Raw genomic sequence first — 56,381 nt, 5'->3', positions numbered from 1 at the left:
ATGCGGCGGGCGCGATGCACTTCACGCGGGGCGGCGCGGCGGGCGATGTGAACCTGCTTGGCCTTCTTGATCTTGATCGGCTTCACATGGTGGATTTCCGCCGACGACGGCGCTTCCGACACGTGAACCGCGCCACCGCCAAGAACGGCGCCCCCGGCCGCGCAGGCCGCAAGTTTCGCCAATGCCATCCGAACCGACATGATCGATGCTTTCCGTTGTTCCCCGGAAAGACCCCTAACCGCTGTGGGTGAACAGACGGTTCGCGATCCTTCCTGACCAATCGAACAACGCAGATCAGGCGCCGCATCGCAATGCCATTAACCGGGATTCATGAGCCTTTAACCCATGGAAATGCGCCGATCCGGTACACGTCGTTAACTCTGTCCCAAAGTGGAACCGAATCCGGCAAATCCCTTACTGGTCACGGTTCAGTCACCGGAATCGAACAGGCCCGGCAACTGACCGCTCGGCGGGGTGAGTCCCAGGTGCTGCCACCCGCGATCATTCAGGCAGCGCCCGCGCGCGGTGCGCGCCACCAGGCCCAGCTGGATCAGGTACGGCTCGATCACTTCCTCGATCGTGTCGCGCGGTTCTGACAGGCCGGCAGCCAGCGTTTCCACGCCCACCGGACCGCCCTTGTAGATATCGGCGATCATGGTGAGATAGCGGCGGTCCTGCAGATCCAGCCCCAGGCCATCGACTTCCAGCCGCGTCAACGCATCGTCGGCAATGGCGCGGGTGATCGTTTCCGCGCCAGCCACCTGCGCGAAATCGCGCACCCGGCGCAGCAGGCGACCGGCCACGCGCGGCGTGCCACGGGCGCGGCGGGCGATCTCGGTCGCGCCGCCTTTGTCGATACCGATGCCCATCAACCCCGCACCTCGCGTGACCACGCGCTCCAGTTCGGGCACGGAATAGAACTGCAGCCGCACCGGAATGCCGAAGCGGTCGCGCAGCGGCGTCTGCAGCAGGCCTTGCCGCGTGGTCGCGCCGATCAGGGTAAAGGGCGGCAGGTCTATCCGCACCGATCGCGCAGAAGGCCCCTCACCTATGATGAGATCGAGCGCGCGATCCTCCATCGCAGGATAGAGCACTTCCTCCACCACGGGATTGAGGCGGTGGATCTCGTCGATGAACAGGACGTCACCGTGTTCCAGGTTGGTGAGCAGTGCGGCGAGATCGCCGGCCTTGGCGATCACCGGGCCGCTAGTGGCGCGGAAGTTCACGCCCAGCTCGCGCGCGATGATCTGCGCAAGGGTCGTCTTGCCCAGCCCCGGCGGCCCGAAGAACAGCACATGATCCATCGCCTCGCGCCGCTGCTTGGCGCTTTCGATAAACACCCGCAGGTTGTCCTTGGCCGCAGCCTGCCCGGTGAAATCATCCAGCGACTTCGGCCGCAGCGCAGCATCCGGGTCTTCGACCTGGCGGGTGGAGGAAAGGAGCGGGTTATCAGTCATCGAACATGCAGTTCCGGCGTTCGCTATTCCACGAACCACCGGCGTCCAAGCATCGGTCAACCCGCAGAAAATTGGAGATCGGCAATGCGGTCGCAATCGCAGCGACGATCAGACCCCCGAGGATAAAGGAACTGCGCCGAGTCACCCCGTCGCCCTCTTGAGCGCGACGCGGACCAGATCGTTCAACCCGGCATCTTCGCCCAGCTCCTTGATCGCCAGCGCCACGGCATTGCTGGCGACAGCGGGCTTGAAGCCGAGGTTCTGGAGCGCGGAAACGGCATCTGCCGTGACGGAGCCGGCCGGCAGCGGCACCGCACCTGCTTCTCCTGCGATTCCGAGGCCACCGGTCAGGCCCGCCAGCCCGCCCGCCTTGTCCTTCAGTTCGTTGACTATGCGCGTGGCAAGCTTGGGCCCCACGCCGTTGGCGCGGGCGACCATGGCGCTGTCCCCATTGGCGCAGGCGCGCTGCAGTTCATCGACCGACAAGGCAGAAAGGATCGCCAGCGCGACTTTCGATCCCACGCCCTGCACTGCGGTGAGCAGGCGGAACCACGCCCGTTCGCCCGCGCTGGCGAAGCCGATCAGGCGCTGGTCGGTCTCGCTTACCTGCATCTCGGTGTGGACCACCACCTTGTCACCGGTGATGCCGAGGTGGGTGAGCGTCTTGGCCGAGCAGAACACGAGGTAGCCAACGCCGTTGACGTCGATGATGGCCCAATCCGGGCCAGTCTCGTCAAGGATGCCGGTAAGCTTAGCGATCATGGTTTGTTCCTATGGCAGGAACATTTCGCGATGGCCAGAGCCTACCCGTGTCAAATCGGCGACGAACTCAGTCGTTGGCCTGCTGCTCTTCCGGCACGGTGTCCCATGGGCGGTAATACAGCCTGGCACAGTCATGCGAGAGCACGCCGCCTGACAGCGTGAGGTCGTCCTTGTAGGCGTCAACCACGAAGTCCAGCGTCGAGAGGTGGCGGTCTTCGAAGTACATGCTGTGGACGTCCCCCCGGCCTGCGCCATAGACGATGCGCGAGATGCCGGCCCAGATCGAGGCCATGGTGCACATGCCGCAGGGCTGCAGCGTGGAATAGAGCGTGGTGCCGGGAAAGCGCATTGCGCCGATTGCTTCGCCTGCCGCACGGATTGCCATGACTTCGGCATGGGCGGTGGCGTCGCAGCGTTCGGCGGTTCGGTTCACGCCATGTGCCAGCATCTGCCCGTCACGCACGATGATCGCGGCGATGGGCGTGTTGGCCGGATCGGCGCCCTTGCGCGCCACGGCAAGGTCTCTCGCGCGGGCCATCCACTGTTCGTCGGTCAGTTCATCCATCCCCGCCATACGCAGGAGGTGGCTCGCCCGTTCCGCGCTATCGGTGGCTGCCCAGCATATTGGCATGGGTGATCGCCACGGCCAGTGCGTCTGAGGCATCCTCGCCCGCCAGCTTCACGCCGGGCAGCAGGATCTTGAGCATGTGCTGGACCTGCTGCTTTTCTGCGCCGCCGGTGCCGACCAGCGCCTTCTTGATCACCTTGGTGGGATATTCCGCCACGGGAATGCCCGCGCGCGCGACCGACAGCATGGCGACGCCCCGCGCCTGACCCAGCTTCAGCGTGGACTGCGGGTTCACGTTGACGAAGACTTCTTCCACCGCGCCGGTATCGGGCTTGTAAAGGTCGATCACCGTGGAGAGCGCAGCGTCGAGCTCCACCAGCCGTTCGGCCATGCTGGCCTTGGCGTCGGTGCGGATCTGGCCGTTGGCGACATGGCTCAGCCGGCTGCCCGCCTTGGCCACCACGCCCCAGCCGGTGCAGGTGAGGCCGGGGTCGATACCAAGGATGATCATTTCAGAGCTTCAGCCCGAAGCGCGGGCCGATCTGCATCATGGCGAGATAGAGCACGATGGTCAGCGCACAGCCCGCCGCCAGTGCAATCCAGAAAGGCACGCCGTGGCGCAGCAGCGCCGGGATCAGCAGGAACATCGGCAGGCTGGGCAGCACATACCAGAAGGTCGCCTCGGCATGGATCGCCATGTTCTCGGCATCGGGGCGGGCATGCCATAGGAACAGCATGCCCAACACCGAGACCAGCGGCAGCGAGGCGACCAGCGCGCCCATTGCGGGCAGGCGCTTGCCGATTTCGGCAATGGCCGCGATCAGCACGCCCGAAAGCAGCGCCTTGGCGGCCAGTTGCCACATCAGATCGACGCTCTGCTGTCCGCAACCGCCATCAACCCAGCGCTTCCATCACTTCGTCGGAGATGTCGTAGTTGCCCCAGACGGTCTGCACGTCGTCATCGTCCTCGAGCACGTCGATCAGCTTGAGCAGCGTGGCGGCATCGTCGGCCGAAACCTCGGTCTTCATGTTGGGCTTCCACGCCAGCTTCACGCCTTCGGCTTCGCCCAGGGTCTTTTCCAGTTCGCGCGCCACTTCGTGGAGGTTCTCCACGGCGACCCAGATCTGGTGGCTGCCGGGGTTCTCGTCACCATCGCCCATGTCGGATTCGACATCGTCGGCGCCAGCCTCGATCGCGGCTTCAAGGACCTTTTCCTCGTCACCCACCTTGGCGGGATATTCGATCAGGCCCAGCCGTTCGAAACCATGGCTCACCGCGCCGCTCGCGCCCAGGTTGCCGCCGTTCTTGGCGAAGGCGGTGCGCACGTTGGTGGCGGTGCGGTTGCGGTTGTCTGTCAGCGCCTCGACGATGATCGCCACGCCGCCCGGGCCATAGCCTTCGTAGCGCACTTCCTCGTAGTTATCGCCTTCGCCCTTGCTCGCCTTGTCGATGGCGCGGGCGATGTTGTCCTTGGGCATGGACTGCGCCTTGGCCGCGTTGACCGCAGCGCGCAGGCGCGGGTTCATGTCCGGATCGGGCATGCCCATCTTGGCCGCCACGGTGATTTCGCGGCTGAGCTTGGAGAACATCGCCGAGCGCTTCTTGTCCTGCGCTCCCTTGCGATGCATGATGTTCTTGAATTTGGAATGGCCTGCCATGGTTTCGCTTCTTGCGGCTGTGATGGTGGAATCGAGGCGGCCCTAGCCCAGCAAGCGCTTTCCGGCAATCTCTCGCCGCACACCGGGCATTAACGCGTGGCAGGGCATGGCATCGGCCATGGTTCCTTCCCTGCGCACCTTTGCCACCTTCCTTGCCAACCCGCGCCCTGCCCGCCCGGTTGGGCTTTCCGCCAGTGGCGCATGGAAGGAATGGGGCACCCTGCTCGCCTTGCATCTGGCCGTGATGCTGCTGGTGATCGCCCCGTTGCTCAAGGTGTGGCAGGGAGCATTTGGCCTGCCCGCCCCTGATGCTTTCGGCAGGATGGAAACGGCCAGACTGCTGCCGATGGTGATCGTGATTGCCCCGGTTCTGGAAGAGATCGCGTTTCGCGGCTGGATGACCGGACGGCCGCGCGCGCTGTGGCTGCTGGCATGCGGCCTGGCAGGAGCCGCGATGCTGGCGCTGGTGCAGGCACACGTGGCCGAAACGGCGGCTTCACTGGGGTTCGTGGCCACGATCGTTGCCGCGCTGATCGGCTGGATCATCCTGCGCAAGCGGAACGGCGTGCCCGGCTGGTTCACCACCGCATTCCCCGCGCTGTTCTGGCTTTCCGCGATCGCCTTCGGGCTTAGCCACCTGATAAACTACCCGGCGTTTTCATGGGCGATGCTGCCGATGATCACGCCACAGCTGTGGAGCGGGCTGCTGCTCGGCCATGTGCGGCTGCGCTTCGGCCTTCCCACGTCGATGCTGATGCACGGATGCGCCAATGCCGTGGCGATCGGGCTGGCACTTGCCCTGTCCTAAAGCACCCGCTGCCACCAGCCGACATCACGCCACGCACCCATCTTCCACCCGACCTCGCGATAGACGCCAACAGGCTTGAAGCCCGCCGCTTCGTGCACCGCGATGCTTGCCGGGTTGGGCAGCGCGATGCCGGCAAAGGCGGCGTGGAAGCCCTTGGTTTTCAACATCGGCAGCAGAGCGCCATAAAGCGCGCGCCCTATGCCCATTCCCGTCTGCCCGGCAGCCACATAGATCGCCACGTCGCACGAACTGGCATAGGCGGCGCGGGTGCGATGCGCACTGCCATAGGCATAGCCGACGACCTGCCCATCGCATTGTGCAATCAGCCATGCGTGACTGTTGCCGCAATCGGCGATCCGTCGCGCCATCTCCGCCTCGTCGGGCGGATCCAGTTCGAAGCTGACCCAGCCATCGGTGACATGCGGGCGGTAGATCGCGGCGCAGGCGGCCGCATCCTCAACGGTGGCCGGACGGATGGCGAGACTGTCCATGACCGCAGGATGGTGCGGCTGCGCGTCCGGGTCCAGTTCCTTATCCGTTGACCACGGTGCCGCCATTGGGATGCAGCACTTGCCCCGACATATAGGACGAATCCTCGCAGGCCAGGAACAGGAAGGCCGGTGCCACCTCGTTGGGCTGGCCGGGCCGTCCCATCGGCGTTTTCTGGCCGAAGGTCTCCAGCTTCTCCTTGCTGGCGCCACCGCTGGGGTTCAGCGGGGTCCAGATCGGCCCCGGCGCCACGCCATTCACGCGGATGCCCTGGCCCACCAGCTGCTCCGAAAGCGAGCGGGTGAACGCGGTGATCGCGCCCTTGGTGCTGGAATAATCGAGCAGCTCCGCCTCACCCCCGTACATCGTGATCGAGGTGCAGTTCACGATCGCTGCGCCGGGCTTCAGATGCTCTCGCGCGGCCTGCACCAGGTAGAACATCGAGAAGATGTTGGTCTGGAAAGTTCGCTGCAACTGCTGCGGGGTGATAGCGCGGATGTCCTTGTCGGGGTGCTGCTCGCCCGCATTGTTCACCAGCACATCAAGCCGCCCCCATTCGCCGATCACCAGATCGACCAGCGCCTGCCCCACGGCCGGATCACCAAGGTCGCCGGCAAAAGCCAGCGCCTCGCTGCCCTCGGCCTCGCAGGCCTCTACGGTCTTCTGCGCGTCCTCGTGCTCGCACAGATAGGCGACGGCGACCTTCGCGCCCTCGCGCGCAAACAGCACGGCCACCGCGCGGCCGATGCCGCTGTCCGCGCCAGTGACGATCGCCACCTTGCCGTGCAGGCGGCCCGACCCGGGATAGCGCGGATGCCAATCGGGCTTGGGTTCGAGATCGGCTTCGCTGCCCGGCAGGCCGTCTTCATGGATCGGCGGGCGTACGTCTGCTGCATTGCTGGCCATGGCGCGGCTCCCTTGCTGGAATGACAAGGGAGCGAACCTGCGGGCAGGGCGACCGTTCCGCACCTGCCCGGAAAACGCGGTCAGTCGAAGACGAGCGCCTTCGCAGGCCCGGCGGCTTCTTTCTCGCGGCAAGCAGCAACTGCGATACTGAGGGTTACGAACGACATTATCTCGCCTGCAGCGGAATGAAGGAACAGTGCTGGGGCATTATCGAATAGCGCCAAGCCCAGTTTCTCACTGATGCCGGTTGCCAGCGTCACCCCAAGAACCTGACCGAAACAAAGAGCAATCACCGCAGCTGACCACCAAACGTTACCGGGTGCGGGCAGACCAAAACTCCCAAACGAGCCTGAAAAGTTGTCTCCGCGCAGATTTGCAGCGGCCATCACGACAAGCGGAAGCAAGGGTGCCGCGATGGCCACATCGAACGTTCGCGCGACATATGGGGTCGTGGGCATGAACTGGGGGGCGAAAACGACCAATCCGATGCCAAGAACAATCGGAACTGCCCGAGATGTCGTCCAAACCAAGCCTGCGGCCGCTAGCCGTGGATGCGACAATTGTCGCATCGGCTCGGACCACCGCGCCATTGTGAAGAGAGCGGCAAAACCAAATACGCCAGTGCAAATCTGCGCAGCGACTATCGGCTGGAGCAGGTCAAAACGATGGGGAGGACCATCGGGCATGAAGATAAGGCCCAACTTTCGTCCAGCTACTCCACCGAGCACAAGCAACGCGGCTGCGTACCACGCACCCGTCGAATTCCATCCGGCTATAATCTGCCGGATAACATGCAGAATCTGGCGCAAGAACACTGGCCCGTCCCCTTACCTTGCGGGGAGGACGTAGCCTTGATCTACCAATTCCAGCAACACCGTTTCAATCGATGCCGAGCGCGTTCTTGTACGTTTCGAGCACGGCTTCCATCTCGCGGCGGTCGTCGGGCTTCATCTTCCGCAGGCGGACGATCTGGCGCATGATCTTGGCGTCATAGCCGGTGGCCTTGGCCTCGCCATAGACGTCCTTGATGTCGTCACCGATGCCCTTCTTTTCTTCTTCAAGGCGTTCGATACGCTCGATAAGGAGGCGCAGGCGGTCGTCGGCGGAATCGGCCATGGGTCAGGAGCTCCGGTCCAAGGAAAATCTGGAAGGCGGGCCTTTAGTCGCGCAGGCCCGATTCGTGCAAAAACGGGCCTGTGGAAAATGGGGGAGGTTACTCCCGCCCCTTGAACCCTTGCGCGATCACGTACCACTCGGAGGAGTCCTTGCGGCTGGCGGGCGGCTTGGCATGCTTCACCGTGCGGAAATTCTTCTTCAGGATCTGCAGCAGTTCACCATCGGTGCCCCCGGCAAAGACCTTGGCCACGAAGGCCCCGCCCGGGGCCAGCGTGTTCACGGCAAAGTCCACCGCCGTTTCCACCAGCCCCATCGTGCGCAGGTGGTCGGTCTGCTTGTGGCCCACGGTGTTGGCCGCCATGTCGGAAATGACGAGGTCTGGCGCACCATCAAGTGCGCCTTCCAGCGCCGCAGGTGCCTCGTCCGCCATGAAGTCCATCTGGAAAATGGTCACGCCCTCGATCGGGTCGGTGGGCAGCAGGTCTATGCCGACAACCGCAGCCTGCGGCGCCTTCTTGCGCACCACCTGGCTCCAGCCACCCGGCGCGATGCCAAGGTCCACCACGCGCTTCGCGCCTTTCAGCAGCCCGAACTTCTCGTCCAGCTCGATCAGCTTGAACGCGGCGCGGCTGCGCCAGCCCTCGGCCTTGGCCTGCTTCACGTAAGGATCGTTCAACTGGCGCGAGAGCCAGCGCACGGAGGATTGGGTCCGCCCCTTGCCCGTTTTCACGCGGGTGCCGGGGTCGCGTCCGGAACGGCTCATGCCGCAGGTGTCCTCTTCAGGTTGCGCAGCGCCTCGCGGCTGCGTTCGGCCTCGCTGCCAGCAGCCATCAGGCTGCGCAGGATGCCTTCGCGGATGCCGCGGTCGGCGATGCCCAGCCGGTCGGCGGGCCAGATGTCGAAGATCGATTCGAGGATGGCGCACCCGGCCACCACCAGGTCGGACCGTTCGCGCCCGATGCACGGCAGCGCAATGCGCTCTTCCGGAGACATGCGGGACAGGCGCTGGCTGATGCCGCGCATTGAAGCGGTGGGCACAATCAGCCCATCCACCGCGCGCCGGTCATACTGCGGCAGTTCCAGATGCAGGCTGGCCAGTGTGGTCACCGTGCCGCTGGTGCCCAGAAGGCGGATTTCGCCGCGCGCCACCGCCGCCGCCCTTGCCTCGGCAATGCGTTCCGAAAAAGGGGCAAAGCCTTCATCCACCCGCCGCCGCATCTCGGCATAGGCGGTGGCGCGCGCCTCGGGCGAATCCGCCACCGGGCCCACGCTTTCCGTCAGCGAAACGACGCCCCACGGCACCGATTGCCAGTCCACAATGCGCGGCACCTGCTCGCCGGTATCCACCAGCACCATCTCCGTCGATCCGCCGCCGATGTCGAAGATCATCGCCGGGCCATCGCCCGTTTCCAGCAGGATGTGGCAGCCCAGCACCGCCAGCCGCGCCTCTTCCTGCGCAGTAATGATGTTCAGCCGGATACCCGTTTCGCGATAGACGCGCTCGATGAACTCCGCACCATTGGCCGCGCGACGGCAGGCCTCGGTCGCCACCGAACGGGCCAGGTGCACATTGCGCTTCTTCAGCTTTTCGGCGCAGACATGCAGCGCCGCCAGCGCGCGGTCCATCGCCGCGTCCGAAAGGCGGCCCGATTGCGCCAGCCCCTCACCCAGCCGCACCACGCGGCTGAACGCATCGATCACCACGAAGTGCTCGCCCGAAGGCCGCGCGATCAGCAGACGGCAGTTGTTTGTGCCAAGGTCGATCGCGGCATAGGCCTGGCGATGGAAGGGAACAGGCTTCTGCCAGCCGGATGCGATTGGTGCCGCCTGCGCGATCGGACCGGGCGAAACGACTTGGGCTGTGGCGGCTTCCTGCGCAGGTGCGCTGGCCAGCACGCCCGCTTCAACACGCCCGTCGCCCTTCGGGGCGCGCGACGCATCCTGCCTGTCACCGGCGTTGCGGGGCCGCTTGGGCGCTCCGGCATTGCTTCGCGGACGGGGCTTGCGCCCCTTTTTCCTGCCGGACCGCGTGGCCCCCTTTTTCGCCGGCGGATCAAAGTCCGCCATCGTCCAATTCGCTTATGTTTTCCCGCATGGGCGAGATGCCCGCCGGGTACTTGCCCGCAATGGTAGCGATGCCGCGCCCGACCCGCAAGGCATGGCCCCGCAAATCTGCGCCAAGCCCGCTTGACTCACCGCTTATGCGCGTCTAACTGCGCGCCTCTCGCTGCCCCGTCGTCTAATGGTAAGACTACGGATTCTGATTCCGTCTATCGAGGTTCGAATCCTCGCGGGGCATCCAGACACCTTCATAATCAGCATCTTGCGCCCGTTTCATCGGGCCTTCCCGTGCCCGGTGGGCGCGGCTGAAACGTTTATCGCGGAATCGTCACGCACCGCTGGCAGTGCGACCCTGCTGGCCCCTTGCGGGCAAGCGGAAGGGACCCCGCCAATGCCTGTGAACACGATCATCGACGACGACAATCCGCATGTGTTGACCGGTACGGCGGATGACGATGCGATCTACGGATTCGGCGGTAATGATACCCTGATCGGGCTGGCCGGTGACGACCTGCTCGATGGCGGCACCGGCGCCGACGTCATGGCCGGCGGGACGGGAGACGACACTTATGTCGTCGACAGCAAGAACGACAGCGTGACGGAACTGTCCGGCGAAGGGCTGGACACCGTGCAATCATCGGTATCGTGGGTGCTCGGCGCCAATGTCGAGAACCTGGTGCTGACCGGTTCCGGCACGATCAGCGGCACGGGCAATGCGCTCGACAACATCATCACCGGCAATGCCGCCGCCAACGTGTTGACCGGCGACGGCGGTTCCGACTGGCTGGACGGCGGCGCGGGGACCGATACCCTCGTAGGCGGGCAGGGCAACGACACCTATGTGGTCGATTCGCTGGGCGATACCGTCACCGAACTAACCGGTGCGGGACAGGACACGGTGCGTTCCTCGATCACCTGGACCCTCGGCGCCAATGTCGAGAATCTGGTGCTGACGGGAAGTGGCGACCCAGACGGCATCGGCAATGGCGATTCCAACCGCATCACCGGCAACGCGGGTGACAACCTGCTGTCCGGCATGGACGGCAACGATACTCTGGATGGCGGCGTGGGGGTCGACACGCTGGCCGGTGCCGCCGGCAACGACAGCTACGTGCTGGACAATCCGCTCGACACGATCGTCGAATTCGCCGGCGACGGGACCGACACCGTCCGCGCGTCGTTCACCTATGAACTCGGCGATACGCTGGAAAACCTGGTGCTGACCGGTGCCGACACCATCGACGGCACCGGCAACGCGCAGGACAACCTGATCACTGGCAACACCGCCGCCAACCACCTCGTCGGGCTTGACGGAAACGACACGCTCGATGGCGGCGGCGGGGGTGGTGATGTGCTTGCGGGTGGCGCGGGCGACGACACCTATATCCTCGACGATGCGTCGGATGCGGTTATCGAGAACGCGGGCGATGGGACCGACACGGTCGTGGCAGCTTTCTCCACCACGATCGCGGCCGATATCGAGAACCTTACGCTGTCGGGAACGGCCAGCATCGATGGCACGGGCAATGCGCTGGCCAACGTGCTGACCGGCAATGCCGGGATCAACCGCCTTGCCGGTGGCGCAGGCGATGACACCTACATTGTCGGCAACGCCGCAGACATCGTCGTGGAAGATGCCGGCGCCGGTATGGATACGGTACGCAGCACCTTTTCGTGGACGCTGGCCGCCAGCGTCGAGAACCTGGTGCTGACCGGCACGGCGGTGATCGATGCCACGGGCAATTCCGCTGCCAATGTGATTCAGGGCAACGATGCCGCCAATGTCATCGATGGCAAGGGCGGGGCCGATGCGATGAGCGGCGGCAATGGCGATGACACCTATATCGTCGATGCCCTGGGCGACACCGCGACCGAAGTCCTCAACGGCGGTGCCGACACCGTCTACGCCTCGGTCTCGTTCTCACTTTCGGACAATGTCGAGAACCTGACCCTCACCGGGAATGGCGCGATCAACGCCACAGGCAATGCCTCTGCCAACCGCATTCTCGGCAACGAAGCCGCGAACATGATCGAAGGTGGCAAGGGCTTCGACACGATGGACGGCGGCCAGGGAGGAGACATCTACCTGTTCTCGTCCTTCCGTGACCATCTCGGCAACGAGATCAAGGATTCAGGCACGTCGGGCACGGACGAAGTCCGCGTGACCGCCACGGGCAAGGGTGCCTTCACTGTGGGCGGAAGCGAAGTCGGCATAGACCGTATCGTGATCGGTACCGGGACCGGCGCAGTCGCCGATACGACCGGCACCGACGAGATCCGCGTTTCGGCAGCCCGGGCGGCCAATGCCATGGTCATCATCGGCAATGCCGGCAGCAACCGCATCGGCGGCAGCGCCTTTGCCGACACTATCGACGGCGGCGCAGGCACCGACTTGATGGGCGGTGGTGCGGGCGACGACATCTACCACGTCGATTCCAGCGGCGACAAGGTGACGGAAAGCAAGAGCGGCGGACAGGACACCGTCTACGCCACTGCCACGTTCAAGCTGGGCACCAACATCGAGGTGCTCGTGCTTCAGGGCGGCGCGGACATCGGCGGGACCGGCAACACCGGCAATGACACCATCGAGGGCAACACCGGCGCCAACCTGATCGACGGCGGCAAGGGTGATGACATGCTGCGCGGAAACGATGGGGACGACACCCTGATCGGCAATCGCGGCAACGATCATCTGGAAGGCGGCGCGGGTGCCGACGCGCTATCGGGCGGCCTTGGCAGCGACACCCTGACCGGCGGGTTCGGCGCCGACGCCTTCCGCTTCGATGCCAAGATCGATCCATCGGTAGGCGCTGATCTGATCACGGATTTCCACGCCGCTGAAGGGGACAGGATCGAACTGTCGCTCGCCCAGTTCCGCGGCCTTGGCGCAGCGTTCGGGCCGATCACGGCGGACCAGTTCTGGAGCGGCAACGGCGTGACCCAGGCACACGATGCGTCTGACCGCCTGATCTACGACACCGCCACGGGCACGCTGTACTATGATGCCGATGGGGCGGGTGGCCGCGCGACCAGCATCGCCATAGCGCAGCTTGGCGACATGGCGTTTCCGAACATCAGCGCCTCGGACATCTGGGTGGTCTAGCGGCGCAGCGAGCCTGCATGATCAGCAGGTTTCCGGCGTGATTCCGGTCGTGGGATAGATCTTCGTCAGGTCGCGGTCGTCGCGCACATAGAGCGCGGCTTCCTTGCGGATGACCTTGGGGCCCAACACCCCGCTGAGGAAGATGGGCTGATAATCATATGCAACTTCCACGAACATGATCGCGGTGCCGCTGTCGGCCGTCATCTTCGTGGTCGTCTGGCCCATGCCGGGAAAGGTCGTACCCGTAGCGCCGGAGCCCTGCACGCCATAGCGCGAGGCATAGTCCGTGCTGCCCCAGCAGCGCTGCCACTGGATCCACTGCCCGCCCGACGCATTCACCTGCAGGCTGGACAGAATCACGCGGCCGTGTGCGGGAAAATCCAGATCGCGCACGGCAAGCTCGGCCGCGGTGAACACCTGGTCCACATCGTATTCGCGGAACTGCGGCGCCCCGCCCACCACGGTCTGCTTGGCGCGGCTGGCGTTGTCGGCCACGGTAATGGCCAGCTGATTCAGCCGCAGGTGCAGCGTGGCAAGGTTGACCAGATCGACCCCGCTTACCGCCAGACCCATCAGAAGCGGCAGCGACAGGCCGATTTCCACGACGGTCGCGGCACCGCTGTCACGCAGCAGGTGGCGCAGAACGCTCTTGGCCCCGCTCAAAGGCATACCTGCACTCCCGTGCGCGTGGTCTGGGTGGCAAAGGGCTGGTTGCGCAGGATCGTGGTGGCGTTGATCCGTTGCGTCTGGTTCAGGCCGAACTTCTTGGTAAAGCCGAACCACTGCTTGTACGATACCGACACGGTATAGACGACCACGTCGTTGGCGCTGCCCAGCCCGGTCTTGCCCAGGTCCTCATCCCAGGTGCCGTTGCCGTTCATGTCGACGAAGCAATCGCCCTTCTCCACGATGCCGTTCTTGTTGACGTCTGTCTTGATTTCCTCCGGTTCGCCCACGCCGGTGAAATCGGCATAGTTGCGGCGGGCGAAGGTGACCGTGGCAGACGGCATCACGTCATGGATCATGTGCGACACGCGATTGTCGATCGCAGTCGTTCCGCTCTGCGCGCTCTGCAGCGACGAATTGCGCCCGGCAGCGTTCACCACTGATTGCAGCACCGTGCGCACGTAATAGGCCTGCCCCCATTCCAGCGTGACCGCGATCATCAGGAACAGCACCGGCGCCGCCAGCGCAAATTCCACCGCCGCCGCGCCATCGCGTTCGCACAGCAGGCGGCGTGGAAGGCGGCGCGCCGTCACTTGTTGATCCTCAGGTCCGCAACCTGCCCGGCGATGTACTTGAAGGTGTTCTTCAGCTCGGTGGTGTTGTTCGCCTGATAGGCCCGGTTCGACGTGGAGCAGGTCTTCATCGGATTGGTCAGGCTTGTGCCAAAGCCGATCACCCAGATCGTATAGCCCATCGACTTGACCCGTTCGCACACCGCCAGGAAGCGGTTGTTATGATAGTCCTTCAGCGTGCCGGTCGATCCGCCAGTGGCGCCCGAAGGCCCGATCAGCCGATCATACAGTTCGGTGCCATAGGCGTTGTAGGCGTCGATATTGGGTTCCATGATACCGTCGGTCATGAAGATGATGTGGCGGCTGACCGAAGGATACTTGGTCGAATCCGCATTGACGTTGCTGGAAAAGATTCCGTTCGGATTGCCCAGGCGCCCGCCCCAGATCATGCCGATATCGTGATAGGTAAAGCCTGAGGCGGCCATGCCGGTCAGCTCGGTCTCGATCCACGCCGGCACCGTGTTCGCATCGGTCACATCCACCTCGGTGAACGGCTTCATCACCTGCGGGCAATAGGCCGGCTGGACGCCAAACCCGGTTGGTGCCGTCGCCGTGGGTCCCTGATCGTAAGACGAATAGTTGTTGCGATAGTATTCGAGCGCTTCGAGGTAGAGCTTCCAGCGCGAGGCGTCGTTGGTGGGCGCATTCGTCATGTCGAGGTCCAGCGCACCGCTCGGCACGGGTGACATCGAAAGCTGCTGCACCGTCTGCCGCTCCTCGATGCAGCCGTTCCAGGTGTAGCCTGCCGTCGTCACGCCCGAAATACCGTTCGTGCCATTGGCCACGGCCAGCGCGCGAAGATCAAGCAACGTGTTCGGGTTGGGCACGGTCGTCGTGGTCGTGTTGACGCCGGTGGCCAGCAGCACGGTGTTGCCGCTGCCAACCAGCGCGGACTTGAAAGCAGAAACGTCCACGCCCGTCGCCTTGGCCCAGCGCCAGGCAGTCAGGCGGTAGCGTGTGGTATAGGTGGTGGTCGTGACCGTCGCGGTACGACGGCAGGTGCCGAGCGCGTTTGTGCCGCTGCCCGAGACCCTTGTCCAGGAAAGGTAGGCATATGTCGTGCTGGTCGTGGCGGCGGGAACGGGCCCACCCCCGGTGACCGGGTTGCTCCCGCTCGTCGGGTACCTGTTCACGCCATAGTTGTTGCAGTTGGCCTGCGTGATGTTGCTGGAGAACGTCTCGGTCACCGCCGGGGCGGTGGTGGGCGTGTTCGCCGTATTCACCGCCGTGTTGAACAACGCCATCCTCGACTGGTAATCCGCCGTGTTCGCGAAATAGCTTGTCGGCAGCAGCCCGGTCGAAACCAGTTCCTTGGCGTTCACCGTCGAGCTGTATGGCACGAAGCCGAAGCGTATGCGCGTGTTGTTCTTGTCGGTCACCGCAGCGGCCACGGTCTTGTAGAAATCGCGCACCGCGTCGCGCAGGCCGTTCAGCTTTGACGTGGAAAGGTTGCAGCAGCCCACGTTGTCCGGGTCCCAGCGCATTGAACCGGTAGTGTCGAGCACGAACATGACGTCCGCGCTCGCCATCTGCAGTTCCGCGCTGCACGCAACGGTCAGCGTCACCTTGGGAAAGCCGAAGATCGTCATGATCGTCATCGGCATGTCGCTCTGCGCCGTGGCCAGGACCTGCCCGGTGTTGTTGGCGGAACTGTTGAACACGATGTTGCTGGCATCGGTGGCAAGCGGGTTGAAGTTGAAGTTGAACATCTTGTTCGCCTTCGCCTTCTCCACGTCGGTATAATTGCCGGTCTTGCTCATTGCCTTGCGCCCGGCCAGCACGCCGGCGTCGCATGCGTTCTGCAGGCTGGTGCGCGTCATATAGGCGCGGGCGATGTCGGTGCCGCTGCCGGCCAGGCACACCAGCAGCATGATCGTGGCCGCGGTGATTCCCAGTGCATTGCCGGCCTGTTCGCGCAACAGGCGCGCAAGGAGCGTGCGAACGCGGAAATTTTCCGCTTTCTTTCCGCGACTTGCCCTGCGCCCCGTCATCACCAGCCCTGCTCCATCCCGGTCACCATGGCGCGGTCTTGATGCGGACGCGCCTTGCCGCACCGTGTTGATGCATCCCGGCCACCTTCGATTTGGTAAATATTCACACCTAATTAATTACTAGGGTAATGGAACTTCACCGCAGGATTCCGGCAATAAAGCCAAGGACGCGGGACACATGAAGGTTACCACACTGTAAGGGTAACACCGCGACGGCACGCGATGCTGACGGCGGGCCGGGAAGTGGTGTATTCAGAATGGGTGCCGCTCATCTTGCGCGGTTCGGGAGGTAGTACCAAGGTTGGCACGTCGGGTCTTCACCATGCGTACGCGCGTTGCGCTGGCGCTTCTTGGCACCGCGCTCGTTGTTGCCGTGCCGGCGGCGCTCGCAGGCCGGGCGCTGGTGGACGTGCGCACCGAAGACGCGCGCGCGGCACATGCCTCGGCCGCGCTGGCACGCTATCTCCGCCTGTCCGCGCTGGGTTCCGACATCGAGCGCAAGGTGGCCGAAGGCAAGCTTGAGTCCCCCGCCGAGCGTACCACCGCTGCCTCAGCCGTCATGGTTGAAGTCGATGCCATCCGCGCCGCCACGCGCAGCGAGCTGGGCATCATCGCCGATGGTGACTTCGACAGCCCCCGCCGAAACGAGATGTTTGACGAGGAAACGCTGCAGCAGGCTTCGATCAGTCGGGTTGAAAGCAGCCTGATCGCCACGATCCAGGGCCGCCCCGACGAAATCTGGCATGAGGCGATCCGTTTCGGTGTGGCGGGCGAGGAAAACGAGATCCGCGGATCGCAGCAGCGTGCCATCGCCGCCTTCCAGAAGGCGCAGCTGCTGTTCATGGGCGTCGCCGTGGCAGTAACGCTCGCCGCGCTGGCGGCGTTCTTCTGGTTCCGCCGTGAAGTGTTCGCCCCGCTTGAGGCGCTGCAGGACGGCACACGCCGGCTGGGTACTGGCGAACCCGGGGTGGCAGTCGCACCAGCGGGTCCGCCCGAGTTCCGCGAGATCGGCGAAAGCTTCAACACGATGGCGCGTCAGGTGTCGGCCAGCGCTGCCGAAATGGCTGCCGCCAACGAAAGGCTCGAAGCCGAAGTGCGCAGCCGTACGGCGCAGCTTGAGCAGGCCAACGCCTCGCTGCTGCGGGTCAACGCGCTGCGTCGTGATTTCCTGGCCGATACCAGCCATGAACTGCGCACGCCGCTTTCGGTCCTCACCAGCGAGATCGATACCGCCCTGCGCCGCAACGACACGTCGGTCGATGCCCTTCGCGCCACGCTCGGTCGCGCCGGACGGACTGCCGAGACCATGCGTCGCCTGGTGGATGATCTGCTGCAGGTGGCGCGCGCAGAATCCCCGCTGCTCCCGGTCGATTGCGTGCGAAGCGATATTGCCGGGCTGGTGCATCAATGCGTCGAGGATTTCGAACCGCTGTTTCGCGCCGATGGCGGTTCGCTTTCGGTTGCCAATGCGCCGCCACGGCTTATCGGCTGCATCGATCCTCATCGCATCGCGCAGGTGCTGCGGATTTTCGTGGACAATGTGCTCAAGCACTCGGAGGGCCCGCCCCGCGCCGTGTTCCGCATCGCCCGATCGGGTGACAGGATCGCGATCTCCCTGTCCGACGAAGGCGCCGGCATCCCTCAGGAAGACCTTCCCCACCTGCTGGACCGCTTTCGCAGCCGCGACTGTCGAGCAGGGGGCCTGGGCATCGGCCTCGCCATCGCCTCAGCGATCGCCGACGTCCACGGTGGGAGCATCTCTCTTGAATCGGTGCCCGGCACCGGCACCACCGTTACCTTGCACCTGACCATTGACGGCTCCTGCCAGACGGTCTCCCGCCAATCCCCGGAGATTGCATGAACATACTCGTCGTTGAAGACGATCCCGGCATTCGCGATGTGCTGAAGCGCGGGCTTTCCGATGAAGGCCACGCCGTGACAACCGCCATGAATGCCTGCACCGCGCTCGCGGCAGCGCGATCGGGCGCGCACGATCTCCTTCTCCTCGATCTTGGCCTTCCCGACAGCGATGGCCTTTCGCTCACCCGTACGCTGCGCGCGCAGGGTTTCGAAACGCCGATCATCATGCTGACCGCGCGTGATGCGGTCGAGGATCGCATCGCCGGGCTGCGCCAGGGTGCCGACGATTACCTGGTCAAGCCCTTCGCATTCGGAGAGCTGCTTGCCCGCATCGATGCCGTGCTGCGTCGTGGCGCCCCTGCGCACCAGCCTGCGCCCCTGCCCGATACGGTCGTGCTCGATCGGCTTGCCATCGACTATATGCGCAAGGTGGTGACTGTGGGCGATGCGATCGTCCCGCTCACGGTGAAGGAACTCGATGTGCTGCGCCTGCTCGCCGCAGAGCCGCTGCGCATCTTCTCGCGGCATGAAATCCTGCAGCGCGTGTGGGGCCTGAACGAAGATCCGCTGACCAACATCGTCGAAGTCTACATCAGCCGCCTGCGCCGCAAGCTGCGCGCCGCCGGGCTTGAAGCGATCGATAACGTGCGCGGCTTCGGCTATCGCTACGAGGTGGGTGACTGAACGGGCAGAAGGAAAGGCCGGGAACCCGATCGCGCCCCGGCGCTTTGGCGGGCATGGATGATCCCACCGCTCGCCTTCCGCTCTGGCTCGTCGCCAACCCCTCAAGCGGCAGCAACTCGCCCGAAAGCCTTGCCGCCCTGCAGCAGGCGCTGGGCGAAGCCGGCTGCGCCCCCGCCCGTACCATCCTCTGCCCCGACGATACCCTGCCCACCCGCGCCGATCTCGAAGCGGCCGGGGTCGCCACGCTGGCGATCTACACGGGTGATGGCACGATCAACGCCACCGCAAAGGGGATCGAGGGCTGGCAGGGCCATGTCCTCGTCCTGCCCGGCGGCACGCAGAACCTGCTGGCCAAGAGCCTGCATGGCGATGTCGATCCCGCCACCATCGTCCAGCGGCTCGCCGCTGGCACGCTTGCGCCCCGCCGTCGCAGCGCGGTGAAAACCTCGCAGGGCCACGCCTTGGTCGAAGTCGTCGCCGGACCGGGCGCCACCTGGGCCGATGTGCGTGAAGGCCTGCGCGCGCCCGGCATCGCCACGCTCGCCACCGCGCTGGGCGAGGCGGTGCGCGAAACCGCGTCGGGCGCCCTCGTCCATGTGGCAGAACCCCTGATGGGCCGCCCCGAAGGATACCGTGCCCTGCGCGTCGATGCCGATTCCGGCACGCTGAACATCGATGGCTATGATGCAAGCGACTGGAAGGAACTCGCCGCCCATGCCACCAACATGATCGTCCGCCGCGATTTCCGCGATGGCCCGCACCAGCATGTTGGCACCGCCCCCCGCCTCACCTGCCGCAGCGATGAACCCATCGCCCTGATGCTGGATGGCGAACGCTGCGACGGTGGGCCGCAGGAAACGTTCGAATGCGTCATCTTCGCCGTCGAATTCCTGCATTCGCCGCCGCAGAGTTGACCTCGGCCGCGGAACCGAACATGCCCGCGCCGATGACCCGCATCTTCCATATCAGCGATCTGCATTTCGGGCTTGAGGACCGCCACGCGCTGGCGTGGGTGGCGGATTGCATCGCGCGTGAACGGCCCGATGCCGTGGCGATCACCGGCGACCTGACGATGCGCGCCCGCCACCGGGAGTTCGCTGCGGCGTGCGACTGGATCAGGGCGCTGGACGTGCCGGTCACGGTCGAGGTCGGCAACCATGACCTGCCCTATTTCAACCTCGCCGAACGCTTTCTCGATCCCTACCGCCGCTTTCGCACCATCGAAGGGCTGGTGGAGCGGGAGATTGATCTGCCCGGCCTCGCCATTGTCTCGCTCAGGACAACCGCGCGCGCGCAATGGCGGATCAACTGGTCCAAGGGCACCGTCAGCAGCCGTGCACTGGGCCACACGCTCGCCGCCATCGACGCCCTGCCAACGAACACCCGCGCCCTCGTCGCCTGCCATCATCCGCTCGTCGAGGCCGGCACGCGCGGCAAGGCACTCACCCGCGGGGGCAGCCGGGCCTTGGCGGAACTGGCCCGCCGCAATGTCGCCGCCGTGCTGTCAGGCCATGTCCACGATGCATTCGATCTGGTGCACGATACGCCCAACGGCCCGGTGCGGATGATCGGCGCGGGCACGCTGTCGCTGCGCACGCGCACCACCCCGCCCAGCTTCAACGAACTGGCGATCGGGCCCGATGGCATTGCGGTGAAGGTGCGCAACCTGCAGCACGTGCCCACCCCGGCGATGCAGGTGCCCGAAGTGCCCGAAGACGCCACCCCGCCCACCGACCCCGGCCAGCCCGTTGCAGCGGCCGCACAAATGTCGCCGCACTGAAACAGAGCCCCGTCATGGGCGACCGACGCGGGCCATGAAGCGCGCCCGGATTCGGCAAACGGGTGGCGCAGATGGCAACGATCAGGGGAACAGCGGGCAAGAACGTTCTGACCGGCGGCGATGCCGATGACCTGCTCTTCGGGCTTGCCGGCAACGACAGCCTGAATGGCGGCGCCGGCGATGACCAGCTCGATGGCGGCACCAGCAGCGACGTGATGGCGGGCGGCGAAGGCAATGACACCTTCGTGGTCGACGTGTTTTCCGACAGGATCGTGGAACTGCGCGGCGAAGGCATCGACACCGTCCTCACCGCGCTGAAGCTGCTGCGCCTTCCCGCCAATGTCGAAAACCTTGCCTTCACGGGTGACACGCCGCACGCCGGTTTCGGCAACCAGCTGGACAATACCATCACCGGCCGTGGCGGGCATGATGAACTGCACGGCGGCGGCGGCAACGATGCGCTCAACGGCGCAGGTGGCGCGGATTATCTCTGGGGCGGCAACGGCCAGGACCTGCTCGACGGTGGCACCGGTGCCGATCTGATGTACGGCGGGTCCGGCAACGATGTGTTCGTGGTCGACAACCTGCTCGACCGCACCATCGAAAACCGCCCGGGCGGCACCGATACCGTCCGCAGCTCGGTCACGCTCACCCTTGCCGCCAATATCGAGAACCTCGAACTCATCGGCACCCGCGCCGTCAATGGCACCGGCAACAAGCTGGACAACATGCTGACCGGGAACGACGCCAGGAACACGCTCTCGGGCGGCAAGGGCGCCGATACGCTGAATGGCGAGGGCGGATCGGATTCACTGGTCGGCGGCCTGGGGGCTGACAAGTTTCTCTTTGCTAGCCCGCTGGCCGCTGACAACATCGACCGGATCCTTGATTTCAACCAGGCGGACGGCGATCGGATCGTGCTCGACAGCACAATCCTTGTTGAACTGTCGCGCGGCGATCTGCGGAACTCCGCCTTCCTCTCCGGCGAAGGCGCAGACCGCGCCGCCAAGGACCCGCAGCATATCATCTATGACACCGCAACCGGCGAACTCTCTTACGACGCCGATGGTGCGGGTGGGCGCAAGGGCGTGGTCTTTGCCGTTGTCGGCCTCACCGATCATCCGGCCCTGACTGCCGACGATTTCATCGTCATCTGAACACAGCCTTCTAGACGCAGGTGGACCGGCCCGCGGCGGAAACGCGGACCGGCCGATACCCCCGGGGGATGCGGCATCTGGGGGTACCCATCCACCTGCATCAGCAGCCGGGGCTGTCGTCCCGATCGCGATGGTGGGCGGAATGCTCGTTGGAGTGTTCGTAGGCTTCCTTGATCCCGCGGTTTTCCGGGAAGCCCTTCTTCGGGCCGACATGGGTCGGCAGGTCGCGATCGCCATGGCCCTTGCCCGGCTTGCCTGAAACCGTGGCCGGTGCAGGCTTGGAATAGCTGGCCGCGGGCAGGCCCTTGCCAGAACGGCTGTCGGCGTGGGCCGGTGCGGCGGTGGCCATCGCAGCCAGCGCCAATGCGGAAAGCGCAGCGCGCAGGAAGTTGGAAGACAGGGGGTGGAAATCAACCATGACGGGACGGGCTCCTTTGTTGCCGCCCCTGTTTGGCAAGCTCCGAGTTTAAACTTCTTGTTAGGATGGGGTTGCGAAACGTGGTTGAGATGAAGTTAAAGTGCCTGCCCGCAGCCCTTTATTTCAGCAACTTGGCTTCTTCGCAGCCGCACAATATCCCTAATTGGGCAATACGGACTTTCCCTTAAATTATCCCAGCCGAATAAGGATTGCGCTTTTTCCGCCTCCTTGCGATGCGATGGGCATGACCGAAGAAGAAGAAAAAGCCGAACTCACCAGCCGCAAGTTCTACAAGGCGGAGCAGGAAGCCGGGTTCGTTGAACGCCACGCCCGCGCCACACCCCAGCAACAGGATCCTGCCTATCGTCTCGCCTTCCACGATGTCGATTTCCTGCTGCGCGAAGAACTGCGCCCGGTCCGCTTCCAGCTCGAACTGTTGAAGCCCGACATGCTGCTGGACGAGGCCGGCATCGGCTCCACCCTGGTGATGTACGGCTCTGCCCGCATCCCCGCGCCCGATCAGGCCGAAGCCGCGCTGGCCACGGCCACCACGCCCGAAAAGAAGGCGGTGATCGAACGCCTCGTCGCCAAGTCGAAGTATTACGAGGAAGCGCGCAAGCTTGCCTTCATCGCCTCGCGCTGCGCCGTGGTTGAGGAAGGCCAGCGTCAGTTTGTCGTCTGCTCTGGCGGCGGCCCTTCGATCATGGAAGCGGCCAATCGCGGCGCGCACGAGGCGGGGTGTGAATCCATCGGGCTCAACATCGTGCTGCCGCACGAACAGGCGCCCAACGCCTATGTCACCCCGCACCTGTCGTTCCAGTTCCACTATTTCGCGCTGCGCAAGATGCACTTCCTGCTGCGCGCCCGCGCGGTGGCGGTATTCCCCGGCGGGTTCGGCACCTTCGATGAATTCTTCGAGCTGCTCACCCTGATCCAGACCGGCAAGATGAAGCCGATTCCCATCCTGCTGTTCGGCGCGGATTACTGGAACAGGGTGATCAACTTCCGCGCCATTGCCGAAGAAGGCGTGATCGGGTTCGAAGACCTTGACCTGTTCCACATGGTCGAGGATGCCGAGGAGGCTTGGGCGAAGATCGTGGAATTCTACGCCATCGACTGCGAGTGAACCATGGAACTGCGCACCGCGCGCCTGCTGCTGCGGCCCGCCCGCAGCGATGACGTGGACCCGCTCCACGCCATCATGCGCCAGCCGCGCACCATGGCCTATTGGTCCACGCCCCCGCATGAAAGCCCGGAACAGACCGCCGATTTCGTCACCGCGATGATGGAAATCCCTGACGGCCAAGGTGAAGACTTCGTCGTGGAATGGGAAGGGCGGGTGATCGGCAAGGCCGGGCTCTACCGCTTTCCCGACATCGGCTACCTGTTCGATCCTGCCGTGTGGGGCCAGGGCTTCGCACAGGAGGCGTTGCGCGCAGTGATTGGCCGTGCCTTCACCGTCCACGCCCTGCCACGCATCCAGGCAGACGTGGACCCGCGCAATGCCGCCTCGATCCGCCTGCTCGGGCGCCTCGGCTTCCATGAAACCCACCGCCAGTCCCGTACGTGGCTGGTGGGAGAGGAATGGTGCGACAGCGTCTACTTTGCCTTGCTCAGGGAAGATTTCCAAACAACCTGATGCCGGGCCTCCTGATGCCACCGCACCACCGCCCCGGCCGAGGCCGGGGCGGTGGACAGCACCCATCGCCTATGCCACGATCAGAAGGTCGGTATGATCCATCGCCGGCGCGCCGGAGAGAATGGCGACCAGCACCTGCTTGGTTCCCGTGCCGTTTCCGTCCGCGTCGAAATAGAGCGCGCCGTTCGTGGTGTTGTAGATGAACCGGTCGTCCGCATCGTGCGCCTTGGTCACCCCCGCGCCGGACCAGAACTGGCCCGCGTCGATCGCCCCTTCCGCGCCAAGCCCGGCGAACGCCGCCTTGCTGAACGCCAGGTGGTCCTCGCCGGAAACGAAGTCGGTCACCCTGTCGCGGTTGTTGTTCGGGCTCGGAGCTTCGGTGAACACGAAAGTGTCCGATCCCGCACCGCCGGTCAGGCTGTCATTGCCGGTCCCGCCGATCAGGGTGTCATCACCATCCAGGCCCAGGATCACGTTGGCCACGCCGTTGCCCGTCAGCACGTTGTTCCCGGCATTGCCCGTGGCGGTGACTGAGGCCTTGCCCCCTGCAAGCGTCAGGTTCTCGACATTGTCGGCCAGCGCATAGCTGACCGTGGCGATCACGCTGTCAATGCCGCCGCCATCGGCTTCCACCACCACGTCGCCCGCATTGTCGACATAGTAGAGGTCGTTGCCCGCGCCGCCTGCCATCGTGTCGGTCCCAGCGCGCCCGTCGAGTACATCGTCGCCCGTGTTGCCGGTCAGGTGGTTGGCCTCGCCGTTCCCGATGCCCGTGTGCGCCCCGCCGGTGGTGAACACCAGGTTCTCCACGTTGGGGTCCAGCGTATAGCTGGCAAGCGAGGTGCGCACGGTATCGTTGCCTTCGCCCGGCTTCTCGATCACCCGGTCGCCAACAGCATCGACGACATACGTGTCGTCGCCCGCACGGCCAGCCATGCGGTCGTCACCCGTGCCACCGTCAATCAGGTCACCGCTGGCGCTGCCACGGAGGCGATCGTTGCCAGTGGTGCCGCTGATCGGGTTCAGCACGATCCCGCCTGCGGCCGTCACCGTCACCTGCATGGCGCGCGTGGCGGAAAGGCTGCCATCGCTGACCAGCACGATCACGTCATAGACATTGTTTGCGCCGTCGTCGGCGGGGCTGGCAAAGCTGGGCGGGGCCTTGAACGCAAGCGCGCCAGTCACCGTGTCGATGGTGAACAGGTCCGCGTCCGCGCCACCGGCAATGCCGAATGACAGCGTGGTGCCCGCGTCCGGATCGCTGCCCTTCACCGTGGCGGCCAGCACCGTGCCCTCCACCACGCTGACATTGGCGGCAGACGTCACGCTGGGCGCTTCGTTGACATTGTTCACCGTCACCGACACCGCCTGATCTGCAAACAGGCTGCCATCGCTGGCACGCACCACCACGTCATACACATTGTCGCCCAGGACATCGCCCGGCGCTTCGAAGTTGGGGGCTGACTTGAACGAAAGGGCCCCGGTCGCCGCATCGATCTTGAACAGCGCCGCATCGGCACCGCCGCTGATGCTGTAGCTCAGCGTCGTTCCGGTATCCGGATCGCTGGCGACGATGGTGGTGACCGCCGTCGCATTCTCGAACACCGCCACGCCCAGCGCGCCCGCGTCGAACACGGGGGCCTCGTTCACGTTGTCCACCGTCACCGCCACGGCCTGTTCGGCAAAAAGGCTGCCGTCGCTGACACGCACCACCACGTCATAAACGTTGTTGCCGCCCGCATCGCCCGGTGCCTCGAAGTTCGGCGCGCTCTTGAAGGTAAGCGCACCCGTCACGGCGTCGATCTGGAACAGCGCCGCGTCGGCCCCGCCGCTAATGCTGTAGGCCAGCGCGGTGCCGCCATCGGGATCGCTCGCCTGAACGGTGGTGACCGACTTGGTGTTCTCGGCCACGTTGACCGCCACGCTGGCGGCGGCAAAGGCAGGGATCTCGTTCACGTTGGTGACCGTCACCGCCACCGCCTGGTCGGCAAACAGGCTGCCGTCGCTGGCGCGCACCACCACATCATACACATTGTCGCCCAGCACATCGCCCGGCGCTTCGAAGTTGGGGGCTGACTTGAACGAAAGCGCCCCGGTCGCCGCATCGATGGTGAAGAGGCTGGCATCCGCTCCGCCCACAATGCTGTAGGCCAGCGTGTTGCCATCCGGATCGGTCGCGTGAACGGTGCCCGCAGCCGTGGTGTTTTCCGCCACATCCACCGCCAGCGAAGCCGTGGCGAACGCAGGCGCCTGGTTGGCGTCGGACTTGGTCACGCCAATGGTCACCGCCTGTTCGGCGAACAGCGCGCCATCGCTGGCGCGCACAACCACGTCATACACGTTGTTGCCACCGGCATCGGCCGGGCTGGCGAACACGGGGGCAGACTTGAACGACAGCGCACCCGTCGCCGCATCGATGGTGAACAGGTTGGCATCCGCTCCGCCAACGATGCTGTAGGCCCGCGTGGTGCCCGCGTCGGGGTCCTCCGCCTGTACGGTCAGCGCCAGGGAAGCCCCTTCGATCACGCTGACGCTGGAGGCCGAGACGATCGAGGGCGCCTCGTTCACGTTGGTGACCGTCACTGCCACTGATTGCTCGGCGAACAGCGAACCGTCGCTGGCGCGCACCACCACGTCATAGACGTTGTTCGCACCCGCATCCCCCGGCGTTTCAAAGTCTGGCGCGGCCTTGAACGACAGCGCCCCGGTGGCGGCGTCGATCTTGAACAGCGCCGCGTCGGCACCGCCGCTGATGCTATAGCTCAGCGAAGCCCCCGCATCGGGGTCTCCAGCGCTGATCGTGGTGACGGACGTCCCGTTTTCCGCCACGCTGACCGCCTTCGATGCCACCGTAAAAGCAGGTGCCTCGTTGGTGTCGGTCACCGCCACCGCCACCGCCTGGTCGGCGAACAGCGTGCCATCGCTGGCGCGCACCACCACATCATACACATTGTCGCCCAAGACATCGCCCGGCGCCTCGAAGTTAGGCGCGGACTTGAACGCCAGTTCGCCTGTCGCCGCGTCGATCTTGAACAGCGACCCATCGGCCCCGCCGATTATCGAGTAGGTCAGCGTCGTGCCGCCATCCGGATCGCTGGCGCTGATCTTCACCACCGGCGTGGTGTTCTCCGCCACGTTGACCACCTTGGTCGTGGCGGCGAATGTGGGCGTTTCGTTGACGTTGGTCACGGTCACCGCCACCGCCTGATCGCTGGACAGCGTCCCGTCGCTCGCGCGCACCACCACGTTGTAAACGTTGTTCGCCCCCGCATCGCCCGGCGCTTCGAAGTTGGGCGCAGCCTTGAACGCCAGCGCGCCGGTGGCCGCGTCGATCTTGAACAGCGCCGCATCCGCCCCGCCCGCAATGCTGTAGGTCACGCTCGCGCCCGCGTCCGGATCGCTCGCGCTCACCGTCGTCACCGCCGTCGCGTTCTCGGCCACGTTCACCGCCACGCTGGCCGCGGCGAAAGTCGGGGCCTCGTTCACGTTGGTGACCGTCACCGCCACCGCCTGCTCGCCGAACAGTGCCCCGTCGCTGGCGCGCACCACCACGTCATAGACGTTGTTGGCCCCCGCATCGCCCGGCGCCTCGAAATTCGGCGCGGCCTTGAACGAAAGCGCGCCGGTCGTGGCGTCGATCTGGAACAGCGCCGCATCCGCCCCGCCGCTGATGGAGTAGACCAGCGTGCTGCTGGCATCGGTGTCGTTGGCGTGGACCGTGGTCACCGCCGTGGCGTTCTCGGCCACGTTCACCGCCACGCTGGCGTTGGCGAAGAACGGGTTCTCGTTGGCGTTGGTCACCGTCACCGCCACGGCCTGCTCGGCAAACAGCGAACCGTCGCTGGCGCGCACCACCACGTCATACACATTGTCGCCACCGGCATCGCCCGGCGTTTCAAAGTCCGGCGCCGCCTTGAACGAAAGCGCCCCGGTCGTCGCATCGATCTCGAACAGGGCCGCATCGGCACCGCCGCTGATGCTGTAGGTCAGCGTGTTGCCGTCGGGATCGGTGGCGTGCACCGTCGCCGCCGCCGTGGTGTTTTCCGCCACGTTGACCGCCAGCGTCGCAGTGTCAAAGGCGGGCGCCTGGTTGGCGGTGGTCTTGGTCACGGTGATCGCCACCGCCTGTTCGGTGAACAGCGACCCGTCGCTGGCGCGCACCACCACGTCATACACGTTGTTGCCACCCGCATCGGTCGGGCTGGCAAAGCTGGGCGCCGCCTTGAACGAAAGGGCGCCCGTGGCCGCATCGATCGTGAAGCGCGCCGCATCCGCCCCGCCGCTGATGCTGTAGGTCGGCGCGGTCCCTTCGGGGTCCACCGCCTGAACGGAGGTGACGTAGGTCTGGCCCTCCTCCACGCTGGTCGTGGCGGCCGAGAAGAAGGCCGGCGCTTCGTTCACGTTGGTCACGCTCACCGCGATGGTGTTGGTATAGACGCCCGATCCACCGGTAACCTTGACCACCACGTCATAGATGTTGTTGCCGCCCACATCGCCCGGCGCTTCGAAGTTCGGCGCAGCCTTGAACGAAAGCGCCCCCGTGGCGGCGTCGATGGTGAACAGCGCCGCATCCGCCCCGTCCACGATCTCGTAGCTCGGCGATGCCCCCGCCACACCCGCTGGCACGGTGGTGACGGCGGTGGAATTCTCCGCCACGCTCGCGGCCGAAAGCACGTTCTCGCCATTGCCATAGGCCGGCAGGTCGATCACCTGGTCGCTGAACTGCAGGTGCTCGAAGGCCTTGGTGGTGAACGAGCCGTAATCCCCGTCCGACGCATCGGTATCGGTGATGACATACCCGCCCTTGCCGTCCTGCACCACGGAATACCCGGCATAGTTGCCGGAGACCTGCACCGTGTCCTCGCCCAGTCCGCCATTGAGCTTCAGCGTCGCGCCCGAAAGCGTGGAACTGGCATCGACATAGACGTAGTTGTTGTCGTCGCTGAACGTGATGTCCACGTTCTCCATGCTGTTGAACGAAGCCGAATTGCCGATGCTGCCGTAGAAGCCGCCCGCACCATCGGAATAGATGTAGTTGGTGTAATAATAGCTGCCGGTCTGCCCCGCGTTGTCCACCTTCAGGCTGTCGGTGCCCCCGGCCCCGTTGATATAGATCCCGCCTAGACCGTTCACGGTATAGCTATCGTTGCCGCTGCCGCCGGTTAGGTTCAAGTACTCGAGGTTCTTCAGCGCGCCCGCGCCCAATGAACCGGTCAGCGTAGTGAAGTCATAGCTGAAGGTCAGCGCATCGGTCCGGTCCTGCAGATAGCCGTACCAGTAATCATAGCCGTCGCCGCCATCGATGCTGTCATCGGCTCCGCCATTGGAATTGATCGTGTCGTCGCCCGCGCCGGTGGTCACGGTGTTCGTTCCGCCGCCCAGCGTGATCGAATAGGCCTCGAACCCGGCATAGCTGCCTTGGTTGCTGGTGACCGTGCCATCGCCGTTGTCGATGAAGGTGGTGTCGCCCAGTGCCCTGAAATCGGCCTGCAGGTAATCATAACCCGCCCCGCCGTTCACCTTCAGGCTGGCGTCCGGATTGCTCAGCGAGCCAACGTCCAGATAGAGATAGTCGTCGCTGTCGCTTAGCGTGACGTCGACCTTGTCCATCCCGTCGAAATAGACTCCGCCAATCCTGCCGTAGAACCCGCCGCCGCCGTCGGAATAGATGTAGTTCGAATAGTAGTAGTAATAAGGGTTGGAAGATCCCGTCCCGTCGAAGGTCAGGCTGTCGATCCCCCCATTGCCATGGAACTCGCCACTGCCGAACCCGCGCACGGTGAAGCTGTCGTCCCCGCTTCCGCCGTTCAAGTAGGTGTATTCCAGGTTCGCGAGCGTGGTAGCGCCGAGCGAGCCTGCGAGCGTAGTGAAGTCATAGCTGAAGGTCAGCGCATCAGAGCGGTCCTGCAGATAACCGTACCAGGAGTCGCTCCCATCGCCGCCATCAATGCTGTCGGTGCCGCCATAGGAATAGATCGTGTCATTGCCCGCGCCGGTGGTGACGGTATTGGTGGCGCCGCCGAGGTAGATCGCATCATCGCCCGCGCCGGTGGTCACGGTGTTCGTCCCGCCGCCCAGCGTGATCGAATAGGCCTCGAACCCGGCATAGCTGCCTTGGTTGCTGGTGACCGTGCCATCGCCGTTGTCGATGAAGGTGGTGTCGCCCAGTGCCCTGAAATCGGCCTGCAGGTAATCATAACCCGCCCCGCCGTTCACCTTCAAGCTGGCGTCCGGATTGCTCAGCGAGCCAACGTCCAGATAGAGATAGTCGTCGCTGTCGCTTAGCGTGACGTCGACCTTGTCCATCCCGTCGAAATAGACTCCGCCGATCCTGCCGTAGAACCCGCCGCCGTCGGAATTGATGTAGTTCGAATAGTAGTAGTAATAAGGGTTGGAAGATCCCGTCCCGTCGAAGGTCAGGCTGTCGATCCCCCCATTGCCATGGAACTCGCCACTGCCGAACCCGCGCACGGTGAAGCTGTCGTCCCCGCTTCCGCCGTTCAAGTAGGTGTATTCCAGGTTCGCGAGCGTGGTAGCGCCGAGCGAGCCTGCGAGCGTAGTGAAGTCATAGCTGAAGGTCAGCGCATCAGAGCGGTCCTGCAGATAACCGTACCAGGAGTCGCTCCCATCGCCGCCATCAATGCTGTCGGTGCCGCCATAGGAATAGATCGTGTCATTGCCCGCGCCGGTGGTGACGGTATTGGTGTCGCCGCCGAGGTAGATCGCATCATCGCCCGCGCCGGTGGTCACGGTGTTCGTTCCGCCGCCCAGCGTGATCGAATAGGCCTCGAACCCGGCATAGCTGCCTTGGTTGCTGGTGACCGTGCCATCGCCGTTGTCGATGAAGGTGGTGTCGCCCAGTGCCCTGAAATCGGCCTGCAGGTAATCATAACCCGCCCCGCCGTTCACCTTCAAGCTGGCGTCCGGATTGCTCAGCGAGCCAACGTCCAGATAGAGATAGTCGTCGCTGTCGCTTAGCGTGACGTCGACCTTGTCCATCCCGTCGAAATAGACTCCGCCGATCCTGCCGTAGAACCCGCCGCCGTCGGAATTGATGTAGTTCGAATAGTAGTAGTAATAAGGGTTGGAAGATCCCGTCCCGTCGAAGGTCAGGCTGTCGATCCCCCCACTGCCATGGAACTCGCCACTGCCGAACCCGCGCACGGTGAAGCTGTCATCACCACTGCCCGCGTTCAGGTAGATGTACTCCAGATTCTTCAGCGTGCCCGCACCGAGGCTGCCAGTGAGCGTGGAGAAGTCATAGTTGAAAGTGAGGGCGTCGGTCCGTTCCTGAAGATAGCCATACCAATAATCGCTCCCGGCACCGCCATCGATGCTGTCATCGGCTCCGCCGTAGGAATTGATCGTGTCGTCCCCGGCACCGGTCTTGACCGTGCTTGTCCCCGCGCCCAGCGCAATTCCATAGCGTTCGAACCCGGCATAACTGCCATGGTTGCTGGTTACCGTGCCGTCCCCGTTGTCGATGAAAGTGGTGTCTCCCAGCGCCGTGAAATCCACCTGCAACGTGTCGCTGCCCAGTCCGCCGTTCACCTTGAGGCTGGTGCCCGCATTTGTCAGGTTCGTGGGGTTCACATTGACATAGTCGTCGGTGTCTCCCAGCGTGATGTCCAGCTTCTCCATCGCGCCGAAACCGATCGTGCCGACACTGCCATAGAAGCCGCCGGAGCCGTCGGAGTAGATGGTATTCGAGTAATAGTAGTAGGTCTCGGTGAGGCCGGAATTATCGACCTTGAGACTGTCCGTCCCTGCGCCGCCATCCACGTTGGCCGAACCGTATCCGCGCATGGTCACGCTGTCGTCGCCGCTGCCCAGCCCTGCGCTGATGTAGTCCAGCTTCTTCAGCACACCCGCGCCCAATGAACCGGTCAGCGTGGTGAAGTCATATGACAGCGCAAGGCTGTTCGCGGTGCCGCCATAGCTGGCATACCAATAGTCATACCCCGCGCCGCCATCCACGCTGTCGGTGCCGCCGTTGGAATAGATCGTGTCGTCCCCGCCGGCGGTCTTCACCGTGTTGGTGCCGCCGCCCAGTTGGATGGTGTAGGCCTCGAACCCGGCATAGCTGCCGCGGTTGCCGGTCACCGTGCCGCTGCCGTTGTCGCTGAACGTCGATCCGTTCAGGTTGCGCAGGTCGATCGACAGGTAATCCGTGCCCGCCCCGGCGTTGACCGATATCGTGTTGCCCGCAGTGCCCAGTGGCGTCGCGTCGATCGAGACATAGTCGCTGGCGCTGGACAGCTTGACCGTCAGCTTCTCGATGCCGGAAAAGTACGTGTAGTCGTTCAGCCCGCCGCGCAGATATCCGATCCAGTCGGTATCGCCATAGATGTTGGTGCTGAAGCCATAGCCGTCGCTGCCGGTCAGCGTGCTGTAGTCCACCTTCAGCGTATCGGTGCCGGTGTCGCCGTTGGCGGTATCCACGCCGCCTGGGTGGGCGATGAAATCAAAGGTGTCCGCACCGGTGGTGCCGTTGAAGGTGTCGTCGTTGCTGGTTCCGGTATAGGTCGCCACGTCAGCCCCCTGTGTGCGATTTGATGATGCGCGAATGGTGGGATTCTGCCGCGGGATTGTATTGAGGGCGGTGCGGTTAACTATACCTCGTTTGTGGTAGAAACGCCGGGACAGGCCGATTGAATGCTCGGAACCGGACAGGATTTACTTCATCTCGGGTTCGAACCGCTTTCTGATGCAACGATAATACTGTAGAATCATCTCAGTATTTATGATTAGGGATGTCCGTTTTAACGTTCTCCCCGCCCTGCTGCCCGTCGCGCAAACAGGCCGATGATCGCCCGCTGGGCTTCGGCAGCAAGGGTGAAAGCCGCTGCAGCGCACAGCGGGGGCAGCCATGCCGCCGCCTGCTTGAAGGGCTGTCCTGCATCAACCAGCGCCCAGACGGCTGTTCCGGCCATCGCGCTTGCTGCCAGCATGGCCGCGCAATGCAGCTTTTTCCCGCGCCAAAGCGCGCTTTCCACCGCAGCAGTGGCCAGTACCCAACCCACGACCCCAACCCAAATGAGAATCATCATTCTACCTCCTTTGGCAATGATGATGCCCATGCCCCACGTCAGTTGCGGTCGTGAGTCCAAAATCGGCCTGCACCGGCTTTTGCTCCCGCCCCGCCACCTGCGCTCGGCGGAAAGGCCCTGATCCGGAACCAAGTATCACTGCAATATATCTGCCGCAGTTTTCCAATTGGTCCACTTTGACAATCTATTTCATCAAAGATGGTGAAATCGAGTGCCGATCTGGCCTAGTGTTGCCTCGAATCGTCCACGCCACCTGCGGAAAGGGCGCGATGACCTTGGACACTGCAGATCTCGCGCGGCTGGCGCAGGAAATGGTCGATCTCGCCGTGGGCCATGGCGACTGGAACGGCGCGCTCGATCGGTTGAATGTCACGCTCGGCGCCGATGCCGCCACGATCGAGCTGGCGGACCTGCGCACCGGCGCCGTCGCCCCCCTTGGGCACGGCCTGGACCGGGCTGCCCTGGCCGAATACACCGATCGCATCTTCGCCATCAATCCGCGCGTAAAGCGGCCGGATATCCAGCCGCTGGCGGTCTACAGCCAGCGCCACATCCCCGCCGATGTCGCCGCCGTCGCGGGCGAATTCGACGATTGGATCAGCCGGCACCGCCTGTGCCCGCACTGGCTCGGCAGCGTGATCCTCGCCGATGCCGGGCTGGTCGCCTTCACCTCGCTGCAGGCCAGCGCCGATCGCGGGGCGTTCGCCCTGGAAACCGAAGCCGCGCTCGCCATGGTCCTGCCTGCTCTCACGGCGTGCCTGCAGGTGGAACGGGCGCTGGGCCGACGGGGGATCGATGCTGCCGCCTTGGAACAAGGCCTCGGTGGCGATGGCGTGCAACATCACTGCCTGGTCGATGCCGCGGGCCATGTCGCCCACGCTTCGCCCGGCTTCCTCGCCATGGCGCAGCGCAACGGCGCGATAGACATCATTGGCGGTCGCGTGGTCGCCCAGCGCGAGGCTGATCGCAAAGCGCTTGAAGCCATGCTGGCCGCGATGCTGGCCGGCAATCTCGTTGCCCCCCCGCCCCTGCGCATTGCGCCCATCGTGCCGGGCAAGGGCGTGCTGCTGCGCGCAGTGAGGCTGAACGAGGCGCGCAGCCTGTTCGACCGTATCCGCCCGCGCGTTCTGCTGCTCGCCACTGATCTCGATGCCCCGGCCCGTGGTGTCGAAGCCGCGCTGCGCGCCGGATGGGGCCTCACCGCGCGTGAGGCGGAGCTGTGCCAGCTGCTCGGCGAAGGCCAGCCGCTCGCCGCCGCCGCCGCGCGCATGGGGGTGACCGAACAGACCGCGCGGACCCATCTGAAGAACGCGTTCCGCCGGCTGGAAATCGAACGGCAGACCGATCTCGTCCGCCTTGTCGCCCGCATCGGCGGATAGGCGGGATCAGCGCACCGCCTGATGGCCCAATGGGCCGCTGCCCGCGCCGAAGCCCGGCGCAGCAAGCAGCGCGGCGCGCACGAATTCGCGTGCGTCTTCAACCGCTTCTTCCAGCGGCAGGCCCATGCCCAGCATCGTCGCGATGGCGCTGGACAGGGTGCAGCCGGTGCCGTGGGTGTGCCGGGTGTGGACGCGCGGCGCGGACCAGACCTTGTCCTCCACGCCGGGCACGCACAGGCGGTCGGTCACCTCGTCACCCTCGGCGTCGCCGCCCTTGCCCAGCCATGCAACGCCACGCGCGCGCAGCGCGGCTTCTCCGCCAAGTGCCTGCGTTTCAAGGAGATTCGGCGTGGTCAGGGTGGCGATCTTCATCAGTCGTTCGAACCCCGCGATGGTCGCCGCATCGGCCAGCGCGGCACCGCTGGTGGCGACCATCACGGGATCGAACACGATCGGAATATCCAGATTTTCCAGCCGGTTGGCCACCACTTCGGCAATCGCCGGGCTGCCCAGCATGCCGATCTTCACCGCATCCACGCCCAGATCGTTCACGCAGGCGTCGATCTGCGCCAGCACCATCGCCGGATCGACCGGCTGGACCATGTGCACGCCCGTGGTGTCCTGCGCCGTCAGCGCGCAGATGGCGGTCATGGCATAGCCACCCAGCATGGTTATCGTCTTGATATCGGCCTGGATTCCGGCCCCTCCGCCCGAATCCGAACCGGCGATCGAAAGCACCCGCGGCGGCGTCACGCCGGCCTCTTGAACCGGCGCTCGGTCGATGGCGGGCTCTTGGCGTGGTGCTTGGCGGCGCGGGTGGGGCGGTCGGTCAGCTCGCCGCCGCAGTTGGGGCAGCGATCGTCCATGTCCTCGGCGCATTCGGCGCAGAAGGTGCACTCGAAACTGCAGATGAACGCGCCCGGCGCCTCGGCCGGCAGGTCGGTGCCGCAGCGTTCGCAATCGGGCCGCATTTCCAGCATGTCAGTCCCCTTGAACCGGGTCTCAGTCGCTCTCAGTCGACTTCAACCCCTTCTCAGTCGTTCTCAATGTACGTCACGCGGCGGCCTTGCGCACCGCTTCGCAGATGCGGTCAACCACGTCTTCCACCTCGGCCGCGTCGTCCGCCTCGGCCATCACGCGGATCACCGGCTCTGTGCCCGAGGGCCGGATCACCAGCCGCCCGCGCCCCTGCAGCTGCGCCTCCACTTGAGCGATCACTGCCTTCACGCTCTCCGCCTCCAGCGGCTTTCCACCTGAAAACCTTACGTTTTTCAGAAGCTGCGGCACCGGGTCGAACAAGTGCAGCGTTTCACTCGCCGGCTTGCCGCTGGCGATCAGCGCGGCCAGCACCTGCAGCGCGGCAACAGTGCCGTCACCCGTGGTGCCGTGATCGGTCAGGATCATGTGGCCAGACTGTTCGCCGCCCACGTTGAAGCCACCTTCACGCATCTTTTCAAGCACATGGCGGTCCCCCACGGCTGTGCGCACCAGTGCCAGGCCCTGCGTTTCAAGGAACCGTTCCAGCCCCAGGTTGGACATCACGGTGGCCACCACCCCGCCCCCGCGCAGTTCCCCCCGCGCCGCCAGCTGGCTGCCGATCAGCGCCATGATCTGGTCGCCGTCAACGGTCTGGCCCTTTTCATCGACCACGATCAGGCGGTCGGCGTCGCCATCCAGCGCAAGGCCGATATCGGCGCGCACTTCGCGCACCTTGGCCTTGATCGCGTCGAGGTGGGTGGAGCCGACGCCGGCGTTGATGTTCTTGCCGTTGGGCTCGACGCCGATGGCGATGACTTCGGCGCCCAGTTCCCACAGGGCGGAAGGAGCGACGTGATAGGCCGCGCCATTGGCGCAATCGACCACGATGCGCAGGCCATCAAGGCGGACATTGTGCGGCAGGCTGGCCTTGACCGCGTGGATATAGCGGCCCCGGGCGTCGTCGATGCGGCGGGCGCGGCCGACGTCTTCGGATGCGGCAAGCTCGAGCTCCTCGCCCAGCATGGCCTCGATCGCCAGCTCGTCCTCGTCTGAAAGCTTGAAGCCGTCGGGACCGAACAGCTTTATGCCGTTGTCCTCATAGGGATTGTGGCTGGCGGAGATCATCACGCCGACATCGGCCCGCATCTCGCGCGTGAGCAGCGCGACGGCGGGGGTGGGCATCGGCCCGAGCAGGACCACGTCCATGCCCACGCTGGTGAAGCCGGCGGTCATCGCGTTTTCCAGCATATAGCCCGAAAGGCGCGTGTCCTTGCCAATCACCACGCGGTGGCGATGCTGGCCCCGCAGGAAATAGGTGCCGGCCGCCTGGCCGACCTTCATCGCGGTGGCGGCGGTCATCACGCCGACGTTGGTCCGGCCCCGGATGCCATCGGTGCCGAAGAACTTGCGTGCCATCTGCGCTTCATTTCCCTTGTTGCGCGCCGTTACCCGACGCGGATTGCCAAGCCGCCCTACACGTTTATCCTCACCAGTGCATGAACCAAGCGATGAACGATCCGTCACCAGCCGAATCCACAGGTTTCACGCTGCCACCGATCACGCAGATCCCGGCGGGCTGGACATTCCTGGCGCTGTCCATCGGCCTGCTCGGCGGGCTGGCGCTGGCCTTTTACGCGCCAGATGCGCTGCCCGCAGTGCTGTCTGTAGCGGAGCCAGTGGGCGAGCTGTGGCTGCGCGCGCTGCAGGCGACGATCGTGCCGCTGGTGGCGGCGCTGCTGTTCACCGGCGTGGTGCAGACCGTGGCGACGGCCAGCGCGGGCACCATGGCCCGCCGCAGCCTGGGCTATTTCCTGGGCTTTCTGGGGTTCAGCGCAGCAATGTCGCTGGCGGTGACGCCGCTGATCCTGTCTGTCCTGCCCATTCCGGGAAGCGCGGGCGAGGCGCTGCGCGCCAGCCTTTCCGGCCCCGCACCGCAGACCGCGCTGCCCGGTGTGGCGGATTACCTGAAATCCATCGTGCCGACCAACGTGCTAGATGCCGCGGCGAACGACCGGATGCTGCCGATGATCCTGTTCATGGCCGTGTTTGCGCTGGCCACCACGCGGCTGGTGCCGCGCCAACGGGATCTGATGGCCACATTCTTTGCCGCGCTGGCGGCCGCGATGCTGGTGGTGATCGGCTGGGTGCTGGCGCTGGCCCCCATCGGCGTGCTGGCGCTGAGCCTGACGGTGGCGGCCAAGAGCGGCCCGGCCGCCATCGGTGCACTGGCGCATTATGTGCTGGTGGTGGTGCTGACCGGCAGCGTGGTGTGGCTGGCCGGATATCCCTTTGCCGCGATCGTCGCGCGCCAGCCGCTGGGCCGTTTTGCCAGGGCGATGGTGCCGGTGCAGGTCTTTGCGCTTTCGACCCAGTCCTCGCTCGCATCGCTGCCGGCCATGCTGGGCGCATGCAGCCGGCTGCGCGTGCGGGCGACGACGGCCGAGTTCGTGATGCCGCTGGCGGTGGCGCTGTTCCGCGCAACCAGCCCGGCAATGAACCTGGCGGTCGTGGTCTATGTGGCGCAGTGGTACGGTGTGCAGCTTTCCCCGGCGATGATCGCATCGGGCTGGGTCATGGCGATCCTCGTCTCGCTGAGCTCGGTCAGCCTGCCGGGCACGATCAGCTATGTCGCCAGCGTGGGTCCGATCGCCATGGCCATGGGCGTGCCGGTGGCACCGCTGGCGCTGCTGGTGGCGGTGGAGGTTGTGCCGGACCTGATGCGTACGCTGGGCAACGTGACGCTGGACGTGGCGGTGACCGCTGCGGTGGATCGCGCGGTGGGCGGGCCCGAGGCGGCAGACTGATCGCTTTCCTCCCGCTTGGCGATTGAAAAAACCAACTGGAAAATCAGGGCATTTTTTCTGAGGCGGGCCGCAACCGCACGCAGCCTTGCGCGTTGGTTTGCGAACCAGATCCAGACGGAGTTCCCATGGCGATTTCGCTTTCCCCCCTGCCTTATGCCGATACCGCACTTGAACCGGTGATTTCCGCCACCACCCTGCAGACGCACCACGGCAAGCATCACAAGGCCTATGTCGACAAGACCAACGATGCGGTGGAAGGCACCGATCTTGCCGGCAAGCCGCTGGAGGACGTGATCGCCGCCGCCGTTGCCAATGGTCGTGCCAGTGGCGATTGGCGGCTGTTCAACAACAGCGCACAGACCTGGAACCACGGGTTCTACTGGAACAGCCTGACTCCCGATGCGACGGCCCCCGAAGGCGACCTTGCCCAGGCTATTGCAAAGGCTTTCGGATCGCTGGACAAGCTGAAGGAGGAACTGGCGACGCAGGGCGCGGCCCACTTTGCCAGCGGCTGGGTGTGGCTGGTGGACAAGAACGGTACGCTGGCGGTGGAACAGACCCATGACGCCGCCACGTTCAACGATCTTTCGGGCAACCCGCTGCTGGTCATCGACCTGTGGGAGCACGCCTACTACCTCGACCACAAGAACCTGCGCCCGGATTACCTGCGGCAGGTGATCGAGAAGCACCTGAACTGGGCCTTTGCCGCCGAAAACCTGGCCCGCGGCACGGCCTGGACCTATCCGGCCTGAATCTGCGGCCTCTCCGGCGCTGCGTCTGCGGCGTCGGAGAGGCCCTCCATATCCGCCTCACCCAGCCGGCCGGGTTCGAACAAGGGTTCACCGAAGAGGAAGCCGACCATGTTGGGCTTGCCCAGATGATCGATCAGGGCCGAAACGGTGAGCAGTATCGGCACCGACAGTAGCGCGCCAAGCACGCCCCAGATCCACGTGAAATAGCTGAACGAGATCAGGATCGAGACGGGATTAAGCGTGAAGCGCGCGCCCAGGATCGACGGCGTGACCACGTTGGATTCCACCGCATGCAGGCCAAGGAAGGCGAGCGCCGGAACCAGTCCCCAGCCCACCGTGCTGGCCGTGCCCAGCCCGACGAGGGCGAGCAGACCGGTCATCACCAGAGGGCCCATGTAGGGCAGGAAATTGAGCACGAACGCCAGCCCGCCCCACATCACCGGCGCGGCAAGGCCATAGGCCCAGGCGCCGCCAGCGACGACCACGCCGACGCCGAGATTGATCTGCGCCACGGTGAGCATGTAGCTGGCGACGCGATCCTGCACATCACGCAGCACGCGCGCCATGCGCACCGAAGCGCCGAAGCTGGCCCGTTCCAGCAGCAGGCGCCGCTTCATCCGCACGCGCGATTCGATCATGAAGAACGTCATCAGGATCGTCAGCAGGGTTTCCAGCAAGACGCTGGGCGTGGCAAAGGCAACCTGTTCGATCACCGAGGGGCTGGCCAGCGACACCTCACGCGAGGAGTGCCCGGCAAGCCGCGAGAGCTGGCGGTTGACGTCATTCACCCAGGCGAAGTTGTCACGCAGTTCGGCAAAGCGCTGTGCCACCGACCTTGCCATGGCGGGCACCTGATCGACCATGTCGAACGCAGGCTGCAGGATGAGCGTCAACGCCGCAACGACCACGCCGAGCATCAGCAGGATCGCCAGGAACGAGGCCACCATGTTCGGCAGGCCGACCCGGATCAGCCGGTCCGCCAGCGGCGACAGTACGATGGTGAAGATCATCGCCGTGACCGGGGGCAGGAACACCACCGAGCCGATCGACAGCACGAAGGGCAGCGCCAGGAACAGGCCGAGCATCAGCAGCAGGACCAGCGCGGATTGCAGCCTTTCCTGCGCCTGCGCGGGCTCAGGATCGACAGAGACAGGCAGGATGACGGGATCTTCGGTCTGAGCCATGGGCGAAGGGTTGGACCCGGCTGGCCCCATGATCAAGAGGACATGCCCAAAAAAGCAGGCGTCTGGCCAGACGCCCTCAGCTGCCGGACTGGACCGTGCTGTCCAGCTCTCCCATGATGGCATCATGCGCCACCGCATCCTTGCCGCTGCGGCGGGGCAACTGCCCGTTTTCGATCATGTGGGCCAGCGCGGCGCGGGCGCGGCCGACGCGGCTCTTGATCGTGCCGACGGCACACTGGCAGATCTGCGCCGCTTCTTCATAACTGAAGCCACCAGCACCCACCAGCAGCAGCGCCTCGCGCCGTTCCGGCGGCAGGGTGAGCAGCGCGCGGTGCATGTCGGACAGATGCAGCGGGCCTTCCTGACCGGCGGGCGCAACCAGCACACGTTCGGCCACGGTCTCGTCATACTCGGCGCGAAAGCGGTTGCGACGCATGTCGGTGAGGTAGGCGTTGCGCAGGATCACGAAAGTCCAGGCGCGCATCGAGGTGCCGGGTTCGAACCGGTCCTGCGCGGCCCAGGCCTTCAGCAACGTTTCCTGCACGAGATCGTCGGCCAGGTCAGGCCGGCCGCACAGGCCGCGGGCGAAGGCGCGAAGATGCGGGATCACGGACGTGAGCTCACGCTTGAATTCGGGGCCGGCGTTGCGCGGTGGCTGCGCCGGGGCAGGCTTTGGCGACGCGCCCTGCGCATCGGCACCCTGGGCCGCATCGCCCCGCGGCGTTTCATGGCTGTGCATGTCAGCCATTCGAATTGTCGTCCAGCTGGTCGAGCAGCTTGGCAAAACTGTCGGGCAAGGGCTCTTCCACCACGGAATCATACAGGCGGCGCAGGCCCGACGCCCATTCGGGCGGCTTTGCCTTTGCACCGGTGCGGCGCTGGGCGCCCATGGTCTTCATCGGTTTCTCTTTCGACATCCGGTCGGCTCTGCCTCCCCCCTCAAGGTCGCTCGTCCAAAACAATACGCCGCGACCCGCGCGGCCCAAAACTACCCCGCGACCAACGCGGCAGGGGCTGGTTACACCAAATTCCCGCCGCCAAGCCAGCGGGCGCAAAAGTGCTGCAGACGCGCAAGGAACGAAACTCTTGGCCAGTGGTTCCCCGAATTCATGCAAGGGGGCTGCGTTATTGGCGCGCACCGTGCCATATAGTTGAACAAGCAAGCAAAGGCCGGAGGCGAACAGGCGCAGGTGGAGAAGCTGCTCTCCCAGAAAAACCTCGCTCCGCGGTGGTATGAACGATTCCCGCGGGCCCTGCCCATCGGCATCTTCGCACTGACCATGGCGGTGACGGGGCTCAGCGTCTTCGCCATCGAGAATGCCGAGACCCAGCGCGAGACCGCGCAACTGGCGCAGACCGCGCAGAGCGTGGCATCAGGCATAGAGCGCAGGTCAAACGCCAATGCCGCCTATCTGCGATCGGGCGCCGCGCTGTTTGCCACGCAGCAGATGGTGGGGGGCGAACTTTTCCGTGCCTTCATCCAACAATTGCATCTCGACGGCAACTTCGTGGGGTCCGAAGGCATCGGCTGGGCCATGCGGGTGGAGCGGCAGGATATCCCGATGGTGCAGGACGTGATGCGCCGGGCCGGCAATGCCAGCTTCAGCGTGCATCCGCTGCCGGGGCTGGACACACCGTTTGCGGTGCCGATCATGTACCTGGAGCCGCGCAACGAACGCAATGACCGGGTGATCGGGTTCGACATGTATTCCGAACGGACCCGCCGGACCGCGATGCAGCGCGCGGCGGCAGAAGGGCGCCCGGTTGCGAGCGGACGGGTTGTGCTGATGCAGGAGCGCAATGGCGGCGATCCGGGATTCCTGATCTACATGCCGGTCTATTCAGTAAGCGATGGGGGCCAAAGTCGGACCCTGCGCGGCTTTGTCTACAGTCCCTTCGATGGCCAGAGATTCCTGCAGTCGGCAGTCAATGCCGACCGATTCGAAGGCGTGGGCATCCGGCTTTATGACGGGGCGCCGGTGGCCGCGAACCTGCTGGCGGAAACGCCGCAGGCAGCGCCTTCGGGCCGGGTGGTGCGGCGCGAGATCGACATGGCGGGGCGGCGCTGGACGCTGGAGGTGGAAGCACCATCAAGCGCGATGCTGAGCATGATGTCGGTGATGACGCTGCTGTTCGGGCTGCTGGTCGCCACGCTGCTGCTGGTGCTGGCGCGGCTGCTGACGCAGCAGGCGGTGGAGGACCGGATCGCGCTGGCTTGGTTCGAGCAGCAGTCCTCGATCCGCAATTCCCTTACCCGCGAACTGAACCACCGGGTGAAGAACACGCTGGCCAACGTGCTTTCGATCATAGCCCTTACCCGCCGCCGGGCCACCGACCTGGAGAGCTTTGCCGACAACCTGGAAGGGCGCATCCGCGCGCTATCGGCCACGCATGACCTGCTGACCCAGTCAGAATGGGGCACCACGCCGGTCAAGCTGGTGATTCAGGCTGAGCTGGCGCCCTATGCGCAGGACGCGGAACGGCATGTGGAGATCGAGGGACCGGACGTGGAGCTGGCACCCAACGATGCGCTTTCGCTCGGCCTCGCCATCCACGAACTGGCCACCAACGCCGCCAAGTATGGCGCGCTGAGCATTCAGGCGGGCAAGGTGCGGGTGTGGTGGGAGATGGCGGGCGAGGACCGCGCGCGCATCCGCTGGGAAGAAAGCAACGGGCCGCGGCTCAACCCCGAAGCACGGCGCAAGCGCGGCTTTGGCACCGACCTGATCGAGAAGATCGTGGCGCACGAACTGCGCAATCCGGTAGACCTGCGCTTTGACGAAAGCGGGGTCAGCTGCACACTGGTGATCCCCGTGCGCCGCCGGGGCAGCTTCGCGATACGCGAAGGGCGGCCGGGGTAAGCGTCTGCCTGTGTTTCGGTTGCACTGAAACGGCTGCGGCACCGGCCCACTCCCCCGCCCGACCATCTACAGCGTGCAATTCCGCTGGGTCGTCGGGCCGGGGAGCGGGCCGGTGCCGCGTTCCACGTCAGTGGAACGAACTCAGCGAAGCGGCCGGCTCGATCCGAAGAACAGTGCCTGGCTGATCGCGGTGCGCACGGTGGCTTCCTGGAACGGCTTGGTGATCAGGTAGGTCGGCTCGGGCCGGTCCCCCGTCAGCAGGCGTTCGGGATAGGCGGTGATGAAGATGACCGGAACGTCGGTGATCTTCAGGATATCGTCCACCGCATCAAGGCCCGAACTGCCATCGGCCAGCTGGATGTCCGCCAGCACGAGGCCCGGCGTCTGGCTGGCGACGATCTCGCGCGCCTGGGTGCGGGTGGCGGCCATGCCGCACACGTCGTGGCCCAGCGAACGGACGAGGTCCTCCAGCTGCATCGAAATGAGCGGCTCGTCCTCGATGATCAGCACGTTGGTGGCCGATTCGCGGTCGATCTCCTCGATCGCTTCCTGCACCAGCGCTTCCACGTCGTCGGGCTCGCGGTCCATGATGATCGCGGCCTCGTCGATCGAGAAGTCCTCAAGCGTGGTGAGCAGCAGGGCCTGGCGGTTCAGCGGCGTGATGTGCGACAGGCGCTCCTGCGCCGCCGCCTCGTGCCCCGCTTCGGCGCCGACGAGTTCGGTGCCCGAGCGGTCACCATCGTCCACCCATGCACTGGACCAGACCGAGTTGAACACGTGATACAGATCGACCCGGCCACGACCGATGCGCGCGCGCAGGTCTTCATCGGCGAGCGCGGCTTCCAGCGTGGCGCGCACGAAGGCGTCCCCGGTGGACTGGCTGCCGGTCAGCGCGCGCGCATAGCGGCGCAGGTATGGCAGGTTGGTTGCGACTTTGGCGCCAAGTGACATTTAAACCCCTATCCCGGAGAGACGTTGCTCGCCGCAACGCTTGTAAGGGCATTCGGGTTCCCGCGCGAGAGCGATCAGACCCGCTGCGGGCGCAGCACGCCATCCACCCAATCCGCCAGCAGGTGGAGCGGCGCGGGCTTCCGGAACAGGGGCAGGTGCGCCAGATCGTCTGCCACCTCATCCTTTCCCACGCCCGAAACGAGCGCCACCGCGCAACCAGCGGCCAGCAGTTTACGCGCGAGCGCGTCAGGCGTTCCATCGGGGAGACGCATATCCAGCAAGGCCACGTCGAAGCTTCGCGCTTCCGCAAGGCATTGTTCCGCCGCCGCAACCGTGGCCGCAGCACAGACCGTGTGCCCGCGCTCGGCCAGTTCCTCTTCCATCGCCATGGCAAGGATCACGCTGTCTTCCAGCACCAGTACACTGGCCCGTGCAATCTTCATCCCGCCTCCCGGCAAGCCGCGTGAGCGGGTGCGCACGGGTGGGCGCTGCGTACATGGGAACCCGGATGGGCGATGTGTCATTTGATATGGCGCGTTGCGGCGGGGTGACTGACTGCTGCGACCGTCAGGCGCTGCAACGGGAACTGAAATGAAAAGCGATGGAAACGGTGGACGGTCAAACGGGGACCGCACCCCCTGCCGCACCTGCCCCCTGTCTGCCACCCCGGGCCTGCTGACCCCGGATGAGACGCAACGTGCGTGGATCGAGGCGTTCAAGACCGGCGAGACATCGTTCGTGCGCGGAGAGCAGATCTTGCGCCAGGGTGCGCGCGCCACGCGGCTCTACACCGTTCTGTCCGGCGTGATGATGCGGTTCCGCCTGCTGGAAGACGGACGCCGCCAGATCATCAACTTCATGTTTCCCGGTGACCTGATCGGCCTGCAATCGGCATTCGACGCCGAAATCTCGCACAGCGTGGAGGCGCTGACCGATGCGCGCGTCTGCGTGTTCCCGCGCGACCGCTTCTTCGATCTGGCCATGAGCCATCCGCGCCTGTCCTACGACATCACCTGGCTCGCCGCGCGTGAGGAAGCGGCGCTGGAGGAGCATATCGTCGCACTGGGCCAGCGCAACGCGCGCGAGCGGGTGGCCTGGCTGGCGGTGTTCCTGGTGCAGCGGGCAATGGATACGGGCGTGGCCGCCGCAGACGGCGTACTGCGGATGACCATCACGCAGGGACAGGTGGCCGACATGCTGGGCCTGTCGCTGGTCCACACGAACCGGTCCATGCAGGCCCTGCGGCGTGCCGGTCTGGTCGACTGGACGATCCACGCGATTGCGGTGCCCGACATGGCCGCGGCCCGCGATTTCGCACAAATGGAGGCCGAAGCGCCGCCGCCGCGGCCCTTCATCTGAGCGGTTTCCGGCGGCTCAAAAAAAATTTGAAAAAAATTTGAGGTGGTCGGAACCCGATCCGGGGGTGCTCGTTATGGGTCTGTCACCGCCGAGACCCCCCCTCCCGTCCAAGCGGCTGGTGATACGATCCCGAAAGGCCCTCGCCGGAAACGGCGGGGGCCTTTTTTGACCTAAGCCGTGGGGCGTTGCCCAGCCCCTCCCGCAAGCGGGGGGAGAAGCGCCGCACTTTGGCGAGCAACCGCCCCTTCCCGCCAAGCTGCAACGAAAAAGGGCGGCTCCTTGCGGAGCCGCCCCTTTCTGTGTGGCATTGTCCCGAAGGATCAGGCGGCCAGCTTGCGCAGCACGTAGTGCAGGATGCCGCCGTTCATGAAGTATTCCACTTCGTTGGCGGTATCGATGCGGCACAGCGCGGTGAAGCTGAACTTCGACCCGTCCTTGCGGGTGACTTCCACTTCCACATCCTGGCGCGGCTGCAGGCTGGCGACGCCCTTGATGGTGTAGGTGTCGTCACCCGAGAGACCCAGCGAAGTGCGGCTCTCGCCGTCCTTGAACTGAAGCGGCAGCACGCCCATTCCAACGAGGTTCGAGCGGTGAATACGTTCGAAGCTTTCCACGATCACCGCGCGCACGCCCAGCAGGTTGGTGCCCTTGGCCGCCCAGTCACGGCTGGAACCGGTGCCGTATTCCTTGCCGGCGATGACCACGGTCGGGGTGCCATCGGCCTTGTGCTTCATGGCAATATCATAGACCGCGCCGACTTCGTCACCATAGCGCGAGAAGCCGCCTTCGGTGCCCGGGACCATCTCGTTCTTGATGCGGATGTTGGCAAAGGTGCCGCGCATCATCACTTCGTGGTGGCCACGGCGCGCGCCGTAGGAGTTGAAGTCCGCCTTGGCGACCTGATGCTCCATCAGCCACTGGCCCGCCGGGCTGTCAGCCTTGATCGAACCGGCCGGGCTGATGTGGTCGGTGGTGATCGAATCGCCGAGGATCAGCAGCGGCTTGGCCTCGATGATGTCGCTGACCGGGGCCGGCGTCATGGTCATGCCTTCGAAGTACGGCGGGTTGGCGACATAGGTCGACCCGGCGCGCCACGAATAGGTTTCCGACCCGGTGACGTTGATCGCCTGCCAGTGCGCATCGCCCTTGTAGACATCGGCATAGCGGGCCTGGAACATGGCGCGGTCCATGCAGCCGGCCATCGTGGTGTAGACTTCCTCGTTGGTGGGCCAGATGTCCTTCAGATAGACATCAACGCCGTCCTTCGACTTGCCGATCGGGGTCGAGACGAAGTCCTCGATCACCGTGCCCTTGAGCGCATAGGCGACGACCAGCGGCGGGCTGGCGAGGAAGTTCGCGCGCACGTCGGGGCTGACGCGGCCTTCGAAGTTGCGATTGCCCGAGATCACGGCAGCGGCGACAAGGCCGTTTTCGTTGATCGCCTTGCTGATCGGTTCGGCCAGAGGGCCCGAGTTGCCGATACAGGTGGTGCAGCCATAGCCGACGAGGTTGAAGCCAACCGCATCAAGGTGTTCCTGCAGGCCGGCCTTGTTCAGGTAATCCGTGACGACCTGCGATCCGGGAGCCAGCGAGGTCTTCACCCAAGGCTTGGGCTTGAGGCCCAGCTCATTGGCCTTCTTGGCAACGAGGCCCGCAGCCACCAGCACGCCGGGGTTCGAGGTGTTGGTGCAGCTGGTGATCGCGGCGATGGTCACGTCGCCATCGCCGATGTCGAAGTCCTTGCCTTCCACGGGAACGCGCTGCTGCGCCTTCTTGTAGGTGTTCGCCATGTCGGCATTGAACACGTCGTCCACTTCGGGAAGCGAAACGCGGTCCTGCGGGCGCTTGGGCCCGGCGAGCGATGGGACGACGGTCGAGAGATCGAGTTCCAGCGTGGAGGAGAAGATCGGTTCCACCGACGGATCGATCCAGAAGCCCTGCTCCTTGGCATAGGCTTCGACCAGCGCGATCTGCGCTTCTTCACGGCCGGTCAGGCGCATGTAATCGAGCGTCTTTTCGTCGATGCCGAAGAAGCCGCAGGTGGCACCGTATTCCGGCGCCATGTTGGCGAGCGTGGCGCGGTCAGCCAGAGTCAGCGAGGCAAGGCCCGGGCCATAGTATTCCACGAAGCGGCCGACCACGCCGTGCTTGCGCAGCAGGTTGGTGCAGGTGAGCACGAGGTCAGTGGCGGTCACGCCTTCCTGCAGCTCGCCCACGAACTTGAAGCCGACCACCTCGGGAACCAGCATCGAAACCGGCTGGCCCAGCATCGCGGCCTCAGCCTCGATGCCGCCCACGCCCCAGCCCAGCACGCCCAGGCCATTGACCATGGTGGTGTGGCTGTCGGTGCCGACGCAGGTGTCGGGGTAAGCCACCGTCACGCCGTTCTGGTCGGTGCTGGTCCACACCGCCTGGGCGATGTTTTCAAGGTTCACCTGGTGGCAGATGCCGGTGCCCGGGGGCACGGCATAGAAGTTGTTGAGCGACTTGGAGCCCCACTTGAGGAAGTCATAGCGCTCCATGTTGCGCTGATACTCGATCTCCATGTTCTCTTCGAACGCCTTGGGATGACCGAATTCGTCCACCATCACCGAGTGGTCGATAACGAGGTTCACGGGAACCAGCGGGTTGATCTTGCTGGTATCGCCGCCGAGATTGGCGATCGCATCGCGCATCGCGGCAAGATCGACCACGCAGGGCACGCCGGTGAAGTCCTGCAGCAGCACGCGCGCCGGGCGATACTGGATCTCGTTGTTCGATTCGCTGGGGTTCTTCTGCCAGTCGACGATCGCCTTCACATCGTCAGCCGAGACGGTGAAGCCGCCGTCCTCGAAGCGGAGCAGGTTTTCCAGCAGCACCTTCATGGAGAAGGGCAGGCGCGAAACGTCGCCAAACTTGGCCGCAGCCTTCTTCAGCGAATAGTAGGCGTAATCCTTGCCGCCGACGGTAAGCGTGCTGCGTGTGCCGAGCGAGTCCTGTCCGACCTGGGTCATGGCGAGTCGAGTTCCCTCCTGTGATGGCCTTCCTGCCGTCCGGTGGGGAGACGGCCCTTTTCGCGGCGGAAAAGGGGCGAACGGCGGGCAGGTCAGCCGGATTTCGCACGCGCACTGCGCGTTTCGCCCGCGCGCGTCAAGGGCAGGCATGTCCTATTCCGACCAAGGGCGGAGCCTTATTTTGCGATGTTGCAAATCATTAGCAAGAACGATGACTATCGGCTGGCAACGACCCCATATGACAGATCGATGACAGTGTGCGTATTTACAGGGAATTGTCATCGTTCTGACTTATTTCTGCATGCCCGGTGGGGGCTGCACCGCCAGTCCGCAGTCGGGAGAAGGACACCGCGAAAGGACCTGCCGATGGCCGTCCGTACTTCATTTTCCCGCAGCGCCCGCAGCCGGCGCCACCACCCCTATGACACGCCGTTCCGCACCATTCAGACGCCGCCGCATGCCCCGGCGACGGACCGCACCGGCGCATGGATATTTGCCGCGCTATCACTGGCGGTGATGGCTGCTGCGGGCTGGGCCGGACTCGAGCGCCTGATCGGCTGAGCGGTCAGACCATTTCCATCTCCGACGGGGCGCTGCGCTGCAACGCGATCAGGCAGCCTGCAACGATGAGCACCACGCCCCCGAGCGTACGCAGCGTCAGCGCCTCGCCAAAGCCGATCCAGCCGACCAGTGCGGCCCATATGAACGCGGTATATTCCAGCGGCACCAGCACCTGCGCCTCTGCCCGGGCATAGGCCCAGCCCAGCAGCATCAGCGACCCGACCGAGAGCAGCGCGGATATCGCCAGTTCGATCCATGTAACCGGCGCTGGCAACGGGGCCAGCCACCATGCGCCAATGCCAAGCAGCAGAAAGATCAGGAACGTCTGAAAAAACGCGATCTCCTCTGGCCCCGCCACCTGCGCCTGGCGCCGCTGCAGCACCAGATTCCAGGCATAGAGCACCGCTGAGACGAGCAGCGCGACAAGGCCCTTGACCGCCTCGGCATCATACCGCCCGCCGAACTTGCCGGCGGCGATCACCACGACGCCGCCCAGAGCCAGCACCGATCCGGCCACCGCGCGCGATCCCACTTTCTCACCCAGCGTCACGGCCGCCAGATAAAGCGCAATGAGCGGGGCGATGAACGTCAGCGCAATGGATTCCGCCAAGGGCGTGCGCACCACGCCATAGAAGAACAGCACCGCCATCGTGCCCGCCACGCTGGAGCGCAGCCAGTGCAGCTTCATCGCATCACGTCCTGGCAGCCCACGGGCATCAGCGCGCCGCCGCGCCCGCAAATACACCGGCAGCATGAACAGGCTGCCCAGCATGTTGCGCCAGAACAGCGCTCCATAGGGACCGACCGACAGAGAGGCCGCCTTCATCACGCCATCCATGACGCTGAAGCAGCCAAGGCCGAACAGGGCGACAAAGACGGGAAGGAATGTGGCGTGGCGCTTCATCGTGTTGCCTTAGCGGCCTTGCACGCCCCGCGCAAAACGGGTGGGCGATTCAGCCTGCAGTCAGCCGCGCGGCTTGATTGACGATCCGGCTTGGGGTTAGGATTCGCCCAAGGGCCGATGCACGGCCGGCGGAGTCCCGCCCCTATCCAACAGGGAACCAGACAGCATGCACCGTACCTGCCGCATCGCCTTCCACGGAACCGTGGCCGCCGTGGCGCTTGCCGCCGTGCTGGCCGGTGGGCAGGCAGGCGCCCGCGCGGCGCAGCGGCAGGGGCCGGTTGACCTGACAGCGCAGGCGGCACCTGCAAAGCCCGCGCCTGCGCCCGCCACGGCCGCCGCCAAGGCTGCACCCGCCGCCGCAGTGCCGACAGAAGCCCCCGAAACGCCCACATCACTGGCCGACCTGCCCCCGCCGCCACCACCGCTGGCACACTGGACCCTGGCCGATGCCAAGGCGTTGCTCGCCGCAATCAGGGGGATCGGCGCCGACGGCCTGTTCGCGCGTGACTACGAACCCGCCGCGCTGACCGCCGCGATCGCGAAGGGCGAAGGCGATGAACTGGACCAGCTCGCCAGCCGCCTGTTCGTGTGGCTGGCGCAGGACATCCGCGACGGGCGAACGCCGATGACCGCGCGCGTGCAGTGGTTTGCGGTCGATCCCGATCAGGACATCCATCCCGACGCCGCGCTGCTGGCGCAGGCGACCGAGACGCACGACGTGGCCGGCGTGCTGGAAAGCCTGAAGCCCACGCATCCCGACTATGCGCAGCTGAAGGACATGCTGACCAAGACCAAGGACCCCAAGCAGATCGGCATGATCCGCGCCAACATGGATCGCTGGCGCTGGCTGGGTCGTGACCTTGGCCTGCAGTACCTGATGATCAACGTGCCCGAACAGGAACTGCGCCTGACGGTGAACAACAAGATCATCCGCACCTATCGCGCGATCGTGGGCAAGCCGGGCAAGACCGCCACGCCCCAGCTGGCCGAGCAGGTCAAGAACGTGGTGTTCAATCCCACCTGGACGGTGCCGCAGTCGATCGTGGTGGGCGAAGGGCTCGGCGCGCGCCTGCTCGCCAGCCCGGCCAGGGCCAAGCGCGAGGGCTATGTCGCGACGAAAAACGCCGATGGCACGATCACCGTGGTGCAGCAGCCGGGCGAGAACAATTCGCTTGGCCGCGTCAAGCTCGACATGCCGAACGAGCATGCCATCTACATCCACGACACGCCCAACCGGAACCTCTTCGCCCTGCCCGCACGCGCGCTGAGCCACGGCTGCATCCGCGCCGAACGCGCGACGGAACTGGCGATGACCATGGCGATCCTCGGTGCGGACCTGCCGCCCGACACGGCAGTGGAATACAACCTGTCGGGCAAGTACACCAAGGTGCCGATGACCAAGCCCTGGGCGGTCTACATCACCTATTTCACCGTTGCGCGCGACGTGAACGGCCTGATGCGCAGCTTCGGCGACATCTACAATCGCGACGCCCCGGTGATCGCCAGCTTCGCCAAGCCGCGTGAACTGCACACCAGCCAGCGCAAGAGCAACGAAGCGATCATCAAGCTGGATAACCCGCTTTGATTTGTGCGCCCTTGGCATTTGCCAGGGGCGCGCGCTGCCGCCTGATCAATAGATCGCCAGCCGGTCCGCGTACAACAGGCGCCCGCCGGATAGATGCCACAGCGCCTCGTTGAAGTCCGCCTCCGCCATGGCGAAGCAGCCGTCGCTGCGGCCGAGCTTGCCCCATTTTTCAAGCATCACCGGGTTGGCGTACCACGCCGGGTGCATCACGATGGCGCGATCGAGCGCATGGTTGTTGTCAGGGTCGATGCCGCCAAGGCGGATCGAGGTGCCGTACTTTCCGCGATACCATTCATAGGTGATGAAGGCCCCGCGCGAAGTGGCCAAGCTGTTGATCTCGTTGGAAAACAGCTTGAGAAAGCCGTCATGCTCCGGGTCAGACCCCTTGCCATGGGCGACAAGGAACGAACGCACCTCGCCCCGTTCCAGGTTGGCGAAGTGCAGCCGGGGCAACGACGAAGGCAGCGCAAAGTCCGCCACGCCGACGATATCGGTGCGCCACAGCACGTTCTGCACCCGCTGCACCTGCTCTGCCGCGACGGCAAGGATGCGGCGGTGCTGTTCGGTGATCGAGAAAGGCTGGGCGAAAACCCGCACGGGCACTGCCGCCGCAGCGACTCCTGCCGCCACGCCCTTCAATATTCCACGCCTGTCCACCGAACCCGCCATACGTGACGTTATGCCACGTTTTGCGCGGTTTTTCCAGCCTCTGCGCCCAACTGTTCCAGCGCCGCGCCATCCACCCGCATCACGGTCCATTCGTCCATAATCCGCGCGCCGAGCGACTTGTAGAAGCCGATCGCGGGTTCGTTCCAATCGAGCACCGACCATTCCAGCCGCGCGCAGTCCCGCTCCACCGCCAGCGCAGCGAGCCGCGCCAGCAGCGCCTTGCCCAGCCCCGCACCGCGCGCTTCCGGCTTCACGAACAGGTCTTCCAGGTAAATCCCCGGCTTGCCTTCGAAGGTGGAGAAATTGTGGAAGAACAAGGCGAAACCCTGCGCCACGCCATGGACCTCGCCAATGATCACCTCGGCATAGGGGCGCGTTCCGAACAGCTTCTGCCCCAGCACATCCTCGCTGAAGCGCACCTCGTGCGCCAGCTTCTCATACTCCGCCAACGCGCGGATCAGTTCGGCAATCAGCGGCAGGTCTTCGCGCGTGGCGGTGCGGATCGAAACGGTCATGCTTTCCACTTTCCAGATAGACGCGGCCAGAACGTGCCCAGCGCCAGCCCGGCCATGACCAGCGCAAACGCCGTGATCTTCCACCACTGCAACGGTTCACCCAGCAGCAGGGCGGACGCGCCCAGGCCGAACACCGGCACCAGCAGCGCCAGCGGCGCGACCTGCGCTGCGGGATGGCGCGAAAGCAGCCAGCCCCACGCAGCATAACCGAACATGGTGTTGCCCACCGATTGCCAAGCCACTGCGCCCCAGGTCCAGCCGTTGGCGGCACTGATGCCGGCCCACATGCGCGCCGGACCTTCCAGCGCCAGCGCAAAGGCCAGCAGGGGCGGCACCGCGAAGAGTGCCGACCACACGACATAACCCAGCATGTTCACCGGTCCGGCCGCGCGCGAAACCATGTTGCCCCCGGACCAGCTGAGCGCGGCGACGAGCACCAGCCCGATGCCGAGAGGCGTGGCGCTACCATCGGTGTGCAGCACGATGGTGGCGAGCCCCGCCGTGGCAAGCAGCAGCGCCACAACCTGATAGGCCGCGACACGTTCTCCGCTGAACCGCATGGCGAGGCCAATTGTGAAGAAGGCCTGCGTCTGCACCACCAGGCTGGCAAGGCCGGGCGTGATATCGCTGCGCATCGCCGTGAACAGTATGCCGAACTGGCCCGCACCGATCAGCACCCCGTAGGCGGCCAGATTGCGCCACGGCAGCTGCGGTCGTGGGACGAACAGCGCCATCGGAAAGAACACCAGCACGAACCGCAGCAACGCCAGAGTCAACGGCGGGAGGTGGCCCAGCGCCACCTTGATCACCACGAAGTTGGTCCCCCATACCACCATGATGGCAAGGGCGAGCAGCAGGTGCGAAAGCGGAAGGTGATGGCGTTGCGGCACGATGACCGCATCGCGGAATTACAGAAGCTTGTCGAGCCTCAGCCGCCTATAAGAAGGCGGTCGCCCTCCAGCGTGACCGGTCCCAGCCGCCGCAGCGCCGATTGCCCGAGCAGGCTGACCGGCAACCCGCGCACCACGATGGCGTCAACATCGGAGAGTTCCTGGTCTGCCACCACCAGCCGGTCCAGCCGGATCGGTGCGCCATAGCCGGTACCCGATGCAGTGCGCACCATCGGGCGGAAGCTGCCGGGATCGGGCACGATGCCCATTCTCTGCGCATCGCCTTCGGAAAGGGCCACCACATCCGCTCCCGTATCCACGAGGAAGCGCACCTGCGTGCCATCCACATCGCCTTCGACATGGAACTGGCCCGAGCCATCGCGCTCGATTGCGGCCTGCCCGCCGGCGGGAACCGGCGCCGCCTCATCCACCACCATCGCGGCATCGCTCGCGCTATCGGCAGGCGCATCGCCCTCGCCCAGCCTGGGAGCGATCAGCACAACGATCCCGACGATCAGCGCGGACGAGAGAATCAGGCGGTTCACATCGCCAGCTTAATCCCGAACCATGGCGGAAAGGCTAACGCACGCCCGGCGAGCCTGACCGATCAGATGCCATGATTACTCAGCGGGTTCGGTCGCCTGCCCCGCGTCGGTCGTCTGCCCCTCGATCTCCGCCGCCTTGGCTTCCACCAGCGCCACGATGTGATCGAGCATCTCGGCAGACTGGACGGTGTGGTCGGTCACGCCAGAAAGGTAGACCATGTGCTTGCCATTGCCGCCGCCGGTCAGGCCGATGTCGGTCTCGCGCGCCTCGCCCGGGCCGTTGACCACGCAGCCCAGCACCGAGAGCGAGAGCGGCGTCTTGATGTGCGACAGGCGGCTTTCCAGCGCCTCCACCGTGCGGATCACGTCGAAGCCCTGCCGCGCGCAGCTGGGGCAGGAAACCACGCGCACGCCGCGGGTGCGCAGGCCCAGGCTCTTCAGGATTTCGAAGCCGACGCGCACTTCCTCTTCCGGCTCGGCCGAAAGCGAGACGCGCAGGGTGTCGCCGATGCCGGCCCACAGCAGATTGCCGATGCCGATCGAGGACTTCACCGTGCCTCCGATCAGGCCGCCCGCCTCGGTGATGCCCAGGTGCAGCGGGCAATCGACAGCTTCGGCGAGCCCCATGTACGCCGCCACCGCCAGGAACACGTCGCTGGCCTTCACCGCCACCTTGTATTCATGGAAATCGTGATCCTGCAGCAGCTTGATGTGATCAAGCGCGCTTTCGACCAACGCCTCGGGGCAGGGTTCGCCGTACTTTTCGAGCAGGTCCTTTTCCAGGCTGCCGGCATTCACGCCGATGCGGATGGCGCAGCCATTCGCCTTTGCGGCGCGCACCACTTCGGCCACGCGGTCGCTCGATCCGATGTTGCCGGGGTTGATACGCAGGCACGCCGCACCCGCGTCCGCCGCTTCCAGCGCGCGCTTGTAGTGGAAATGGATGTCCGCGATCAGCGGCACCCGCGCCGCCTTCACGATCTTGCCGAACGCCGCCGTGCTGGCCTCATCCGGGCAGGACACGCGGATCAGGTCCGCGCCCGCATCCTCGCATCGGCGAATCTGGTCGATCGTGGCGACCGCGTCGCTGGTGAGCGTATTGGTCATGGTTTGCACCGTGATCGGCGCATCTCCGCCAACCGGAACGGATCCTACCATGATCTGGCGGCTCTTGCGGCGCGCGATGTGGCGCCATGGACGGATAGAGGACATGGCGGCCTTATACCTGCGCCGTGGCGGCAAGGCCACCGTCTGCAGGTGTCATCTTGCGGGCAAAGAGAAATTCGGGATCGCAGTGGTTGCCCACCCAGAATTCGATGTCGGCGATCTTGGTGAAGCCGTGGCGATCATAGAACCGCTGCGCCTCCGGGTTCTCGCTGTAAACCGACAGCTGGATCTCGTCCGCGCCATGATCCATCGCCTGCGCCAGCGCCCAATCCATCAGTCGAGCGCCCAGCCCGCCGCCGATCCGCGCGGGGTCAGTATAAAGCTGCTTGAGCTCCAGCGGCCGCCTTGCATCGCTGTGCCCGGCAGGCAGCGTACTTTCCAGCACGAGCTTGCAGAAGGCCAGCAGCGTGCCATCCGCGCTTTCGATCACCGCGATGCGCATGCCCGGATCGCCGATCTGGCGCGCGGTCTCTTCGTCGCTGTGATTTTCTGCGAGGAACAGGCCGAAGTCCTCGGGCCGATAGAGATGCTCGAACTTTGCCGACAGCGCGCGGCGGGCAAGGTCGGCTAGCGGTGCGGCGTCCTCTGCGGTCGCAAGGCGGAGCGTGGTCATCTCCGTGCCATATCCCGCGCGCGGCCGGTTTTCTACCAGTGGTTTCCGGCCGCGATCGCGCGCACTTCCGCCGGAGTGCTGCGCCGTCCGAGCACGGCATTGCGATGGGGAAAGCGACCGAAACGCGCGACCATGCGATAGTGCGCCAGCGCGAACGATCGAATGTAGGGCGAGCCGAGCGCAGTGAAGCGCCGCATGCTTTCGCGCTGGTCGGCAATCCGTTCGGAATGCATCAGCGGCATCAACAGGAACTGGCGCTGCTCCGTATCGAGCCCGCCCAGCCAGCCCTTGCGGATGGCCGCCCGGGTGATGGCTGCAGCCTTCGGATCGAATGCAAAGGCGCACGGTGAATTGCGGAACGCATTGCGCGGCACCTGGTCGAACAGCAGGACGGCGGCACGAGCAACATCGGGGTCTTTCAGGAACCGGCGAGCGGGCTGCCTGGCCAAAGCACGCAGCACCAGCCCGAACCGGCGCACAATCTCGGCATCAACCGCATCGTCGCGGGCAAAACGCTGCGCCGGACCAAGGCGGCGGAACCAGAAGTGCAGCAGTTGCTGCGGCCATCCGGCCCGCGCCGCCGTCATGCGCAGCTCAGTTGGCCGATGCGGTCTTCACGGGGCGCGTATAGGGCACGAAGTCACCCAGCCCAACGAACCCGCGCCAGAACCCGGTGGTCCGGTCATGCAGCTGGATCACATCAACGCTGCACAGTTGTGGCATGGACAGCCGGGTTACGAGCACGTCATTGTCATCCAGCGATTCTGCGCCCGAACGCGGCCGCTGCACGTAGACCGTGCGCCCGCTGCCATAGACGATCGCAGTCTTGTCGATCACGCGTGAATCGCGGTTCATCACGGTATTG

52 protein-coding genes and 1 tRNA gene (1 of these 53 running past the window's edge) are annotated in these 56,381 nt (G+C 65.0%); 17 read left to right on the top strand and 36 right to left on the bottom strand.

What is annotated here, in order from left to right; translation table 11 throughout:
• Positions 1 to 428 precede the first annotated feature (428 nt).
• The 6 genes from ruvB to POM99_RS10215 all read right to left on the bottom strand — a co-directional run bounded on the left by ruvB (position 429) and on the right by POM99_RS10215 (position 4,446).
• Positions 429 to 1,457 carry a Holliday junction branch migration DNA helicase RuvB gene (gene ruvB, locus POM99_RS10240; RefSeq protein ID WP_277277410.1) on the bottom strand — a complete coding sequence of 343 codons (1,029 nt, stop codon included), beginning with the start codon at positions 1,455 to 1,457 and terminating at the stop codon, positions 429 to 431.
• A 141-nt stretch (positions 1,458 to 1,598) separates the two neighbouring features.
• Positions 1,599 to 2,219 (bottom strand): Holliday junction branch migration protein RuvA, encoded by a 621-nt coding sequence (gene ruvA, locus POM99_RS10235; RefSeq protein WP_277277408.1) that lies wholly within the window; start codon positions 2,217 to 2,219, stop codon positions 1,599 to 1,601.
• A 67-nt stretch (positions 2,220 to 2,286) separates the two neighbouring features.
• Positions 2,287 to 2,784 carry a nucleoside deaminase gene (locus tag POM99_RS10230; RefSeq protein ID WP_277277559.1) on the bottom strand — a complete coding sequence of 166 codons (498 nt, stop codon included), beginning with the start codon at positions 2,782 to 2,784 and terminating at the stop codon, positions 2,287 to 2,289.
• A 37-nt stretch (positions 2,785 to 2,821) separates the two neighbouring features.
• Positions 2,822 to 3,298 (bottom strand): crossover junction endodeoxyribonuclease RuvC, encoded by a 477-nt coding sequence (gene ruvC, locus POM99_RS10225; RefSeq protein WP_277277406.1) that lies wholly within the window; start codon positions 3,296 to 3,298, stop codon positions 2,822 to 2,824.
• Between the two features lies 1 nt (position 3,299).
• Entirely contained in the window at positions 3,300 to 3,650 is a 351-nt protein-coding gene (locus tag POM99_RS10220) for a DUF3147 family protein (protein WP_277277404.1), read from the bottom strand.
• 31 nt (positions 3,651 to 3,681) lie between these two features.
• Positions 3,682 to 4,446 (bottom strand): YebC/PmpR family DNA-binding transcriptional regulator, encoded by a 765-nt coding sequence (locus tag POM99_RS10215; RefSeq protein WP_277277402.1) that lies wholly within the window; start codon positions 4,444 to 4,446, stop codon positions 3,682 to 3,684.
• A gap of 106 nt (positions 4,447 to 4,552) precedes the next feature.
• On the opposite strand from POM99_RS10215, the gene POM99_RS10210 reads away from it, so the two are divergent.
• A complete protein-coding gene (locus POM99_RS10210) occupies positions 4,553 to 5,254 on the top strand; it encodes a CPBP family glutamic-type intramembrane protease (protein ID WP_277277400.1) in 702 nt (233 codons plus the stop codon).
• Here POM99_RS10210 and POM99_RS10205 read toward each other — a convergent pair.
• The 6 genes from POM99_RS10205 to POM99_RS10180 all read right to left on the bottom strand — a co-directional run bounded on the left by POM99_RS10205 (position 5,251) and on the right by POM99_RS10180 (position 9,832).
• A complete protein-coding gene (locus POM99_RS10205) occupies positions 5,251 to 5,745 on the bottom strand; it encodes an arsinothricin resistance N-acetyltransferase ArsN1 family B (protein ID WP_277277398.1) in 495 nt (164 codons plus the stop codon). The genes POM99_RS10210 and POM99_RS10205 overlap by 4 nt on opposite strands.
• A 40-nt stretch (positions 5,746 to 5,785) precedes the next feature.
• Positions 5,786 to 6,649 (bottom strand): SDR family oxidoreductase, encoded by an 864-nt coding sequence (locus POM99_RS10200; protein ID WP_277277396.1) that lies wholly within the window; start codon positions 6,647 to 6,649, stop codon positions 5,786 to 5,788.
• An 80-nt stretch (positions 6,650 to 6,729) separates the two neighbouring features.
• Complete coding sequence (locus tag POM99_RS10195) at positions 6,730 to 7,464, bottom strand: hypothetical protein (protein ID WP_277277394.1); 735 nt, start codon at positions 7,462 to 7,464, stop codon at positions 6,730 to 6,732.
• A 64-nt stretch (positions 7,465 to 7,528) separates the two neighbouring features.
• On the bottom strand, positions 7,529 to 7,765 hold the full coding sequence (locus POM99_RS10190) for a DUF2312 domain-containing protein (RefSeq protein WP_277277392.1): 237 nt from the start codon (positions 7,763 to 7,765) through the stop codon (positions 7,529 to 7,531).
• A gap of 97 nt (positions 7,766 to 7,862) precedes the next feature.
• A complete protein-coding gene (locus POM99_RS10185) occupies positions 7,863 to 8,528 on the bottom strand; it encodes an RlmE family RNA methyltransferase (protein WP_277277390.1) in 666 nt (221 codons plus the stop codon).
• Complete coding sequence (locus tag POM99_RS10180) at positions 8,525 to 9,832, bottom strand: Ppx/GppA phosphatase family protein (RefSeq protein WP_277277388.1); 1,308 nt, start codon at positions 9,830 to 9,832, stop codon at positions 8,525 to 8,527. The genes POM99_RS10185 and POM99_RS10180 overlap by 4 nt, the downstream gene beginning before the upstream one ends.
• Before the next feature lie 161 nt (positions 9,833 to 9,993).
• Between POM99_RS10180 and POM99_RS10175 the strand changes: the two genes are divergently transcribed.
• A tRNA-Gln gene (locus POM99_RS10175) sits at positions 9,994 to 10,067 on the top strand.
• 150 nt (positions 10,068 to 10,217) lie between these two features.
• Positions 10,218 to 12,929 carry a calcium-binding protein gene (locus POM99_RS10170; protein ID WP_277277386.1) on the top strand — a complete coding sequence of 904 codons (2,712 nt, stop codon included), beginning with the start codon at positions 10,218 to 10,220 and terminating at the stop codon, positions 12,927 to 12,929.
• A gap of 21 nt (positions 12,930 to 12,950) precedes the next feature.
• On the opposite strand, the gene POM99_RS10165 is transcribed toward POM99_RS10170, so the two are convergent.
• From POM99_RS10165 to POM99_RS10155, 3 genes are read right to left on the bottom strand one after another with little or no spacing between them, the layout of a single operon-like run.
• The gene (locus POM99_RS10165) at positions 12,951 to 13,598 is read right to left on the bottom strand and encodes a TadE/TadG family type IV pilus assembly protein (protein WP_277277384.1); all 648 of its coding nucleotides are present in this window, start codon (positions 13,596 to 13,598) and stop codon (positions 12,951 to 12,953) included.
• A complete protein-coding gene (locus POM99_RS10160; RefSeq protein WP_277277382.1) occupies positions 13,589 to 14,188 on the bottom strand; it encodes a TadE/TadG family type IV pilus assembly protein in 600 nt (199 codons plus the stop codon). The genes POM99_RS10165 and POM99_RS10160 overlap by 10 nt, the downstream gene beginning before the upstream one ends.
• Entirely contained in the window at positions 14,185 to 16,146 is a 1,962-nt protein-coding gene (locus tag POM99_RS10155; RefSeq protein WP_277277380.1) for a TadE/TadG family type IV pilus assembly protein, read from the bottom strand. The genes POM99_RS10160 and POM99_RS10155 overlap by 4 nt, the downstream gene beginning before the upstream one ends.
• 394 nt (positions 16,147 to 16,540) lie before the next feature.
• On the opposite strand from POM99_RS10155, the gene POM99_RS10150 reads away from it, so the two are divergent.
• The 5 genes from POM99_RS10150 to POM99_RS10130 all read left to right on the top strand — a co-directional run bounded on the left by POM99_RS10150 (position 16,541) and on the right by POM99_RS10130 (position 21,699).
• Entirely contained in the window at positions 16,541 to 18,079 is a 1,539-nt protein-coding gene (locus POM99_RS10150; protein WP_277277378.1) for a sensor histidine kinase, read from the top strand.
• On the top strand, positions 18,076 to 18,762 hold the full coding sequence (locus tag POM99_RS10145; RefSeq protein ID WP_277277376.1) for a response regulator transcription factor: 687 nt from the start codon (positions 18,076 to 18,078) through the stop codon (positions 18,760 to 18,762). The genes POM99_RS10150 and POM99_RS10145 overlap by 4 nt, the downstream gene beginning before the upstream one ends.
• Before the next feature lie 53 nt (positions 18,763 to 18,815).
• Complete coding sequence (locus tag POM99_RS10140) at positions 18,816 to 19,676, top strand: diacylglycerol/lipid kinase family protein (protein ID WP_277277374.1); 861 nt, start codon at positions 18,816 to 18,818, stop codon at positions 19,674 to 19,676.
• Positions 19,677 to 19,708: 32 nt separating this feature from the next.
• A complete protein-coding gene (locus tag POM99_RS10135) occupies positions 19,709 to 20,542 on the top strand; it encodes a metallophosphoesterase family protein (RefSeq protein ID WP_277277373.1) in 834 nt (277 codons plus the stop codon).
• Between the two features lie 71 nt (positions 20,543 to 20,613).
• Positions 20,614 to 21,699, top strand: a complete 1,086-nt coding sequence (locus POM99_RS10130) for a calcium-binding protein (RefSeq protein ID WP_277277371.1) — start codon at positions 20,614 to 20,616, stop codon at positions 21,697 to 21,699.
• Between the two features lie 100 nt (positions 21,700 to 21,799).
• Here POM99_RS10130 and POM99_RS10125 read toward each other — a convergent pair whose 3' ends face one another.
• Positions 21,800 to 22,117, bottom strand: a complete 318-nt coding sequence (locus POM99_RS10125; protein ID WP_277277369.1) for a hypothetical protein — start codon at positions 22,115 to 22,117, stop codon at positions 21,800 to 21,802.
• A gap of 244 nt (positions 22,118 to 22,361) precedes the next feature.
• On the opposite strand from POM99_RS10125, the gene POM99_RS10120 reads away from it, so the two are divergent.
• Together POM99_RS10120 and POM99_RS10115 are read left to right on the top strand one after the other, a co-directional pair.
• Positions 22,362 to 23,243: an LOG family protein gene (locus POM99_RS10120; RefSeq protein ID WP_277277367.1), complete on the top strand. Its 882-nt coding sequence runs from the start codon at positions 22,362 to 22,364 to the stop codon at positions 23,241 to 23,243.
• A gap of 3 nt (positions 23,244 to 23,246) precedes the next feature.
• A complete protein-coding gene (locus POM99_RS10115; RefSeq protein WP_277277365.1) occupies positions 23,247 to 23,756 on the top strand; it encodes a GNAT family N-acetyltransferase in 510 nt (169 codons plus the stop codon).
• Between the two features lie 69 nt (positions 23,757 to 23,825).
• Here POM99_RS10115 and POM99_RS10110 read toward each other — a convergent pair whose 3' ends face one another.
• Positions 23,826 to 32,288 (bottom strand): cadherin domain-containing protein, encoded by an 8,463-nt coding sequence (locus POM99_RS10110; protein WP_277277363.1) that lies wholly within the window; start codon positions 32,286 to 32,288, stop codon positions 23,826 to 23,828.
• Positions 32,289 to 32,518: 230 nt separating this feature from the next.
• Positions 32,519 to 32,836, bottom strand: a complete 318-nt coding sequence (locus POM99_RS10105) for a hypothetical protein (protein ID WP_277277361.1) — start codon at positions 32,834 to 32,836, stop codon at positions 32,519 to 32,521.
• Between the two features lie 239 nt (positions 32,837 to 33,075).
• Between POM99_RS10105 and POM99_RS10100 the strand changes: the two genes are divergently transcribed.
• Positions 33,076 to 34,185, top strand: coding sequence for a response regulator transcription factor (locus tag POM99_RS10100; protein ID WP_277277359.1), 1,110 nt, complete (start codon positions 33,076 to 33,078; stop codon positions 34,183 to 34,185).
• Positions 34,186 to 34,191: 6 nt separating this feature from the next.
• Here the strand turns inward: POM99_RS10100 and thiD are convergent, their stop codons facing one another.
• From thiD to glmM, 3 genes are all read right to left on the bottom strand, one after another.
• Positions 34,192 to 34,938 carry a bifunctional hydroxymethylpyrimidine kinase/phosphomethylpyrimidine kinase gene (gene thiD, locus POM99_RS10095; protein WP_277277357.1) on the bottom strand — a complete coding sequence of 249 codons (747 nt, stop codon included), beginning with the start codon at positions 34,936 to 34,938 and terminating at the stop codon, positions 34,192 to 34,194.
• The gene (locus POM99_RS10090) at positions 34,935 to 35,165 is read right to left on the bottom strand and encodes a DUF1272 domain-containing protein (protein ID WP_277277355.1); all 231 of its coding nucleotides are present in this window, start codon (positions 35,163 to 35,165) and stop codon (positions 34,935 to 34,937) included. Before POM99_RS10090 ends, thiD begins: the two co-directional genes overlap by 4 nt.
• A gap of 73 nt (positions 35,166 to 35,238) precedes the next feature.
• Positions 35,239 to 36,579 carry a phosphoglucosamine mutase gene (gene glmM, locus POM99_RS10085; protein ID WP_277277353.1) on the bottom strand — a complete coding sequence of 447 codons (1,341 nt, stop codon included), beginning with the start codon at positions 36,577 to 36,579 and terminating at the stop codon, positions 35,239 to 35,241.
• 80 nt (positions 36,580 to 36,659) lie between these two features.
• On the opposite strand from glmM, the gene POM99_RS10080 reads away from it, so the two are divergent.
• Positions 36,660 to 37,967, top strand: coding sequence for a dicarboxylate/amino acid:cation symporter (locus tag POM99_RS10080; protein WP_277277352.1), 1,308 nt, complete (start codon positions 36,660 to 36,662; stop codon positions 37,965 to 37,967).
• 125 nt (positions 37,968 to 38,092) lie between these two features.
• Positions 38,093 to 38,719, top strand: coding sequence for a superoxide dismutase (locus POM99_RS10075; protein ID WP_277277350.1), 627 nt, complete (start codon positions 38,093 to 38,095; stop codon positions 38,717 to 38,719).
• Here POM99_RS10075 and POM99_RS10070 read toward each other — a convergent pair.
• From POM99_RS10070 to POM99_RS10060, 3 genes are all read right to left on the bottom strand, one after another.
• Entirely contained in the window at positions 38,707 to 39,903 is a 1,197-nt protein-coding gene (locus POM99_RS10070; RefSeq protein ID WP_277277348.1) for an AI-2E family transporter, read from the bottom strand. The two genes, POM99_RS10075 and POM99_RS10070, sit on opposite strands and share 13 nt — an antisense overlap.
• A gap of 76 nt (positions 39,904 to 39,979) precedes the next feature.
• Positions 39,980 to 40,642 carry a sigma-70 family RNA polymerase sigma factor gene (locus tag POM99_RS10065; protein WP_438823005.1) on the bottom strand — a complete coding sequence of 221 codons (663 nt, stop codon included), beginning with the start codon at positions 40,640 to 40,642 and terminating at the stop codon, positions 39,980 to 39,982.
• 1 nt (position 40,643) lies between these two features.
• Positions 40,644 to 40,802 carry a NepR family anti-sigma factor gene (locus POM99_RS10060; protein ID WP_313792128.1) on the bottom strand — a complete coding sequence of 53 codons (159 nt, stop codon included), beginning with the start codon at positions 40,800 to 40,802 and terminating at the stop codon, positions 40,644 to 40,646.
• 252 nt (positions 40,803 to 41,054) lie between these two features.
• Between POM99_RS10060 and POM99_RS10055 the strand changes: the two genes are divergently transcribed.
• On the top strand, positions 41,055 to 42,764 hold the full coding sequence (locus tag POM99_RS10055; RefSeq protein WP_277277344.1) for a CHASE domain-containing protein: 1,710 nt from the start codon (positions 41,055 to 41,057) through the stop codon (positions 42,762 to 42,764).
• Positions 42,765 to 42,905: 141 nt separating this feature from the next.
• Here POM99_RS10055 and POM99_RS10050 read toward each other — a convergent pair whose 3' ends face one another.
• Both POM99_RS10050 and POM99_RS10045 read right to left on the bottom strand, forming a co-directional pair.
• Positions 42,906 to 43,715 carry a response regulator gene (locus POM99_RS10050; RefSeq protein ID WP_277277342.1) on the bottom strand — a complete coding sequence of 270 codons (810 nt, stop codon included), beginning with the start codon at positions 43,713 to 43,715 and terminating at the stop codon, positions 42,906 to 42,908.
• Between the two features lie 74 nt (positions 43,716 to 43,789).
• Positions 43,790 to 44,158: a hypothetical protein gene (locus POM99_RS10045; RefSeq protein ID WP_277277340.1), complete on the bottom strand. Its 369-nt coding sequence runs from the start codon at positions 44,156 to 44,158 to the stop codon at positions 43,790 to 43,792.
• Between the two features lie 148 nt (positions 44,159 to 44,306).
• Between POM99_RS10045 and POM99_RS10040 the strand changes: the two genes are divergently transcribed.
• Positions 44,307 to 45,074, top strand: coding sequence for a Crp/Fnr family transcriptional regulator (locus tag POM99_RS10040; RefSeq protein WP_277277338.1), 768 nt, complete (start codon positions 44,307 to 44,309; stop codon positions 45,072 to 45,074).
• A gap of 320 nt (positions 45,075 to 45,394) precedes the next feature.
• Here the strand turns inward: POM99_RS10040 and acnA are convergent, their stop codons facing one another.
• Positions 45,395 to 48,067, bottom strand: coding sequence for an aconitate hydratase AcnA (gene acnA / locus POM99_RS10035; RefSeq protein WP_277277336.1), 2,673 nt, complete (start codon positions 48,065 to 48,067; stop codon positions 45,395 to 45,397).
• Positions 48,068 to 48,433: 366 nt separating this feature from the next.
• On the opposite strand from acnA, the gene POM99_RS10030 reads away from it, so the two are divergent.
• Positions 48,434 to 48,628: a hypothetical protein gene (locus POM99_RS10030; protein WP_277277334.1), complete on the top strand. Its 195-nt coding sequence runs from the start codon at positions 48,434 to 48,436 to the stop codon at positions 48,626 to 48,628.
• Between the two features lie 4 nt (positions 48,629 to 48,632).
• Here the strand turns inward: POM99_RS10030 and POM99_RS10025 are convergent, their stop codons facing one another.
• Positions 48,633 to 49,532 (bottom strand): DMT family transporter, encoded by a 900-nt coding sequence (locus POM99_RS10025; protein WP_277277332.1) that lies wholly within the window; start codon positions 49,530 to 49,532, stop codon positions 48,633 to 48,635.
• A 166-nt stretch (positions 49,533 to 49,698) separates the two neighbouring features.
• Between POM99_RS10025 and POM99_RS10020 the strand changes: the two genes are divergently transcribed.
• The gene (locus tag POM99_RS10020) at positions 49,699 to 51,117 is read left to right on the top strand and encodes a L,D-transpeptidase family protein (RefSeq protein ID WP_277277330.1); all 1,419 of its coding nucleotides are present in this window, start codon (positions 49,699 to 49,701) and stop codon (positions 51,115 to 51,117) included.
• 45 nt (positions 51,118 to 51,162) lie between these two features.
• On the opposite strand, the gene POM99_RS10015 is transcribed toward POM99_RS10020, so the two are convergent.
• From POM99_RS10015 to POM99_RS09980, 8 genes are all read right to left on the bottom strand, one after another.
• A complete protein-coding gene (locus POM99_RS10015) occupies positions 51,163 to 51,786 on the bottom strand; it encodes a murein L,D-transpeptidase catalytic domain-containing protein (RefSeq protein ID WP_277277328.1) in 624 nt (207 codons plus the stop codon).
• An 8-nt stretch (positions 51,787 to 51,794) separates the two neighbouring features.
• Positions 51,795 to 52,301, bottom strand: a complete 507-nt coding sequence (locus POM99_RS10010) for a GNAT family N-acetyltransferase (RefSeq protein ID WP_277277326.1) — start codon at positions 52,299 to 52,301, stop codon at positions 51,795 to 51,797.
• A complete protein-coding gene (locus POM99_RS10005) occupies positions 52,298 to 53,191 on the bottom strand; it encodes an EamA family transporter (protein WP_277277323.1) in 894 nt (297 codons plus the stop codon). The genes POM99_RS10010 and POM99_RS10005 overlap by 4 nt, the downstream gene beginning before the upstream one ends.
• A gap of 38 nt (positions 53,192 to 53,229) precedes the next feature.
• Complete coding sequence (locus POM99_RS10000) at positions 53,230 to 53,736, bottom strand: retropepsin-like aspartic protease family protein (protein ID WP_277277321.1); 507 nt, start codon at positions 53,734 to 53,736, stop codon at positions 53,230 to 53,232.
• Between the two features lie 75 nt (positions 53,737 to 53,811).
• Complete coding sequence (gene ispG / locus POM99_RS09995) at positions 53,812 to 54,948, bottom strand: flavodoxin-dependent (E)-4-hydroxy-3-methylbut-2-enyl-diphosphate synthase (protein ID WP_277277319.1); 1,137 nt, start codon at positions 54,946 to 54,948, stop codon at positions 53,812 to 53,814.
• A gap of 7 nt (positions 54,949 to 54,955) precedes the next feature.
• Positions 54,956 to 55,516, bottom strand: coding sequence for a GNAT family N-acetyltransferase (locus POM99_RS09990; RefSeq protein ID WP_277277317.1), 561 nt, complete (start codon positions 55,514 to 55,516; stop codon positions 54,956 to 54,958).
• Between the two features lie 32 nt (positions 55,517 to 55,548).
• Positions 55,549 to 56,103, bottom strand: coding sequence for a DUF924 family protein (locus POM99_RS09985; protein WP_277277315.1), 555 nt, complete (start codon positions 56,101 to 56,103; stop codon positions 55,549 to 55,551).
• A gap of 7 nt (positions 56,104 to 56,110) precedes the next feature.
• Positions 56,111 to 56,381, bottom strand: partial view of a hypothetical protein gene (locus POM99_RS09980; RefSeq protein WP_277277313.1) — the 3' portion only. 152 nt of this gene lie beyond the right edge of the window; only the last 271 of its 423 coding nucleotides appear in the window; the start codon falls outside the window, past its right edge; the stop codon is at positions 56,111 to 56,113.

This window comes from Novosphingobium cyanobacteriorum (genome assembly GCF_029436685.1).
Classification (GTDB): Bacteria; Pseudomonadota; Alphaproteobacteria; order Sphingomonadales; family Sphingomonadaceae; genus Novosphingobium; species Novosphingobium cyanobacteriorum.
Note: the sequence above shows the minus strand (reverse complement) of the source record. Positions and strands in the feature narration are given on the sequence as shown.

Bases quoted from the DNA above. Each gene is read 5' to 3' on its own strand.
- ruvB (WP_277277410.1), bottom strand. From the start codon at position 1,457: ATGACTGATAACCCGCTCCTTTCCTCCACCCGCCAGGTCGAAGACCCG.
- ruvA (WP_277277408.1), bottom strand. From the start codon at position 2,219: ATGATCGCTAAGCTTACCGGCATCCTTGACGAGACTGGCCCGGATTGG.
- POM99_RS10230 (WP_277277559.1), bottom strand. From the start codon at position 2,784: ATGGATGAACTGACCGACGAACAGTGGATGGCCCGCGCGAGAGACCTT.
- ruvC (WP_277277406.1), bottom strand. From the start codon at position 3,298: ATGATCATCCTTGGTATCGACCCCGGCCTCACCTGCACCGGCTGGGGC.
- POM99_RS10220 (WP_277277404.1), bottom strand. From the start codon at position 3,650: ATGTGGCAACTGGCCGCCAAGGCGCTGCTTTCGGGCGTGCTGATCGCG.
- POM99_RS10215 (WP_277277402.1), bottom strand. From the start codon at position 4,446: ATGGCAGGCCATTCCAAATTCAAGAACATCATGCATCGCAAGGGAGCG.
- POM99_RS10210 (WP_277277400.1), top strand. From the start codon at position 4,553: ATGGCATCGGCCATGGTTCCTTCCCTGCGCACCTTTGCCACCTTCCTT.
- POM99_RS10205 (WP_277277398.1), bottom strand. From the start codon at position 5,745: ATGGACAGTCTCGCCATCCGTCCGGCCACCGTTGAGGATGCGGCCGCC.
- POM99_RS10200 (WP_277277396.1), bottom strand. From the start codon at position 6,649: ATGGCCAGCAATGCAGCAGACGTACGCCCGCCGATCCATGAAGACGGC.
- POM99_RS10190 (WP_277277392.1), bottom strand. From the start codon at position 7,765: ATGGCCGATTCCGCCGACGACCGCCTGCGCCTCCTTATCGAGCGTATC.
- POM99_RS10185 (WP_277277390.1), bottom strand. From the start codon at position 8,528: ATGAGCCGTTCCGGACGCGACCCCGGCACCCGCGTGAAAACGGGCAAG.
- POM99_RS10180 (WP_277277388.1), bottom strand. From the start codon at position 9,832: ATGGCGGACTTTGATCCGCCGGCGAAAAAGGGGGCCACGCGGTCCGGC.
- POM99_RS10170 (WP_277277386.1), top strand. From the start codon at position 10,218: ATGCCTGTGAACACGATCATCGACGACGACAATCCGCATGTGTTGACC.
- POM99_RS10165 (WP_277277384.1), bottom strand. From the start codon at position 13,598: ATGCCTTTGAGCGGGGCCAAGAGCGTTCTGCGCCACCTGCTGCGTGAC.
- POM99_RS10150 (WP_277277378.1), top strand. From the start codon at position 16,541: ATGCGTACGCGCGTTGCGCTGGCGCTTCTTGGCACCGCGCTCGTTGTT.
- POM99_RS10145 (WP_277277376.1), top strand. From the start codon at position 18,076: ATGAACATACTCGTCGTTGAAGACGATCCCGGCATTCGCGATGTGCTG.
- POM99_RS10140 (WP_277277374.1), top strand. From the start codon at position 18,816: ATGGATGATCCCACCGCTCGCCTTCCGCTCTGGCTCGTCGCCAACCCC.
- POM99_RS10135 (WP_277277373.1), top strand. From the start codon at position 19,709: ATGACCCGCATCTTCCATATCAGCGATCTGCATTTCGGGCTTGAGGAC.
- POM99_RS10130 (WP_277277371.1), top strand. From the start codon at position 20,614: ATGGCAACGATCAGGGGAACAGCGGGCAAGAACGTTCTGACCGGCGGC.
- POM99_RS10125 (WP_277277369.1), bottom strand. From the start codon at position 22,117: ATGGTTGATTTCCACCCCCTGTCTTCCAACTTCCTGCGCGCTGCGCTT.
- POM99_RS10120 (WP_277277367.1), top strand. From the start codon at position 22,362: ATGACCGAAGAAGAAGAAAAAGCCGAACTCACCAGCCGCAAGTTCTAC.
- POM99_RS10115 (WP_277277365.1), top strand. From the start codon at position 23,247: ATGGAACTGCGCACCGCGCGCCTGCTGCTGCGGCCCGCCCGCAGCGAT.
- POM99_RS10105 (WP_277277361.1), bottom strand. From the start codon at position 32,836: ATGGGCATCATCATTGCCAAAGGAGGTAGAATGATGATTCTCATTTGG.
- POM99_RS10100 (WP_277277359.1), top strand. From the start codon at position 33,076: ATGACCTTGGACACTGCAGATCTCGCGCGGCTGGCGCAGGAAATGGTC.
- POM99_RS10090 (WP_277277355.1), bottom strand. From the start codon at position 35,165: ATGCTGGAAATGCGGCCCGATTGCGAACGCTGCGGCACCGACCTGCCG.
- glmM (WP_277277353.1), bottom strand. From the start codon at position 36,579: ATGGCACGCAAGTTCTTCGGCACCGATGGCATCCGGGGCCGGACCAAC.
- POM99_RS10080 (WP_277277352.1), top strand. From the start codon at position 36,660: ATGAACCAAGCGATGAACGATCCGTCACCAGCCGAATCCACAGGTTTC.
- POM99_RS10075 (WP_277277350.1), top strand. From the start codon at position 38,093: ATGGCGATTTCGCTTTCCCCCCTGCCTTATGCCGATACCGCACTTGAA.
- POM99_RS10070 (WP_277277348.1), bottom strand. From the start codon at position 39,903: ATGGCTCAGACCGAAGATCCCGTCATCCTGCCTGTCTCTGTCGATCCT.
- POM99_RS10065 (WP_438823005.1), bottom strand. From the start codon at position 40,642: ATGCACAGCCATGAAACGCCGCGGGGCGATGCGGCCCAGGGTGCCGAT.
- POM99_RS10060 (WP_313792128.1), bottom strand. From the start codon at position 40,802: ATGAAGACCATGGGCGCCCAGCGCCGCACCGGTGCAAAGGCAAAGCCG.
- POM99_RS10050 (WP_277277342.1), bottom strand. From the start codon at position 43,715: ATGTCACTTGGCGCCAAAGTCGCAACCAACCTGCCATACCTGCGCCGC.
- POM99_RS10045 (WP_277277340.1), bottom strand. From the start codon at position 44,158: ATGAAGATTGCACGGGCCAGTGTACTGGTGCTGGAAGACAGCGTGATC.
- POM99_RS10040 (WP_277277338.1), top strand. From the start codon at position 44,307: ATGAAAAGCGATGGAAACGGTGGACGGTCAAACGGGGACCGCACCCCC.
- acnA (WP_277277336.1), bottom strand. From the start codon at position 48,067: ATGACCCAGGTCGGACAGGACTCGCTCGGCACACGCAGCACGCTTACC.
- POM99_RS10030 (WP_277277334.1), top strand. From the start codon at position 48,434: ATGGCCGTCCGTACTTCATTTTCCCGCAGCGCCCGCAGCCGGCGCCAC.
- POM99_RS10025 (WP_277277332.1), bottom strand. From the start codon at position 49,532: ATGAAGCGCCACGCCACATTCCTTCCCGTCTTTGTCGCCCTGTTCGGC.
- POM99_RS10020 (WP_277277330.1), top strand. From the start codon at position 49,699: ATGCACCGTACCTGCCGCATCGCCTTCCACGGAACCGTGGCCGCCGTG.
- POM99_RS10015 (WP_277277328.1), bottom strand. From the start codon at position 51,786: ATGGCGGGTTCGGTGGACAGGCGTGGAATATTGAAGGGCGTGGCGGCA.
- POM99_RS10010 (WP_277277326.1), bottom strand. From the start codon at position 52,301: ATGACCGTTTCGATCCGCACCGCCACGCGCGAAGACCTGCCGCTGATT.
- ispG (WP_277277319.1), bottom strand. From the start codon at position 54,948: ATGTCCTCTATCCGTCCATGGCGCCACATCGCGCGCCGCAAGAGCCGC.
- POM99_RS09990 (WP_277277317.1), bottom strand. From the start codon at position 55,516: ATGACCACGCTCCGCCTTGCGACCGCAGAGGACGCCGCACCGCTAGCC.
- POM99_RS09985 (WP_277277315.1), bottom strand. From the start codon at position 56,103: ATGACGGCGGCGCGGGCCGGATGGCCGCAGCAACTGCTGCACTTCTGG.